Annotated in this window: 59 protein-coding genes (2 of these 59 cut by a window edge); 33 read left to right on the top strand and 26 right to left on the bottom strand. The window is 61.3% G+C overall.

The features are described 5' to 3' along the window. The 4 genes from B9Z40_RS15175 to B9Z40_RS15160 all read right to left on the bottom strand — a co-directional run. Positions 1-70 carry the 5' end (the start) of a copper chaperone PCu(A)C gene (locus B9Z40_RS15175; protein WP_100174271.1) on the bottom strand. 401 nt of this gene lie to the left of the window's left edge, so the window shows 70 of its 471 coding nt (coding positions 1-70); its start codon is at positions 68-70; the stop codon falls past the left edge of the window. Positions 71-103: 33 nt separating this feature from the next. Further along, complete coding sequence (locus B9Z40_RS15170) at positions 104-646, bottom strand: YcnI family protein (RefSeq protein WP_100174205.1); 543 nt, start codon at positions 644-646, stop codon at positions 104-106. Positions 647-658: 12 nt separating this feature from the next. Continuing rightward, positions 659-2,983 carry a TonB-dependent receptor gene (locus B9Z40_RS15165; RefSeq protein ID WP_100174204.1) on the bottom strand — a complete coding sequence of 775 codons (2,325 nt, stop codon included), beginning with the start codon at positions 2,981-2,983 and terminating at the stop codon, positions 659-661. 72 nt (positions 2,984-3,055) lie between these two features. Next, positions 3,056-3,418 carry a DUF2946 family protein gene (locus B9Z40_RS15160; RefSeq protein ID WP_100174203.1) on the bottom strand — a complete coding sequence of 121 codons (363 nt, stop codon included), beginning with the start codon at positions 3,416-3,418 and terminating at the stop codon, positions 3,056-3,058. Between the two features lie 104 nt (positions 3,419-3,522). Between B9Z40_RS15160 and B9Z40_RS15155 the strand changes: the two genes are divergently transcribed. The 4 genes from B9Z40_RS15155 to B9Z40_RS15140 all read left to right on the top strand — a co-directional run bounded on the left by B9Z40_RS15155 (position 3,523) and on the right by B9Z40_RS15140 (position 5,786). Then, the gene (locus B9Z40_RS15155) at positions 3,523-4,173 is read left to right on the top strand and encodes a glutathione S-transferase (RefSeq protein WP_100174202.1); all 651 of its coding nucleotides are present in this window, start codon (positions 3,523-3,525) and stop codon (positions 4,171-4,173) included. 115 nt (positions 4,174-4,288) lie between these two features. Beyond that, positions 4,289-4,660, top strand: coding sequence for a TraR/DksA C4-type zinc finger protein (locus tag B9Z40_RS15150; protein WP_199172579.1), 372 nt, complete (start codon positions 4,289-4,291; stop codon positions 4,658-4,660). Positions 4,661-4,767: 107 nt separating this feature from the next. Continuing rightward, positions 4,768-5,181 carry a VOC family protein gene (locus B9Z40_RS15145; RefSeq protein WP_100174270.1) on the top strand — a complete coding sequence of 138 codons (414 nt, stop codon included), beginning with the start codon at positions 4,768-4,770 and terminating at the stop codon, positions 5,179-5,181. Positions 5,182-5,186: 5 nt separating this feature from the next. Beyond that, a complete protein-coding gene (locus tag B9Z40_RS15140) occupies positions 5,187-5,786 on the top strand; it encodes a MarC family protein (RefSeq protein ID WP_100174269.1) in 600 nt (199 codons plus the stop codon). Between the two features lie 3 nt (positions 5,787-5,789). On the opposite strand, the gene mrdA is transcribed toward B9Z40_RS15140, so the two are convergent. From mrdA to B9Z40_RS15120, 4 genes are read right to left on the bottom strand one after another with little or no spacing between them, the layout of a single operon-like run. Further along, the gene (gene mrdA / locus B9Z40_RS15135) at positions 5,790-7,763 is read right to left on the bottom strand and encodes a penicillin-binding protein 2 (RefSeq protein WP_100174200.1); all 1,974 of its coding nucleotides are present in this window, start codon (positions 7,761-7,763) and stop codon (positions 5,790-5,792) included. Between the two features lie 2 nt (positions 7,764-7,765). Further along, positions 7,766-8,287, bottom strand: a complete 522-nt coding sequence (gene mreD / locus B9Z40_RS15130; protein WP_100174199.1) for a rod shape-determining protein MreD — start codon at positions 8,285-8,287, stop codon at positions 7,766-7,768. Next, entirely contained in the window at positions 8,284-9,216 is a 933-nt protein-coding gene (gene mreC / locus B9Z40_RS15125) for a rod shape-determining protein MreC (protein WP_100174198.1), read from the bottom strand. The genes mreD and mreC overlap by 4 nt, the downstream gene beginning before the upstream one ends. Positions 9,217-9,244: 28 nt before the next feature. Then, positions 9,245-10,288 (bottom strand): rod shape-determining protein, encoded by a 1,044-nt coding sequence (locus B9Z40_RS15120; RefSeq protein ID WP_100174197.1) that lies wholly within the window; start codon positions 10,286-10,288, stop codon positions 9,245-9,247. 211 nt (positions 10,289-10,499) lie between these two features. Here B9Z40_RS15120 and gatC point away from each other — a divergent pair, with 211 nt between their 5' ends. The 7 genes from gatC (at position 10,500) to B9Z40_RS15085 (ending at position 16,371) form a co-directional block, all read left to right on the top strand. Further along, positions 10,500-10,799, top strand: coding sequence for an Asp-tRNA(Asn)/Glu-tRNA(Gln) amidotransferase subunit GatC (gatC, locus tag B9Z40_RS15115; RefSeq protein WP_100174196.1), 300 nt, complete (start codon positions 10,500-10,502; stop codon positions 10,797-10,799). 8 nt (positions 10,800-10,807) lie between these two features. Further along, on the top strand, positions 10,808-12,283 hold the full coding sequence (gatA, locus tag B9Z40_RS15110) for an Asp-tRNA(Asn)/Glu-tRNA(Gln) amidotransferase subunit GatA (protein WP_233204935.1): 1,476 nt from the start codon (positions 10,808-10,810) through the stop codon (positions 12,281-12,283). A gap of 1 nt (position 12,284) precedes the next feature. Beyond that, entirely contained in the window at positions 12,285-13,736 is a 1,452-nt protein-coding gene (gene gatB / locus B9Z40_RS15105) for an Asp-tRNA(Asn)/Glu-tRNA(Gln) amidotransferase subunit GatB (protein ID WP_100174194.1), read from the top strand. Positions 13,737-13,780: 44 nt separating this feature from the next. Then, a complete protein-coding gene (locus B9Z40_RS17445) occupies positions 13,781-14,446 on the top strand; it encodes an HNH endonuclease (RefSeq protein ID WP_100174193.1) in 666 nt (221 codons plus the stop codon). 393 nt (positions 14,447-14,839) lie between these two features. Continuing rightward, a complete protein-coding gene (locus B9Z40_RS15095; RefSeq protein ID WP_100174192.1) occupies positions 14,840-15,100 on the top strand; it encodes a type II toxin-antitoxin system prevent-host-death family antitoxin in 261 nt (86 codons plus the stop codon). A 9-nt stretch (positions 15,101-15,109) separates the two neighbouring features. Beyond that, positions 15,110-15,526 (top strand): type II toxin-antitoxin system VapC family toxin, encoded by a 417-nt coding sequence (locus B9Z40_RS15090; RefSeq protein ID WP_100174191.1) that lies wholly within the window; start codon positions 15,110-15,112, stop codon positions 15,524-15,526. Between the two features lie 128 nt (positions 15,527-15,654). Continuing rightward, on the top strand, positions 15,655-16,371 hold the full coding sequence (locus B9Z40_RS15085) for an alpha/beta fold hydrolase (protein ID WP_100174190.1): 717 nt from the start codon (positions 15,655-15,657) through the stop codon (positions 16,369-16,371). On the opposite strand, the gene B9Z40_RS15080 is transcribed toward B9Z40_RS15085, so the two are convergent. Beyond that, positions 16,372-17,382, bottom strand: a complete 1,011-nt coding sequence (locus B9Z40_RS15080; protein WP_100174189.1) for a fumarylacetoacetate hydrolase family protein — start codon at positions 17,380-17,382, stop codon at positions 16,372-16,374. 103 nt (positions 17,383-17,485) lie between these two features. Here B9Z40_RS15080 and B9Z40_RS15075 point away from each other — a divergent pair, with 103 nt between their 5' ends. Genes B9Z40_RS15075 through B9Z40_RS15065 form a run of 3 tightly spaced genes read left to right on the top strand, consistent with a single transcriptional unit; the run spans position 17,486 to position 19,871 of the window. Then, positions 17,486-18,313, top strand: a complete 828-nt coding sequence (locus tag B9Z40_RS15075; protein ID WP_100174188.1) for an IclR family transcriptional regulator — start codon at positions 17,486-17,488, stop codon at positions 18,311-18,313. Next, positions 18,313-19,536, top strand: a complete 1,224-nt coding sequence (locus B9Z40_RS15070) for a DUF3108 domain-containing protein (protein WP_100174187.1) — start codon at positions 18,313-18,315, stop codon at positions 19,534-19,536. The genes B9Z40_RS15075 and B9Z40_RS15070 overlap by 1 nt, the downstream gene beginning before the upstream one ends. Before the next feature lie 53 nt (positions 19,537-19,589). Next, the gene (locus B9Z40_RS15065; RefSeq protein ID WP_100174268.1) at positions 19,590-19,871 is read left to right on the top strand and encodes a DUF3567 domain-containing protein; all 282 of its coding nucleotides are present in this window, start codon (positions 19,590-19,592) and stop codon (positions 19,869-19,871) included. Positions 19,872-19,902: 31 nt separating this feature from the next. On the opposite strand, the gene B9Z40_RS15060 is transcribed toward B9Z40_RS15065, so the two are convergent. Together B9Z40_RS15060 and B9Z40_RS15055 are read right to left on the bottom strand one after the other, a co-directional pair. Continuing rightward, positions 19,903-20,985: an AbrB family transcriptional regulator gene (locus B9Z40_RS15060; RefSeq protein ID WP_100174186.1), complete on the bottom strand. Its 1,083-nt coding sequence runs from the start codon at positions 20,983-20,985 to the stop codon at positions 19,903-19,905. A 57-nt stretch (positions 20,986-21,042) separates the two neighbouring features. Beyond that, complete coding sequence (locus B9Z40_RS15055; protein ID WP_100174185.1) at positions 21,043-22,377, bottom strand: aminotransferase class III-fold pyridoxal phosphate-dependent enzyme; 1,335 nt, start codon at positions 22,375-22,377, stop codon at positions 21,043-21,045. A gap of 185 nt (positions 22,378-22,562) precedes the next feature. Here B9Z40_RS15055 and purU point away from each other — a divergent pair, with 185 nt between their 5' ends. From purU to B9Z40_RS14975, 16 genes are all read left to right on the top strand, one after another. Further along, on the top strand, positions 22,563-23,411 hold the full coding sequence (gene purU, locus B9Z40_RS15050) for a formyltetrahydrofolate deformylase (RefSeq protein ID WP_100174267.1): 849 nt from the start codon (positions 22,563-22,565) through the stop codon (positions 23,409-23,411). Between the two features lie 86 nt (positions 23,412-23,497). Next, the gene (locus B9Z40_RS15045; protein ID WP_100174184.1) at positions 23,498-24,373 is read left to right on the top strand and encodes a LysR substrate-binding domain-containing protein; all 876 of its coding nucleotides are present in this window, start codon (positions 23,498-23,500) and stop codon (positions 24,371-24,373) included. Positions 24,374-24,458: 85 nt separating this feature from the next. Further along, positions 24,459-25,967 carry an FAD-linked oxidase C-terminal domain-containing protein gene (locus tag B9Z40_RS15040; RefSeq protein ID WP_100174183.1) on the top strand — a complete coding sequence of 503 codons (1,509 nt, stop codon included), beginning with the start codon at positions 24,459-24,461 and terminating at the stop codon, positions 25,965-25,967. A 137-nt stretch (positions 25,968-26,104) separates the two neighbouring features. Further along, on the top strand, positions 26,105-26,977 hold the full coding sequence (locus B9Z40_RS15035) for a fumarylacetoacetate hydrolase family protein (protein ID WP_100174182.1): 873 nt from the start codon (positions 26,105-26,107) through the stop codon (positions 26,975-26,977). 57 nt (positions 26,978-27,034) lie between these two features. Then, the gene (locus B9Z40_RS15030) at positions 27,035-28,009 is read left to right on the top strand and encodes a tripartite tricarboxylate transporter substrate binding protein (protein WP_100174181.1); all 975 of its coding nucleotides are present in this window, start codon (positions 27,035-27,037) and stop codon (positions 28,007-28,009) included. 71 nt (positions 28,010-28,080) lie between these two features. After that, complete coding sequence (locus B9Z40_RS15025) at positions 28,081-29,049, top strand: tripartite tricarboxylate transporter substrate binding protein (RefSeq protein WP_100174180.1); 969 nt, start codon at positions 28,081-28,083, stop codon at positions 29,047-29,049. 25 nt (positions 29,050-29,074) lie between these two features. After that, positions 29,075-29,548, top strand: coding sequence for a (2Fe-2S)-binding protein (locus tag B9Z40_RS15020; protein ID WP_100174179.1), 474 nt, complete (start codon positions 29,075-29,077; stop codon positions 29,546-29,548). After that, complete coding sequence (locus B9Z40_RS15015; protein ID WP_100174178.1) at positions 29,545-31,833, top strand: xanthine dehydrogenase family protein molybdopterin-binding subunit; 2,289 nt, start codon at positions 29,545-29,547, stop codon at positions 31,831-31,833. The genes B9Z40_RS15020 and B9Z40_RS15015 overlap by 4 nt, the downstream gene beginning before the upstream one ends. A gap of 17 nt (positions 31,834-31,850) precedes the next feature. Further along, positions 31,851-32,540: a substrate-binding domain-containing protein gene (locus B9Z40_RS15010; RefSeq protein ID WP_100174177.1), complete on the top strand. Its 690-nt coding sequence runs from the start codon at positions 31,851-31,853 to the stop codon at positions 32,538-32,540. Positions 32,541-32,631: 91 nt separating this feature from the next. Then, positions 32,632-33,117 (top strand): MarR family winged helix-turn-helix transcriptional regulator, encoded by a 486-nt coding sequence (locus B9Z40_RS15005; protein WP_233204933.1) that lies wholly within the window; start codon positions 32,632-32,634, stop codon positions 33,115-33,117. 17 nt (positions 33,118-33,134) lie between these two features. Then, positions 33,135-34,847: an FAD-dependent monooxygenase gene (locus B9Z40_RS15000; protein WP_100174176.1), complete on the top strand. Its 1,713-nt coding sequence runs from the start codon at positions 33,135-33,137 to the stop codon at positions 34,845-34,847. Between the two features lie 15 nt (positions 34,848-34,862). Continuing rightward, positions 34,863-35,051, top strand: a complete 189-nt coding sequence (locus B9Z40_RS14995; protein WP_100174175.1) for a DUF2783 domain-containing protein — start codon at positions 34,863-34,865, stop codon at positions 35,049-35,051. 28 nt (positions 35,052-35,079) lie between these two features. Continuing rightward, the gene (locus B9Z40_RS14990; protein WP_100174174.1) at positions 35,080-35,616 is read left to right on the top strand and encodes a VOC family protein; all 537 of its coding nucleotides are present in this window, start codon (positions 35,080-35,082) and stop codon (positions 35,614-35,616) included. An 11-nt stretch (positions 35,617-35,627) separates the two neighbouring features. Further along, positions 35,628-36,944, top strand: coding sequence for a fumarylacetoacetase (fahA, locus tag B9Z40_RS14985; RefSeq protein WP_100174173.1), 1,317 nt, complete (start codon positions 35,628-35,630; stop codon positions 36,942-36,944). A gap of 149 nt (positions 36,945-37,093) precedes the next feature. After that, positions 37,094-37,948: a metal-dependent hydrolase gene (locus tag B9Z40_RS14980; protein WP_100174172.1), complete on the top strand. Its 855-nt coding sequence runs from the start codon at positions 37,094-37,096 to the stop codon at positions 37,946-37,948. A gap of 41 nt (positions 37,949-37,989) precedes the next feature. Continuing rightward, the gene (locus tag B9Z40_RS14975; protein ID WP_100174265.1) at positions 37,990-38,733 is read left to right on the top strand and encodes an ABC transporter substrate-binding protein; all 744 of its coding nucleotides are present in this window, start codon (positions 37,990-37,992) and stop codon (positions 38,731-38,733) included. Between the two features lie 9 nt (positions 38,734-38,742). Here the strand turns inward: B9Z40_RS14975 and B9Z40_RS14970 are convergent, their stop codons facing one another. Further along, positions 38,743-40,539, bottom strand: a complete 1,797-nt coding sequence (locus B9Z40_RS14970; RefSeq protein WP_369823478.1) for a carboxyl transferase domain-containing protein — start codon at positions 40,537-40,539, stop codon at positions 38,743-38,745. A gap of 98 nt (positions 40,540-40,637) precedes the next feature. On the opposite strand from B9Z40_RS14970, the gene B9Z40_RS14965 reads away from it, so the two are divergent. After that, complete coding sequence (locus B9Z40_RS14965) at positions 40,638-41,645, top strand: asparaginase (protein WP_100174170.1); 1,008 nt, start codon at positions 40,638-40,640, stop codon at positions 41,643-41,645. A 39-nt stretch (positions 41,646-41,684) separates the two neighbouring features. On the opposite strand, the gene B9Z40_RS14960 is transcribed toward B9Z40_RS14965, so the two are convergent. Further along, the gene (locus tag B9Z40_RS14960; protein WP_100174264.1) at positions 41,685-42,368 is read right to left on the bottom strand and encodes a YggS family pyridoxal phosphate-dependent enzyme; all 684 of its coding nucleotides are present in this window, start codon (positions 42,366-42,368) and stop codon (positions 41,685-41,687) included. Positions 42,369-42,512: 144 nt separating this feature from the next. On the opposite strand from B9Z40_RS14960, the gene B9Z40_RS14955 reads away from it, so the two are divergent. After that, complete coding sequence (locus B9Z40_RS14955; RefSeq protein ID WP_100174169.1) at positions 42,513-43,418, top strand: NAD(P)-dependent oxidoreductase; 906 nt, start codon at positions 42,513-42,515, stop codon at positions 43,416-43,418. Between the two features lie 74 nt (positions 43,419-43,492). Here the strand turns inward: B9Z40_RS14955 and B9Z40_RS14950 are convergent, their stop codons facing one another. The 3 genes from B9Z40_RS14950 to B9Z40_RS14940 all read right to left on the bottom strand — a co-directional run bounded on the left by B9Z40_RS14950 (position 43,493) and on the right by B9Z40_RS14940 (position 45,188). Next, a complete protein-coding gene (locus B9Z40_RS14950) occupies positions 43,493-44,119 on the bottom strand; it encodes a BON domain-containing protein (protein WP_100174168.1) in 627 nt (208 codons plus the stop codon). Further along, positions 44,120-44,704 carry an SIS domain-containing protein gene (locus B9Z40_RS14945; RefSeq protein ID WP_100174167.1) on the bottom strand — a complete coding sequence of 195 codons (585 nt, stop codon included), beginning with the start codon at positions 44,702-44,704 and terminating at the stop codon, positions 44,120-44,122. A gap of 97 nt (positions 44,705-44,801) precedes the next feature. Beyond that, positions 44,802-45,188 (bottom strand): YraN family protein, encoded by a 387-nt coding sequence (locus tag B9Z40_RS14940; RefSeq protein ID WP_100174166.1) that lies wholly within the window; start codon positions 45,186-45,188, stop codon positions 44,802-44,804. Positions 45,189-45,202: 14 nt separating this feature from the next. Between B9Z40_RS14940 and rsmI the strand changes: the two genes are divergently transcribed. Then, a complete protein-coding gene (rsmI, locus tag B9Z40_RS14935; RefSeq protein ID WP_100174165.1) occupies positions 45,203-46,102 on the top strand; it encodes a 16S rRNA (cytidine(1402)-2'-O)-methyltransferase in 900 nt (299 codons plus the stop codon). A 9-nt stretch (positions 46,103-46,111) separates the two neighbouring features. On the opposite strand, the gene B9Z40_RS14930 is transcribed toward rsmI, so the two are convergent. From B9Z40_RS14930 to hpaD, 10 genes are all read right to left on the bottom strand, one after another. After that, complete coding sequence (locus B9Z40_RS14930; RefSeq protein ID WP_100174164.1) at positions 46,112-47,044, bottom strand: EamA family transporter; 933 nt, start codon at positions 47,042-47,044, stop codon at positions 46,112-46,114. Positions 47,045-47,106: 62 nt separating this feature from the next. Then, positions 47,107-47,274: a hypothetical protein gene (locus B9Z40_RS17250; RefSeq protein WP_158238108.1), complete on the bottom strand. Its 168-nt coding sequence runs from the start codon at positions 47,272-47,274 to the stop codon at positions 47,107-47,109. 101 nt (positions 47,275-47,375) lie between these two features. Beyond that, the gene (locus B9Z40_RS14925) at positions 47,376-48,392 is read right to left on the bottom strand and encodes a 2-dehydropantoate 2-reductase (RefSeq protein ID WP_100174263.1); all 1,017 of its coding nucleotides are present in this window, start codon (positions 48,390-48,392) and stop codon (positions 47,376-47,378) included. Continuing rightward, a complete protein-coding gene (locus B9Z40_RS14920) occupies positions 48,389-49,183 on the bottom strand; it encodes a class II aldolase/adducin family protein (RefSeq protein WP_100174163.1) in 795 nt (264 codons plus the stop codon). The genes B9Z40_RS14925 and B9Z40_RS14920 overlap by 4 nt, the downstream gene beginning before the upstream one ends. A 28-nt stretch (positions 49,184-49,211) precedes the next feature. Then, entirely contained in the window at positions 49,212-50,201 is a 990-nt protein-coding gene (locus B9Z40_RS14915) for a Bug family tripartite tricarboxylate transporter substrate binding protein (protein WP_100174162.1), read from the bottom strand. A gap of 39 nt (positions 50,202-50,240) precedes the next feature. After that, positions 50,241-51,971 carry a dihydroxy-acid dehydratase gene (gene ilvD / locus B9Z40_RS14910; protein ID WP_100174161.1) on the bottom strand — a complete coding sequence of 577 codons (1,731 nt, stop codon included), beginning with the start codon at positions 51,969-51,971 and terminating at the stop codon, positions 50,241-50,243. 9 nt (positions 51,972-51,980) lie between these two features. Beyond that, positions 51,981-52,793: an aldolase/citrate lyase family protein gene (locus B9Z40_RS14905; RefSeq protein WP_100174160.1), complete on the bottom strand. Its 813-nt coding sequence runs from the start codon at positions 52,791-52,793 to the stop codon at positions 51,981-51,983. Between the two features lie 143 nt (positions 52,794-52,936). After that, positions 52,937-53,758, bottom strand: coding sequence for a 2-oxo-hept-4-ene-1,7-dioate hydratase (hpaH, locus tag B9Z40_RS14900; protein ID WP_100174159.1), 822 nt, complete (start codon positions 53,756-53,758; stop codon positions 52,937-52,939). Positions 53,759-53,761: 3 nt separating this feature from the next. Beyond that, positions 53,762-54,193, bottom strand: coding sequence for a 5-carboxymethyl-2-hydroxymuconate Delta-isomerase (locus tag B9Z40_RS14895; protein WP_100174158.1), 432 nt, complete (start codon positions 54,191-54,193; stop codon positions 53,762-53,764). A 12-nt stretch (positions 54,194-54,205) separates the two neighbouring features. Then, positions 54,206-54,904: the 3' portion of a 3,4-dihydroxyphenylacetate 2,3-dioxygenase gene (gene hpaD, locus B9Z40_RS14890; RefSeq protein WP_100174157.1), read on the bottom strand. 228 nt of this gene lie beyond the right edge of the window; 699 of the gene's 927 nt are visible here — the last part of the coding sequence; its start codon lies beyond the right edge, outside the window — the gene reads right to left on this strand; it ends in the stop codon at positions 54,206-54,208.

Below are 54,904 nucleotides of genomic sequence, written 5' to 3'. Positions count from 1 at the left end.
GAGCAAAGGTGGTGCTGGCGGCGAACAAGCCCAGTAAAAGCCATGCGGCTTGTTTGAATGTCTTTTGCATCGTTTTCTCCATCAGTGAGGTGAATCGGTTAGGTCAATGGGCGTGCGCACCTGCGCCAGCCGAAGGCATGATTTCCAGCGCGGCAGCAGGCGACTTCAGGTCATGCAGCTTTTGCCCTGCTTTGGGGATGTCAGTCCAGTCGTTGCGGCCCTGTTCGCACAACTGTTGCACAGGCCAATACATCATGCCCGCCTTGCTGGGCAAAGTTCCCACCAAGACAAATTCGTCGTAATGGCCGTTGGGCAGCATGTCTTCGGCGGTTTTGGCGGTCCAGCTGATGCGCGTCACGTCTTCGGTGATGCTGCGGCCATGGCTGGTGTAAGGCTGCGCCAGCTTCTCGCGGGTGACCTCCAGCCGCCAGCCCGCCTTGGGCATGGGCTTGGCGCCCTGCACGCCCGCAGGAATGTCCACCAAGATTTGCCTTGTAGGTGATGCACCGCAGCCGTGGCCCACCTTGAATGTGGCTTTGTAACTTTGACCGGCTGTGGCCACTTGGTATTCGAGCACAGTGTGTGCCGAAGCCGCGCCGCCTACAACGATGGCAGCGGCCCCAATGACTTTGAAAAATGTGTTCATGACCGTTCCTTGTTAAAAGTTCGCTTTCAACTCAGCCGTGTAGCTGCGCTGAGGGTAGGGGTGGAAATTCCAGTACTTGTTGTTGTTCAGGTTGTCGATGCCAAAGGCTGCGACCAACTTGGGGCTGATCTGCCAACGGGCACGCACGTCCACCGTGGTGAATGGGCTCACGCCCATGTAGGAGTAACCATTCACGTCCGAGTTGTTGAGCGTGCGGAACTGCTGCCCACTGTGGCGCACGGCCACAGAACTGGTCCAGGCGGCATTCCAGCGGTACGCCGCCAACAAAGTCGCTCGCCACTTGGGGATGTTGGGCTGCATTTTGCCCAGGGTGTCACCGGGCGTGGCCACAAAACCCTGATTGGCCTGGATCAGCGAGTCGGCATAGGTGACGCTGCCCGTCAGGTCCAGCCCCGGCAAACCCAAACCGTTGACGGTAAAAGCGCCCTCCAAGCCACGGGTCTGGATGCGGTCCACGTTTTGAACACGGCTGATGGTGCGGTTGCCTGCGGTCGCGTCAATCACCGATTGCGAGTAGATGCCGTCTTGTGTGTCTTCGGCAAATGCAGTCAGACGCCACTGGGCTTTGTCCAGGTTCTTCTCGTAGCTCAGCTCCTGGGTCCACGATTTTTCAGGACGCAGGTTCGGGTCGTTGATGTACTGCGAGTTGGTGGTGGAAGTGGCCCCGTACAACTCGTTCACGGTGGGCATGCGCACCGCACGGCCCACGGCGTATTTGACAAAGGCGTCCTCTGCCACCTTTTTGGACAAGGCCACTTTGGGGGACAAGTGGTTCTCACTGCGGTCCGCAAATGCTTGGCTGCTGCTGGCAGAGAAGCGCGTCAAACCTTGTGTGGCGCTCCAGTGTTCCGCCCGCAAGCCCAGTACGGCGCGCCAGTCAGGGGCAAAGCGCCAAGTGTCTTGCGCGTACAGGCTTTGCAGCTGGGTGCGGCCGCCCACTTCACTCGCCACGCTGCCCGCAGCGTCGGTGGTCCAGTTGCCGGCCATGTTAGAGGTCAGGTAACGGAGTCTGTAGCTGTCTTGCTGCGCGCCAAAATCCACAACGTGCTCGCCTTTGGGTCCTTGCGGGCGCCAAGTGCCCCGCAAAGCCAGGTTGTTCCAACCCGTGCCCGAGCCGTCGGCGATGGTGCCCGCGCCGCCTGTTGCGGCGTTGGGCAGGGTGTTGCTGCCAGCATTCTGGCGCTTGGTGTCCGAGCCATAGTCGTACAAGCTGGCGGCCACTTCCCAGTCGAAGGTGCCTTGCGTGCGGCTCTTGACCGAGAGGCCATGCAGGGTGTGGGTGAGCTTTTCGTTGGTCAGGGGCAAGTCACCGCCGTTGAGCGCCGCGTAGCTGCGGCCACCGATGTTGATGATGCCGCTGGTGACCGACTGCCCTGCGGCGTTCGTCAGATAAGACTGTGGTCGGCCTTCAGACGTGTTTTGCCAGATGCCCAGCGAGTAAGTGGCACGCACGGTGGGGGTGAAGTCATAAGCGACTTTGACCTTCGCATGGTCCTGCACCGTGTGGTACTGCGTGGCCGCACCCAAGATTTGCCAGGGCACATTCGCACTGTTCAAGCCTGCAACTGCACCCGTCACCGCCGTGCCTGCCGAGCCCACGGTACCTGTGCTCACAGTGCGCGTGGCAAAGGTCAGGGGCTGGCCCTGGCTGTCGGTGTGGTTCAAGTTGACAAACCACGACCAGTCGCCCGAGCGGCTGCCCAAGGACGCGCTGGACTGCCAGCCGCCATAAGTGGCATGGGTGTTGTACAGGTCAAAGGGTTGGTGGGCGTAGCCCACTTTGACCGAGCCTTCGAGTTTTTCGGGCATTTTGGTCGTGTACTCGACCACCGCGCCCACCGAGTTGCCTGGGTAAGCCGCAGAAAACGGGCCGTACATCACGTCCACACGCTCGATTTCTTCGGGGGTGACCATGCCCCAGCGCGGCGGAAAGCTCAGGCCGCTGACGCCGTTGCCCAAATAATTGCTCAGCAAAATGCCGTCGGCATACACCGCCGAGCGGGTGCTGTTGCCTGTGCCCGAGGCGCGGCTGGACAAGATGGCGTGGTTGTAGTCGCCGTTGTAGCGCTTGCGCACCAAGAGGCTGGGGAAATACTTGAGCGCATCTTCGCTGTCGGTGGCGTTGATGTTCTGCTCGATCTGCGCGGCCGTGATGCCCTCCATCGTGGCCGGAATCTGGGTGGGCAGGGAGGTGGGTTGCTTGCTGACGATGGTGACCACGCCCACTTCTTTGCTGGGGGCGTTGTCGGCTGATTGGGCGGAGATGACGAAGGGGTAAGCCAGGGCCAGGCCCAAGGCGATGCGGGTTTTGCGCATGAAAATTCCTGAAAACGAAACACGAGCGACGCGGCCAAGCGGATCTCACCGCGGCGGCGACAAGGCGAAAGTTCAGGAAAGTGCAGGCGGGCCGCGCGGCGGCAGCGGGGTGCCGGTCAGCCAGGCGATGTGGGCCGACGGGATGGGGCGCAGGGCATAGGCCAATGCGTCCAAAGTTGGCGTGCTGGCCACTTCAGGTGACGGCGGGGTGCCGATCTGGCTGCACAAAGGACATTCCATGCCGCCCGAGGCGATGGGCGTGTCGCTCGCATCGTCCAACACCATCTTCATGCCGCCCATGGCCGAGCAGACCATCTGCGAAGTCTGCGGCTTGACCAGGGGCGAGGCCACAGCCACCCCGATGAACAAAGCAAACCACACCAGCACGAAGCGGGTGATGAGGTGTGCGTTGCGCAGGGTTTGCAGGCTGGACATGCCAGAAATTATCCCATGACCCGCCCGCCGTCATCTGCGTGACCCCCCAAAGCGCCGCCTGTTGCTAAGCTTTTGCCACGATAAACACCCTTGGAGAACCCCCCATGCTCAAACTCTGCGGCTTTGCTGGCAGCAACTACCACAACAAAATCAAACTGGCCTTGCTCGAAAAAGGCATTCCATTTGAAGAAGAGTTGGTCTGGGTTGGCGAGACCGACCCTGTGGCCAGTCCTTTGGGGAAAGTGCCCTACTTCAAGACCGAAGATGGCGCGATGTGCGAATCGGCCGTGATGCTGGAATACATCGAGCAAAAATACCCTCAAAACCCTTTGGTGCCTGCAGACCCCTTTGCCGCATCCAAGGTGCGCGAGTTGGCACTGTTTTTGGACCTGCACCTGGAATTGGTCGCTCGCAACCTCTACCCCGAAGCGTTTTTCGGCGGCAAGGTGAGCGACTCGGTGAAAGAAAAAGTCGGCGCTCAGCTCGAGAAAAACATCGCTGCTTTTGCCAAGCTGGCCAAGTTCTCGCCCTTTGTGGCGGGCGACAGCCTGACGCTGGCCGACTGTGCAGCCGTCACGCACTTTCCCTTGATCTCAGGCGCCACCAAGCTGGTTTACGGCAAAGACTTTTTGGCTGAACTGCCTGCCCGCGATTACCTGAAAATGATGGGTGAGCGGCCGCACATGCAAAAAGTGAACGCCGACCGCAAAGCCAATATGGAGTTGATGATGGCCCGCATGAAGGCCAAAAGCTGAGTCTGTGCGGCTGAGCACCTGATGCGGATCTACCCCGGCCCGTGGCTGACGTCACGCGGCAGCGGGGGTTGACCCACATCAATACCGCGTCACCCCAGGCGCCTAGGATGAAGCCATGACTTCATCCAACACGCCCTCCCTCTCCTTCCACCGCGAGCGCCTTTTGCATGAGCGCATGCAATTGCTGCAGCGCATCGCACAAGAGCGTGGTGGTCTGGTCTCGCGTGCGGACATGGCCGCTGAACACGATGTGCGCAGTTTGGATGACCAAGCCCAGGCCCTTTCGGGGCGCAACGACGAATTCGCCATGAACGAACACGCCATGGCTGAGCTGGGAGACATCGAAGCCGCACTGGAACGCATGGATGCGGGCACCTATGGCCAGTGCACCGACTGCGGCGTGACCATTCCGCCTGCGCGCCTGAGCGCTTACCCGACTGCCAAACGCTGCATCAATTGCCAGACCGTGGCTGAACAACGCCGCTGATTCTTAAACAAGGATTCAGACGAGCACTTTTCACAGTGTGGTCTAGATGGGTGAATTCGGGTTCTTCCGGCTGCCCCTGCGCATGACTGGCTGATATGCTTTATGGCATGCACAGCCTATTCCATTTCGCATTTCACGTCACCGACCTTGACGAGGCGCGTCGCTTTTACGGCGGCGTCCTCGGTTGCCAGGAAGGGCGATCCACCGACACTTGGGTGGACTTTGACTTCTTCTCTCACCAAATTTCCCTGCACTTGGGCGAGCCTTTCAAAACGACCCTCACGGGGCATGTCGGCGACCACTTGGTGCCTATGCCACACTTCGGCTTGGTCTTGCAAAAAGACGATTGGCAAGCGCTGGCCGACCGCCTGCAAGCGGCCCACACCCAGTTTGTGGTGGCACCCCATCTGCGCTTTGAAGGACAACCGGGCGAGCAGTGGACCATGTTTTTCATGGACCCGTTTGGCAACCCGATTGAAGTCAAAGGCTTTGCCGACCTGAGCACGGTTTACGCGAGCTGATGGGCATGGAGCACACCTTTGCTTCGGCCACCATTTTGCTGCTGCTGATCACCGACCCGCTGGGCAATATTCCCATTTTTGTCAACACGCTGCGGGCCGTGCCGCCAGAGCGGCGGGCGCGTGTCATTGTGCGCGAGGTTTTGATCGCCTTTGGCTTGCTGCTCACTTTCATGTTTGTGGGTCAGTCGTTCCTGAAGGCCATGAGCCTGTCGGACGTGTCTTTGCAAATCGGCGGTGCGGTGGTGCTGTTCTTGATTGCGCTGCGCATGATTTTTCCGCCGCCACCCCAAGACACACCCGTCCCCCTGGCTGAGCCCTTGATCGTGCCTTTGGCCATTCCAGCTTTGGCAGGACCTTCGGCCATGGCCACCGTGTTGCTGTTGGTCAGTCAAGCGCCCGAGAGGCGCATGGAGTGGGTGGCCGCATTGTCGGTGACCATGCTGGCGTGTGCTGTGGTGCTGCTACTGGCCGAACGGTTGCAGCGCGTGGTGGGTTTGCGCGTGGTCTCGGCTTTTGAGCGTTTGATGGGCCTGATTCTGGTGTCCATCTCCGTGGAAATGCTGATCCGAGGCTTGAAGTCACTGGCGCAAAGCTGGCCGAACTGAAATTCAGTTCAGTTTTCGGGGCTCAATCGGCACCTCTTGTTTGGTGCGTGGCTTACCCACCGGGCTGGCGGTCTGGCCTTTTTGGGTCGCTGCCATGTCTTCTTCGCTGGGGTATTGCCCCAGCAACCAATAGTCAAACACCCGCCGCGCAATAGGGGCCGCTGAAGCTGCGCCAAAGCCCGCGTTTTCCACCACCACTGCCACGGCGATCTTGGGTTTGTCTGCCGGGGCATACGCCATGTACAGAGCATGGTCGCGCTGGTACTCCGACAGGTTGGCTGCGTTGTATTTGTCCTTTTGCCCAATGGTCACCGCTTGGGCTGTGCCGGTTTTGCCCGCGCTGGTGTAACCGGCCCCGGCAAACACTCGGGCCGAAGTGCCGGAGGTGACCACGCCCACCAAACCATTGCGAATGACCTCCATGTGCTCAGGCTTGTAGCCCAGGTTCACAGGCTCTGACGCATTGACTTGGGTTTGCGCATGGGTCAAGGCGTCTTGTGTGGCCGTCACCACGCGGGGTTTGAACTGCACCCCTGCATTGGCCAGCGTGGCCGTGGCCGAAGCCAGCTGCAGCATGGTGAAGGTGTTGTAGCCCTGGCCAATGCCCAATGAAATGGTTTCGCCACCGAACCACTTCTTTTGTTCGGGCTTTTTGTAATAGTTGCGCTTCCAGTCGGTGCTGGGCAAGATGCCGCGCACTTCGCCGGGCAAGTCAATGCCGGTGATCTGGCCAAAACCCAGCGGCTTCATGAAGTCATGGATGGCGTCCACCCCCATCTCGTTGGCCAGCGAGTAGTAATAGACGTTGCTCGACAACACAATCGAGCGCACCATGTCCACCGGGCCCAAGCCGCTGTCGCCGTGGCTGCGGAAAGTGTGGCCCCCATACGTCCAGGAACCCGTGTCGTTGATGATGGTGCTGGCACTGCGCTTGCCCGTCGACAAAGCGGCCATGGCCATGAAGGGTTTGTAGGTCGAGCCCGGTGGGTAGGTGCCACGCAATGCCCGGTTGAGTAAGGGCTTGTCGATCGACTCGTTGAGCATTTGCCAGCTCTCGACATCGATGCCGTCCACGAACAAATTGGGGTCGAACGTCGGTTTGCTGACAAAGGCCAGCACCTCCCCCGTGTTCGGGTCCAAGGCGACGAGCGCACCGCGGCGGTTACCAAACAAGTCTTCCACCATTTTTTGCAGCTGGATGTCGATCGACAACACCACGTTTTGTCCCGGCGTGGCCAGGTCGCTGGACAAGCTGCGCGTCGCCCGTCCTCCGGCTGAAGTCTCCACCCGGTTCACTCCGGTGATGCCATGCAGCTCGCGCTCGTAGCGCTGCTCCACACCCAGCTTGCCGATGTATTCGGTGCCCCGGTAGTTGCCCGCGTCGTCCTCTTCTTCAAGGCGCTCCTTTTCTTTGACGTTGATGCGCCCGATGTAGCCCACCACATGGCTGGCCAACTCGCCATAGGGGTACTGCCTGAACAGACGGGCCTTGATTTCGACGCCTGGGAACCGGTAACGCTGCGCACTGAACTTGGCCACCTCTTCGTCGCTCAAACGGGTGCGGATGGGCAAGGAGTCGAAACTGCGCGAATCCTCGCGCAAGCGTTTAAAGCGGCGACGGTCTTTACCTTGGATTTCGACCACCTCGGCCAAAGCGTCGATGGTGGCTTCCAGGTCATTCACCCTGGAGGGTGTGATTTCCAGCGTGTAGGCCGAGTAGTTGCTGGCCAACACCACCCCATTGCGGTCCATGATGGTGCCGCGAGGCGGCACCGTCGGGATCACCGCTGTGCGGTTGTTTTCCGCCTGCTCCAGCAAGTCGTCGTGGCGCACGATCTGCAAATAAGACAAACGGGCGACCAACAACAAAAAGCAAACCAGCACGACGATTTGCATGACAGCGACCCGCCCGCGGAACCTGTGAAGTTCGGCCTGGCTGTCACGCAACTCGGCAAGGGAAGGCAGCCACAGTGACATGGTCAAAGCGGCCGAATGTTGTCAGGGTCAAAAGCACGGCGTTGCGGCGCAAGCAGCAAAGCGCCCACCAAGGGCCACAAAGCGGCCTGCAGAAATGGCGCCAACAACTGGCTCCAATGCGGCCAGGCGTCCTGCACGATCAAGCGCGTGGCCCACTCCACCAAGGCGGCCACCACAAACAAAGGCACGATTTGCAGGGCTTGCTCGCGCAGCGGAAACCACAGCAAACGCCGCTGAACGGCCAAAGCGATGCCACTGATCACCACATACGACAAAGCGTTTTGCCCGAGCAGGGCCGACTCGTGCACATCGAGCGCCAAGCCCAAGACAAAGGCCAAGACCATCCCCACACGACGCGGCTGGTAAACATTCCAAAAAACCAGCACGATGGCCAGCACATCGGGCAGCCAGTGCCATCCCGTCAAGCCCAACAACATGTTCAGCAACAGGCCCAAGATCAATGTGAAAGCGATGAACCGGGGGTTGGCCGGCAGCAAGAGCGGACGGCCTGCAGGCATGATCATGGCGTGGCTCCTGAAGCAGTGGTTCGGCCCTTGCCTTTGCGCTTGGGTTCAGGCGGGGCCACGGGCACCGCTGGCCAATCCTTGACCGGCATCAGCACCAGCAAATGTCGGCCACGGGGTTTGGCCGTCGGCGTGGCTTGCACCCGGGCAAAAGAAGAATCGACCCGGCGGTCGATGTGGCTCACCAGACCCACATGCAAACCGGGCGGGTACACGCCGTCGATGCCACTGGTGGTGAGCAAATCACCCGACTTGATGTCGGTGCCCGAGGGCACAAATTTCAACTCCAACTCACCGCCTTGCGAGTTGGCATCGCCAATCGCCACATGGCGCGTGCCGGTTCGCGCGTTCATCACGGGAATACTTTGGCCGCGGTCGGTCAACAAAGTCACCTCACTGACCAAGGGGTAGACCCGCGTCACTTGCCCCACGACACCGCCCACATCGATGACAGCGGATCCTTGCACCAAACCCGCCACCGAGCCACGGTCCACCACGAGGCGATCGGTGTAAGGGTCGGCGGTGTCGTACAACACCTCGACCGCCTTGCTGGGTCCTGCAAACTGCGAACGCAAATCGAGCAACTCACGCAACTGGGCATTTTCTTGGGCCAACTGCTCCACTTGCTGCAGCCTTTGGGCTTGGGCAATGGTGCGGGTCTGGAAGTTCTGGGCCGCGTCTTGGGCTTTCTCCAGATCGCCAAAGTACGCACCCAAACCACTGAACGCCCGCACGGGCTGCAGTGACAACCATTGCAAGGGGGCCAGCACCACGGCAATGCCCGATCGCAAGGGTTGTGAAATTTGGAACCGGTGGTCGGACGCCATCAACAAGACAGACAGCAAGGAGAGCAATACCAGCTTGGCGGTCGCAGACAAGCCCTGCCGAAAAATCGGCGGGGCACTGCGTTCAAAGGTATCCAGAGCCATGAGGGGGATGCGCCGGATTTCGCCAGCCTTATTCGCTGGTGAAGATACTGCCCAGCTGGTCCATGCGCTCCAGGGCCATGCCGCAACCGCGGGCCACGCAGGTCAGCGGGTCTTCGGCCACCAGCACGGGCAAACCGGTTTCTTCGGCCAGCAAGCGGTCCAAGTCGCGCAGCAGCGCGCCGCCGCCGGTCAGCATCATGCCGCGCTCAGCGATGTCGGCACCCAACTCGGGCGGGGTGTGTTCCAAGGCGGTTTTGACGGCCGAGACGATCTGGTTGAGCGGATCGGTCAGGGCTTCGAGGATTTCATTGGAGCTGATGGTGAAGCTGCGGGGCACGCCTTCGGACAGGTTGCGGCCCTTGACTTCCATCTCTTTGACTTCGCTGCCGGGGAAAGCTGAGCCGATGTTTTTCTTGATGGCTTCGGCCGTAGGCTCGCCGATCAACATGCCGTAGTTGCGGCGGATGTAGCTGATGATGGCTTCGTCGAACTTGTCGCCACCTACGCGCACGCTGCCTTTGTAGACCATGCCGCCGAGCGAAATCACACCGACTTCGGTGGTGCCACCGCCGATGTCGACCACCATGGAGCCCGAAGCTGCCGACACCGGCAAGCCTGCGCCAATGGCTGCGGCCATGGGTTCTTCGATCAAATACACCTCAGAAGCGCCTGCGCCCAGCGCCGATTCACGGATGGCGCGGCGCTCGACCTGGGTGGAACCACAAGGCACACAAATGATGATGCGGGGGCTGGGCCGAAAGGTGCTGCGGGGGTGCACCATGCGGATGAACTGCTTGAGCATCTGCTCGGTCACGGTGAAGTCGGCGATCACGCCGTCCTTCATGGGGCGAATGGCTTCGATGTTGCCGGGCACTTTGCCCAGCATGGCCTTGGCTTCGTGGCCCACGGCCTGCAAAGTCTTTTTGCCTTGGGGACCGCCTTCGTGGCGAATGGCGACCACCGAAGGCTCGTCGAGCACGATGCCCTTGTCGCGTACAAAAATCAGGGTGTTGGCAGTGCCCAGGTCAATGGCCAGGTCACTGGAGAAATAACGGCGGAAAGAGGAAAACATTCAGGAGTCCTTTGGCGCGGCATCCCCATGCCATCGTTTGGCGTTTTGGGGTGGGCGCGGCGATCAAATCAGGGGGGTTGGCAGGGCGGGCTCGAAGACTGCAGAGCGTGCGGCACCAAACACAGGATAATACCTGATCCCCCAGCAAAACTGGCCTTTCTTGGCCCCGTTGACGCTGTAAAACACGGTCCCTTACAACTCTTTTCAAACCATGTCCCTGACCCCGCAGGATATTGCCCGCATCGCGAACCTCGCACGACTGGAACTCCAGCCAGACGAAAGTGAGCGCATGCTCACTCAAATCAATGGCTTTTTCAGCATCGTTGAAGCCATGCAAGCGGTGGACACCACCGGCATCGAACCCATGGCCCACCCCGTGGCCGCCATCCAGGACATCACGCTGCGCCTGCGCCCGGACGTGGCCAGTGAACCCAACCAACGCGACCTGAACCAGAAAAGCGCCCCCGCCGTCGAGCGCGGCCTGTTTTTGGTGCCCAAGGTGATCGAGTGAGCCTTACGATGAATTCTCTGCACGACATGACCGTGGCCGAACTGGCCCAGGCCCTCAAAACCAAACAAGTGAGCGCAGTGGAAGTAGCCACCGGCTTTTTGGCCCGTTTGGGCGGCAACCCACACAACGCGTTCCTCGACATCGACAGCGAAGTGACGCTGGCCCAAGCGCAGGCCAGCGACGCCCGTTTGGCCGCTGGCACAGCTGGCCTGCTCGAAGGTGTGCCTGTGGGCCACAAAGACGTTTTCGTTACCCGCGACTTCGCCACCACCGCAGGCTCGAAAATCTTGACCGGCTACCGATCGCCCTTTGACGCCACGCTGGTGCAAAAGCTCGGCGCTTCTGCATCGGGCGGCGCAGGCATGGTCACCGTGGGCAAGCTCAACTGCGACGAATTCGCCATGGGCTCGGCCAACGAAAACTCGGCTTTTGGCAAAGTGACCAACCCTTGGGACACGGCCCGCGTGCCCGGTGGCTCGTCGGGCGGCAGCGCCGCCGCTGTGGCGGCACGCTTGGTGCCCGCAGCCACCGGCACCGACACCGGCGGCTCGATCCGCCAGCCCGCCAGCTTTTGCGGCATCACCGGCATCAAGCCCACCTATGGCCGCGCCAGCCGCTACGGCATGATCGCCTACGCCTCCAGCCTCGACCAGGGCGGCCCCATGGCCCGCACCGCCGAAGACTGCGCGCTGCTGCTCAGCGCCATGTGCGGCCCGGATCTGGACCGTGATTCGACCTCGCTCGACGTGCCTGCCGAAGACTTCACGGCCTCGCTGAACCAATCTCTTGAAGGCTTGCGCATTGGCATTCCGAAGGAGTTTTTTGGCGAAGGCCTGGCGGCCGATGTGCGTGCCGCCGTGGACAGTGCCTTGCGCGAGTACGAAAAGCTGGGCGCCAAGCTGGTGCCCATCAGCCTGCCGCGCACTGAGTTGTCCATCCCTGTTTACTACATCATTGCCCCCGCAGAAGCCAGCTCCAACCTGAGCCGCTTTGACGGCGTGAAGTTCGGCCACCGCGCCAAGGACTACAACGACTTGGTGGACATGTACAAAAAGACCCGCGCCGAAGGTTTTGGCAACGAGGTCAAACGCCGCATCATGACGGGCGCTTATGTGCTGAGCCACGGCTACTACGACGCCTACTACCTGCAAGCGCAAAAAATCCGCCGCATGATCGCTGACGATTTCCAAAACGCGTTCAAAGAATGCGACGTGATCGCCGGCCCCGTGGCTCCATCGGTGGCCTGGAAGTTTGGCGAAAACGCCAATGACCCGGTAGCCGACTACTTGGCTGACATCTTCACCCTGCCCGCCTCGCTGGCCGGTCTGCCTGGCATGAGCGTGCCCGCAGGCTTTGGTGCGGGCAACATGCCCGTGGGCCTGCAGCTGATTGGCAACTACTTCAAGGAAGCCCAGTTGCTGAACGCCGCACACCGCCTGCAACAAGCGACCGATTTCCACCTTCGCAAGCCGGAGGGCATCTGACATGAGCAAACTCGTCCAAGGCTACGAAGTCGTCATCGGCTTCGAAACACACGCCCAACTCTCGACCAAGAGCAAGATCTTCAGCCGCGCCTCGGTGGCGTTTGGCGCAGAGCCCAACACGCAAGCTTGCGCGGTGGACATGGCCCTGCCCGGCACGCTGCCCGTGATGAACATGGGCGCTGTTGAGCGCGCCATCGAGTTCGGTTTGGCCATCAACGCCCACATTGCCGAGCGCAGCATTTTTGCGCGCAAAAACTACTTCTACCCCGACCTGCCCAAGGGCTACCAGATCAGCCAGTTCGAGATCCCGGTGGTGCAAGGCGGTGAGGTGTCTTTCTTTTTAGAAGTGGGCAAAGAGACCGTGCGCAAAACCGTGCGCCTGGAACGTGCCCACCTCGAAGAAGACGCGGGCAAATCGCTGCACGAGGACTTCATTGGTCAGTCGGGCATTGACCTGAACCGCGCCGGAACACCGCTGCTGGAAATCGTGACCCAGCCAGACATGCGCAGCAGCGAAGAGGCCGTGGCCTACGCCAAAGAACTGCACAAAATCGTCACCTGGATCGGCATCTGCGACGGCAACATGCAAGAAGGCAGTTTCCGGTGTGATGCCAACGTGTCGGTGCGCAAGCCCGGTGGCGAGCTGGGCACCCGCCGCGAAATCAAGAACCTGAACAGCTTCAAGTTCATGCAGCAAGCCATCGACTACGAAGTGCGCTGGCAAATCGACCAGATCGAAGACGGCATCGCCATTCAGCAAGCCACCGTGCTGTTCGACCCCGACACGGGCGAGACCCGCGCCATGCGCACCAAGGAAGACGCCGCCGATTACCGCTACTTTCCTGATCCGGACCTGCCACCGCTGGTGATTGGCCGCGACTGGGTGGAGCGCGTCAAAGGCGAGATGGCCGAGTTGCCTCGCGTGATGGCCGAGCGCTTCGTACGCGACTACGCCCTGCCCGAATACGACGCCACGCAACTCACCCAAAGCAAGGCGGTTGCCGCCTACTTTGAAGCCACGGCCAAAGCCTGCGGCCAAGCCAAACTGGCCAGCAACTGGATCATGGGCGAAGTCTCACGCCGCCTGAATGCCAGCGAGATGAGCATCGAGCAAGCCCCGGTGAGCGCCGCCCAACTGGCCACCCTGATCGGCCGCATCAGCGACAACACCATCAGCAACAACGCGGCGCGTCAGGTGTTTGAAGGATTGTGGAATAAAGAAGGCGAAGTCGACGCCATCATCGAAGCCAAAGGCCTCAAGCAGATGAACGACACGGGTGAGCTTGAAAAGATCATCGACGATGTGTTGGCCGCCCACCCCAAAAACGTGGAAGAGTTCAAGGCGGGCAACGCCAAAGCCTTGAACGGCTTGGTCGGCCCGATCATGAAGGCCAGCAAGGGCAAGGCCAATCCGGCTCAGGTCAATGCGCTGCTGATGAAGAAGCTCGGTTGATTTTCTATAAAGCCGCAGACAACGTGTTGTTTGGAGCCTAGTTGATGGACGAGCGGACTTGTCGTAAATGTGGGGTGACAAAACCCTTTACGAGAGAGTTTTTTAGCCCACGGCGTTGGACATGCAATGCATGTATGCGTGCTACCGCCAATAAGTGGGATCAAGATAATCCAGAAAAAAAAGCGATCAGTAGATCTGTATACAAGCAGCGTGTAACTAACGCCGGCGGCGGGCATACGTCAGACGAGCTTCTCTTGCTTCGATTGATGCAAGATCGTAAGTGTTATTACTGTGAGGCAAACTTTGGCGATGCAGCTGTTGAAAAGGACCATAGGACACCCTTGAGCAAGGGCGGGACCAATGATGCTTTCAACATCGTTTACGCATGCCGTACTTGCAATCGAGACAAAGGAGGCAAGCTGGCATCGGACTTTTTTGGCTGGAGACGATCAGAGGGGTTGCATTGCCGTCCTCCACTGACGTGTTTCTTTTGTGAGTCAGACCTTGCTGACGCAGGTAATGTCAGTCTACGAATGCCTGTCCAAAGAGGGGGCGCATATTTGCCAGAAAATCTTGTTTGGGCGTGCCCTAGTTGCTATACAGAAAAGAACGATCAAACTGCTGCCGAATATTTGAGTTGGCGGAGGCAGAATGGTTTGAAAACGAGACAGTCTATACGTGTGCTTGTAAAAAGATCCAAGCCGAAATAAGTTTGTTCTATAAAAATAGTCCTACTCCTGGGCTAGAAAATACCGCGCCCCCCGTGCCCGTTTGCAACAACACCCCCATCTCGCACAGCGCCGTGAGTTCACGATAAGCCGTTGCGCGTGACACGCGGCACAGGTTCACGTATTTCTCCGTGCTGTTGCCGTTGGCAAAACAGTCTAGCCACACGTCATTACGTTTGTTGATCGCCTTGGTTTATGCGGGTGTGAGTTTCGGATGTTGCTACGATCCCACTGAGATTTACGCTTCATACGTGAAGCGTAAATGGCCTTTTTACGCTTCACGCCTCTGTACGGCCACCAGCACATCAAGCCCCGACCATTGACAAGTCAATCAATTGTCGTAACATACAAACAATTAATCCCAAAGATCAATACATGAGCATTCACACGTTTTCAAGCCGCGACTTCACACGAGACGTGTCGGCCGCCAAACGCGCTGCCGTGGATGGACCTGTGTTCATCACCGACCGAGGTCGCCCCGCGTTTGCATTGCTCAAAATCGACGACTACTACCGCATGGCAGGAAAATCGGCCCCCTCCCTGCTGGAGGTGATGGACGGCATCCCAAGTGGTGAAGGCATCGATTTCGATCCGCCCAAACTGGGGATTCAGATTCAGGCCGCGACCCTGGACTGAAGGCGATCCATGTTCGTTCTGGACACCAACGTCATTTCCGAGCTGCGCCAGGGCAAGCCCAACTCGTCCATGGCTGTACGCCAATGGGCCGCAGGCCAGCCCAGCAATCAACTCTTTTTGTCATCCATCACGCTGCTTGAGTTGGAATTGGGCATTCAGGCGTTGGAGCGCAAAACACCGCCGCAGGGCAGCGCTTTGCGCCATTGGCTGGGTGGCGTTCGCGCCGCTTTTGCGGGTCGCATCTTGCCTTTTGCAGAAAACACTGCACCCGTGTGTGCGGCGCTGCACATCCCAAACCCGCGCTCTGACCGAGACGCAATGATTGCCGCCACCGCCCTTGAGCATAAATTCACGGTGGTGACGCGCAACGTGGCGGATTTTGAAGCGACTGGCGTGGCGCTTTTGAATCCTTGGCGCGACACATAAATAAACGACAAAATTCATTTAGGTCTTGCGCCAGGGCCTTCCATCAATCCAGCTTGGCAAGGCTCAGTCCCGGTCATGATGGGACATACTTCAGAACTGACCTGTTCCTGCATTCACCCGGAAACGCCATGACCACACCGCATTTGATTCTTGTGCCTGGCTTGATGTGCGATGCCGCATCGTGGGCTCCGATGTTGCCTGCCTTGCAGGGGCATGCCCAAGTCCATGTGGTCGATCACGGTCAGGCCGATGATTTGGTCACGATGGCCCAGCAGATTCTGGACGCCGCTCCCGAGACTTTTCACCTGGCCGGGCACTCGATGGGCGGTCGAGTGGCTTTGGAGGTGATGCGAATGGCGCCTGAGCGGGTGCAGGCGCTGGCCTTGCTGGGCACTGGCTATCGCCCTAAAGAAGCGGGTGCTGCCGGTGAAAAGGAAGTGCAGACTCGGCAAGCCCTGCTGGATGTGGCGCAGCGCGATGGCGTGCGGATGATGGCGCAAGTTTGGGTGCAGAACATGGTGGCACCTTCGCGCCTGACCGATGCGGTGCTGATCGAAGAAATTGTGCAAATGTTCCAGCGCAAGTCAGAAGATGTTTTCAAGCGCCAGATCCGCGCCTTGCTGGCGCGCCCAAACGCCAGCGATGTGTTGCAACAACTGCGTGTGCCCACCCTGCTGATGGCCGGTGAATGGGACACTTGGGCCAGCCCCCAGCAACACCAGGCCATGGCCGATCTGATGCCCGCCCGCCCCACAGTGCAGGTGGTGACTGGATCGGGTCACATGATGATGATGGAAAAGCCAGAGGCCGTGGCGGCCCATTTTGTGAGTTGGCTGAAACTGTGATCAGCCTTCGAGCGGCACCACTTCCTGCTCAATCGCCCCAAACAAACTCTCGCCGTTCAGCCCCTTCATCTCGATGCGAATGGTGTCGCCGTATTTCATGAACTCGGTGCTGGGTTGGCCGTCCAAGATGGTTTCGATGGCGCGTTTTTCGGCGATGCAGCTGTAGCCTTTGGGCCACTCGGGTTTACCGTTCACTTCCACGCTTTTGTTGCTCACGGTGCCACTGCCCACGATGGAGCCGGCGCGCACGTTGCGGGTTTTGCAGATGTGAGCGATCAGCTGGCCGAAGTGGAAGGTCATCTCGGGGCCAGCCTCGCACATGCCCACTTTTCGACCGTTCCAAGTGGACTGCAGAGTCAGGTGGACGCGGCCGCCTTGCCAGGCTTCGCCCAACTCATCGGGCGTCACGGCCACGGGGCTGAAAGCGGTGGCGGGTTTGCTTTGCACAAAGCCAAAACCTTTGCCCAGCTCGTTCGGGATCAGGTTGCGCAGGCTCACGTCGTTGGCCAACATGATCAGGCGCACGGCCTCAATGGCGTCGTCTGCATTGGTTTGCATGGGCACGTCGCCGGTGATGACCGCGATTTCGGCTTCAAAGTCGATGCCAAACGCTTCGCTGGCGCACACCACCGGGTCGCAAGGGCCCAGAAGATCATCGCTGCCGCCTTGGTACATCAAGGGGTCGGTGTAAAAACTGGCGGGCACTTCCGACTTGCGCGACGCACGCACCAGCTCCACATGGTTGAGGTAGGCCGAACCGTCGGCCCACTGGTAAGCGCGGGGCAGCGGGGCCATACATTGCTCCGGGTCAAACGGGAAAGCGTGGCGGGCCTTGCCTTGGTTCAGGGTGGTGTACAGGTCTTCAAGCTGGGGGGCCAAAAAGTTCCAGTCGTCCAGCACCGACTGCAGTTTGCTGGCGATGCCGGTCGCATAATGGGCGGTGCTCAGATCGCGCGAAACCACCACCAGTTGTCCGTCGCGTGAGCCGTCTTTGTAGGTCGCCAATTTCATCTTGAATGTGTCCGTTCGTGCCTTGATGCGCTACAGTGTGCACCACCAAGAAGTTACGCATTGTTAAACCCGTTTAACTAAACGAAACCGGATTTTAGGCGACATGGACTCAGCCCTCACAGCCACCATCGCCAAAGGCGAAGACAAAGAACGCGCCGGCATTCAGTCGGTGGAGGTCGGCTTTGCGCTGCTGGACGTGTTGGCGCAAGCGCCCGGCCCCTTGATGCTGCGCGACTTGGCTGCTGCCGCCCAAATGAGTGCGGCCAAAGCCCACCGTTACTTGGTCAGTTTTCAGCGCTTAGGTCTGGTGATGCAAGACAGCACCAGCACCCGCTACGAGTTGGGCCCTGCGACTTTGCGACTGGGCTTGGCCACCTTGTCCCGCTTGGACGCAGTCAAGATGGCCCGAGAGCGGTTGCCCGCCTTGATCGAAGCAACCGGCCACACCACCGCACTGGCCGTTTGGGGCAACAGAGGGCCCACCTTGGTGCACTGGCAAGAAACGCCTCTGGCCGCGCCGGTCAGCCTGCGCTTGGGCGATGTGATGCCGCTTTTGTCTTCGGCCACCGGGCGCTGCTTTGCAGCTTTCAACGACCACGGCGGCGGGGCCAACAAAGCCGCGCCCATGATCGAAGAAGAGTTGGCCCTGGCTCGCAAACTGGGCCGCAGCGACTTGCCCAACAGCCCAGCCCAAGTGCAAGCGATGGTCAAAGAAACCCGGCAACAAGGTTTGGGCCGCGTGGTCAATGTGTTGTTGCCCGGCATTTCCGGTTGGTGCGCCCCTGTTTTTGATGCAGACGGTCACTTGGTCTTGGGTGTGGTGTCGCTGGGCTCCTCGGCCACCCTCGACACCGCCTGGGACGGACCGATTGCCCAACACCTGCGCCACTTCTCCCAACAACTGTCGGCCGATTTGGGTTGGCTGGGTTGATGCCTTCCAAACGCCCACCACCGGCCGCGCAAGACATGGCCGTCTTGTCGGGGCCGCCTTCTCGCCGCACTTTGGTCGCCTTGGTGCTTTGCGTGCTGGTGGCGCATGGACTGGCGCTGCTCAGCGTGTCGGGCACACTGGATTTGCGTTTACCCGCCGACAACGAGGTGCGCAGCGGCCCCATGCAAACGCGCTGGATACCCCCTCCAGCAGCGGCAGTGCCTGCGCCCGTCCCCCAAAAAACGGCCGCCCCCAAAACCCGAATCGCCACCGAAGCATCGCGCCCCGCGCGCCCCATGCCTTCACCCGAACCTGTTGTAGAACCCCTGACCGAAGCTGCGCCAACCACAGCACAAGCCCCGGCATCGGACGCAGCAGACTTGCCAAAACCCACCGCTGCCGAGCCCACCCAAGCGGTCCCCTTGAACGCATCGGCTGAAAGCCCCCTGCCCCAGGCACAAAACCCTGCCCCCCCTGCCAGCGAAGCCCAGGCACAAGCCCAAGTGGCCACCGCTGCCATGCCCCTGATTCCTCTGGGGGCCTTGCCCCCTTCCAGCCTGTTGAACTACCGCCTGACGGGGGCCTCCAAAGGACTCACTTACCATGCCACGGGCGAATTGCGCTGGCAGTTCAACGACACGGCTTACGCCACGAGTTTGTCGGTTCGGGCGTTTTTGCTGGGCACACGCCACTGGCGCAGCGTGGGCCTGGTGAACGCCACGGGCCTCGCCCCCACGCGCTTTTCAGACAGCTGGCGCAACGAACGTGCCACGCACTTTGACCGCGACAACAAGCGGGTGGTGTTCAGCAGCAACGCGCCCGTGGCCGTTTTGGAGCCGGGCGCGCAAGACCAGGTGAGCCTGTATGTGCAACTGGCCGCCGCCATGGCGGGCGAACCCCAACGGTTTCAGCCGGGCACGCGGCTGCAGATTCAAACCGCCACGGTACGTGACGCCCAGCCTTGGCTGCTGACCATGGATGCCGCAGAAACTCTGAAATTGGACGCCCAAACCTTGCAAACGGCCAAATGGGTGTGTCAGCCTCGCAACCGTTTTGACGCCAAGGTCGAGTTCTGGATGGCCGAAAAATACGGCTGGTTGCCTGTGCGCATTCGCATCACCCAAGTCAGCGGCGACTTCATCGACATGATGCTCGTAGGGCAGGAGCCTTTGCCGGCCTTGCCTTTGACAGCATCTCCCGTCGGTAAAACCACGTCATCTTGAAGTTCATCCCAAAAGCCCCACCTGTTGAGCACAAGTTGAGAGAGAATGAAGCCATGAACCTGCTGTACGAATCTGAAACCTTCGCCGTGATGCATGTATTGGCCAACGCGCCAGCCGAGCCCGCGGTCACCCCCAGCGCACACCTGTTGGAGCGCCATGGTTTTGAAATCGTGGACAAGCGTTCAGGCAAAGAGGTTTACCTGGATGGCTCTTGGGCCGAAATGTTCCAGCAGCAAATACAAGCTTGGCAGCAACACACCCCGACGCAAGAAGAAGTCGAGGACACGCTGGAAGGTTATACCGGTCTGGCCCAACAGCCGGTCGTGGTGCATTGAGCCAGAACCGCCATCCACCCACCGCCTTTGTTCAGGCGGTTTTTTTTCGCCTGCCCAACCACTGAAACAGAGGTCCGACCAGCATCAACACGGCCACCAAGCGGCAAACCTGAAATGCCGTGACCACCGGCACCCCCAACTTCAAGACCTTGGCGGTGATGGCCATCTCGGCAATGCCACCCGGGGCCGTTCCCAAAATCAGCGTGGCGGCTGGCAACCCTGTGGCCCATGCCAAGCACTGGCCAAACCCCACCGATAAGAGCAACATGCCGACCGTGCCCAGAGCCACCGAAAACAACCAGCGCGGCGCGGTATGGACAAACTCCCGCTGAAAACGCACACCCAAACTCACACCAATCACCAACTGCGCCGCATTCGACAAAACGGTGGGCACCGTGGACCACTCGATACCCGACAAGGTCAGCCCCATCGATGCCAGCAAAGCCCCCATGAACCAAGGATTGCTGCGCTTGAACAAGGTCATGACCCATGCCCCCACCGCCGTGGCCAGTGACAGCCAAAGCAAACCGGGCCACTGCACCCCACCGGCTCCTGGCAACAAGCGGGTATCGACGGGTAAGCCCCAGTGACTTTGCACCCACTGCATGGCGAAAGGCACGGACAACACCACGATCACCAAACGCACGCTGTGCGACGCCGCCACCAAATCGGTGCGTGCACCGTGGCGCTCAGCCAGCAAAGTCATCTCAGAGGCGCCGCCGATCGCACTGGCAAAGTAACTGGTGGCTCGACCTGCGCCGGGTGGCAAATGGGCAAAATCAGCCGCATGCTGACGCTGCAACCAAGCACCGAACAAAGCTCCTAACGCCAATGCCCACACCACGGCCAAAGCAATCGCCCACCACAAACTGACCACCAACGCACCGACTTGTGGCGTGAAGTACAGCCCCAGCGCCGCCCCGATCACCCATTGCCCAGCGTTGCGCAAGGGTGTGGCGCTGCGGGTGGGCGCGCCCAACACCGAAGCCAAGGCCGTGACCAGCAAAGGCCCCAGCATCCAAGGAATCGGCGTGTGCAACCAGAGGCACACTTGCACAGCCAACAGTGCAGACATCAAGGTCAACACCACGCGGGTCAGGTGACGAAAGTTCATGGGCTCAAAAAAAGACCGCCCAAACGGACGGTCGGGGTGACAGGCAAGACCCAGCGATCAGGCGTGACGGCGGATGCTGTCGGCCACCGTCTGCACGATCTGGTCGATGTGCGCGTCTTCGACAATGTAGGGTGGGCAAATGACGATGTTTTCGCCCGCAGGGCGCACCCACACACCATGGTGGAAGCAGTCCATGAAGATGTCATAGGCCCGCTTGCCGGGCGTACCAGGGATGCTGGCCAGCTCCACCGCCCCGGCCAAGCCCAAAGTGCGGATACCGACCACATTGGGCAAGCCCTTCAAGGCGCTGTGCATCGCGTCGCCCAGCACCCGGCCTTGCTGGCCCGCGCGTGCAAAAAGGTTTTCTTCCTTCATCAAGTCAAGCGTGGCAATGGCGGCCGCACAAGCGACGGGGTGGCCTGAATAGGTGTAGCCATGGAAAAACTCGATGGCATGTTGTGGCGAGTTGGCGTTCATCATCGCGTCGTAGATGAAGTCGCGGCAAATCACGCCGCCCAGCGGAATCACGCCGTTGGTCACTGCCTTGGCAAAGTTCAGCATGTCGGGCACCACGCCATAAAAATCAGCGCCAAAGTTCACGCCCAGACGGCCAAAGCCGGTGATGACCTCGTCAAAAATCAACAAGATGCCGTGCTTGTCGCAAATCTCGCGCAGGCGCTTCACATAACCTTGGGGCGGGATGTACCAGCCCGCGCTGCCCGCGATCGGCTCGACGATCACAGCGGCGATGTTGCTCGGGTCGTGCAAGACCAAAATGCGGTTTTCCAGTTCCAGCAAGGGGTCTTCGGCCCACACGGGCTCTTCGTGGTGGATGTAGGGGTGGTTCACCGGGTCATGAATGAAGCGCATGTGGTCCACCCGAGGCAGCAGTTGCGCACCGAATGCCTTGCGGTTGGCCGGCAAGCCGCCCACACTCATACCGCCAAAGTTGACGCCGTGGTAACCCTTTTCACGCCCGATGAACACCGTGCGGTGGCCTTCACCCCGAGCACGGTGGTAAGCCAGTGCCACTTTCAGCGCCGTGTCAGCCGCTTCCGAGCCGGAGTTGCAAAACAGCACCTTGTTCAAATCACCCGGGGCCATGTCGGCAATCATCTGCGCCGCTTTGAAAGCCTTGTCGTTGCTGGCCTGAAACGCCGTGGCGTAGTCCAGCGTGTCCAGCTGCTTTTTGATGGCCTCGTTGATCGGCTTGCGGTTGTGACCTGCGCCCACGCACCACAGGCTAGAGATGCCGTCGATGATCTTTTTGCCGTCGTGCGTGGTGAAGTGCATGCCCTCGGCACCCACAAACACGCGCGGGTCTTGTTTGAAGGTGCGGTTGGGCGTGAAGGGCAACCATTGGTTGTCCATGTTGAATTCGGTGTGGGCCACAGCAAAACTCCTCGAAATCTCTTGATTTGCTCAGTTTAATGGGCAATTTGGCGGCCTGCTGCCCCAGGGCGACAGGGCGAGCGAAAGAAAAACGAGGGTCTTTACAATAGAACTCACTAAAAGGACTGCCAACGGCGAGCGCCCTGCCATTGCCCAGTCGATGACCTTCCATGTTGCTTGAACCCATGACCACGACCTACATCCTGACCCTCTCTTGCCCTGACCGCACTGGCATCGTGCATGCCGTGTCGGGTTTTTTGCTGGAGCGGGGCGGCAACATCGAAGAAGCGGCCCAGTACAGCGACCACGACACCGGCCTGTTTTTCATGCGCGTTCAGTTTGCGTGCGATCAATTGGACGGTGACAGCCTGAATGCCCAATGGACCGCTTTTGCCCAAACCTTCAGCATGAAGTGGGACCTGCACGCCACCGCCCAGCCCATGCGAACCGTGCTCATGGTCAGCAAAGAAGGCCACTGCCTGAACGACCTGCTGTTCCGCTGGAAGAGCGGCCTGCTGCCACTCGACATCCGCGCCATCGTGAGCAACCACCGCGAGTTCTACCAACTGGCCGCCAGCTACAACGTGCCGTTTCACCACATCCCGGTGACCAAAGACAACAAGGCGCAAGCGGAGGCCAAGCAGTACGAGATCATCCAGGCCGAAGGCGCCGAGCTGGTGGTGCTGGCCCGTTACATGCAAATTTTGAGCGACGACCTGTGCCGCAAGTTGGCCGGCCGCGCCATCAACATCCACCACAGCTTTTTGCCCAGCTTCAAGGGCGCCAAGCCTTATTACCAGGCGCACGACCGGGGCGTGAAACTGATTGGGGCCACCGCCCACTATGTGACGGCCGACCTGGACGAAGGCCCGATCATCGAACAAGACGTGGCACGCGTGGACCACAGCAAAACCGTGGAAGACCTCACGGCCCAAGGCCGCGACACCGAAAGTCAGGTGCTGGCCCGCGCTGTCAAATGGCACAGCGAGCACCGCGTGCTGATCAACGGCCACAAGACGGTGATTTTTAAGTGAATTTTTTTGTGGGACAGATCTTCAGCTCTGTCCCCAACCGATCAAACTTTGCGAGACAGATCTTTCGCCCTACCCCCAACTGATACATGACCAACGCGTCCCGCATCCCGCCCATCCAGTGCCTCTTGACCTTTGAGGCCTTGGCGCGTTTGCGCAGCGTCACGCAAGCAGCCGAGGAGTTGTGCGTGACGCCCAGCGCCGTGAGCCACCGGGTCAAGCAACTCGAGCAAATCATCGGCACCAAGCTGTTTGGCCGGGCCGATTTTTCCCTGACCACCGAAGGCAACGAATACTTGGCCCATGTGCGCGAAGGCCTGGTGTCGCTGCAGCGCTTCCCCAGCGCCAGCAACACGCCGGGCCGGCGCAAACTGCGCTTGGCAGTGACCCCGACTTTTGCGCGCTCGGTCTTGATGCCGAGGCTCAAGCACTTTTTGGACGCTTACCCCGAGATTGACATCACTTTGCAAGTGAGCATTCCCCTGCTGGACGTTGTGGCCGAAGACGCCGACCTGACGGTGCGTTTTGGCACCGGCCGCTACTCAGATGTAGAGCATGTGTGTCTGGCCAAAGACGAAGTCACCCCCTTGGCATCGCCCGCTTGGCTGCGAGAGAACGGCCCCTTTGCCAGCGCGGAAGACCTGCAAGGCGTGGCCCTCCTGCGCAGCCCGCTGGAGCCCTGGCGCACTTGGTTTGCCGCGCACGACCTGGATTGGCCCGAGCCCTTGGACGGCTCGTCTTTCAACGACATCGGCCTGATGTGCGACGCAGCCGCCCAGGGCTTGGGCGTCGCCCTGATTCGCTCCAAACTGGGGGCTCCTTGGGTCGACAGCGGCCAACTGGTCAGGTTGTTCGAGCGCAGCGTGCCCAGCCCACACGCCCACTACCTGTGCTGGCGCACCGGCACCATGGAACGCTGGGAATGCGCCACTTTTGCCGACTGGCTGAAAAAAGCTTTGGCCTGATTTCACAAGCCCATCAAAGATTATTCAGCCCACGGCCTCCCGCTTGGGCGTACATTCAAACCTTCATTTTTAGGTTTTGAATGCCATGAGCGCCAACACCCCTGCCGAAACACAGCAACTGACCGCCACCGAACGTGCCGAGCGCCAACGCGCCGTGGTGCAAGCCTTGGGCCGGGTGCTGCCGGCTGATGCCATTCTTTACACCCCCGAAGACACCACGCCCTACGAATGTGACGGCCTGACCGCCTACCGCGAGCGACCTTTGGTGGTGGCACTGCCCGAAACCGAAGCGCAGGTGCAAGCCGTGCTGCGTGCCTGCCACACGCTGCAAGTGCCCGTGGTGGCACGCGGCGCGGGCACGGGCCTCTCAGGCGGTGCCATGCCGCACCGCATGGGCGTGACGCTGTCGATGGCGCGCTTCAACCAAATCAAAACCGTGGACCCCGTGAGCCGCACGGCGGTGGTGCAGTGCGGCGTGCGCAACCTGGCCATCAGCGAGGCGGCTGCACCCTATGGCCTGTACTACGCCCCCGACCCGTCGAGCCAGATCGCCTGCACGATTGGCGGCAACGTAGCCGAAAACTCTGGGGGCGTGCACTGCCTCAAATACGGCCTGACGGTGCACAACGTGCTCAAGGTCAAAGGCTTCACCATCGAGGGTGACCCGATCGAGTTTGGCAGTGACGCGCTCGACACCTCAGGCTACGACCTGATGGCCGTGCTGGTGGGCAGCGAAGGCATGCTGGCTGTGACCACCGAAGTCACCGTCAAGCTGGTGCCCAAGCCCCAATTGGCGCGCTGCATCATGGCCAGCTTTGACGACGTGCGCAAAGCCGGTGACGCTGTGGCTGCGGTGATTGCCGCAGGCATCATCCCGGCAGGCCTGGAGATGATGGACGGCCCCATGACCGCCGCCGTCGAAGACTTTGTGCACGCCGACTACGACCTGAGCGCGGCGGCGATTTTGCTGTGCGAGAGCGACGGCACGCCTGAAGAGGTCGAAGAAGAAATCGGCCGCATGAGCGATGTGCTGCGCGGCTGCGGGGCCACCGCCATCACGGTGAGCCGCGACGAAGCGCAGCGCATGAAATTCTGGAGCGGTCGCAAAAACGCCTTCCCGGCGTCTGGCCGCATCAGCCCGGACTACATGTGCATGGATTCCACCATCCCGCGCAAGCGTCTGGCCGACATCCTGCAAGCCATCCAACAGATGGAAGAAAAATACGCCCTCAAGTGCCTGAACGTGTTCCACGCGGGCGACGGCAACCTGCACCCGCTGATCCTGTTCGATGCGAACGATGCCGACCAGCTGCGCCGCTGCGAGCTGTTTGGTGCCGAGATCCTGGAGACCAGCGTGGCCATGGGCGGCACCGTCACAGGCGAGCACGGTGTGGGCATTGAGAAGGTCAACAGCATGTGCGTGCAGTTCAGCCCCGAAGAAAACGAGCAGATGTTCGCCGTCAAACGCGCTTTTGACCCACAAGGCCTGCTGAATCCCGGCAAGGTCATCCCGACGCTCAACCGTTGCGCCGAGTATGGCCGCATGTTGGTGCGGGCCGGTGCCATCAAACACCCAGAACTGGAACGCTTTTGAGCCTGCAGCCAGCGGGCAAAAATGGGTTAAATTCACCCGTGAAAATCAGGTCTCACTGGGTCAGCATTCGCCTTCGCTGATTCACCCTATTTCCAATACCAAGCGGCGCTCAGACGCCCAGCCTTTAGGAGAATATTTTGCGCATTGCCACTTTTATCCACAATGGAAAACGCCACGTTGGTCAGGTCTCAGCCGACGGTCTGCAGGTCACCCCTTTTGACCTGACCGAAGCCCAAGCGCACCACGGTGCACAGCTGCTGATCGACACCCTGGTGGCCGGTCTTGCTTTGCCTGCCCTGAGCGGATCAGCACTGGCGGTGTCGTCGGTCAAGCTGGAATCGCCTCTGCCCGTGCCCCGCCGCAACGTCTGGTGCGTCGGCCGCAACTACCATGCGCACGCCAAAGAGCTGCAGGCCTCGGTGTTCAAGGACAGCAACACCGACACCAAGGCTTGGCCCATTGTGTTCACCAAGGTGCCCGAATGCGTGGTCGGTCCGACAGACGACGTGCAATTGCCCGGCGCAGCCGTGTCTGACCAGATCGATTACGAAGCCGAGTTGGCCGTCATCATTGGCCAAGGCGGCAAAAACATCAGCCAAGCCGACGCGATGAAGCATGTGTTTGGCTACACGGTCGTCAACGACGTGACCGCCCGCGATGTGCAGATGCGCCACCAGCAGTGGGACATGGGCAAGTCCTTCGACACTTTTTGCCCCATGGGCCCCTGGATCGTCACAGCCGACGAAATCGACGGGCGCAAAACACGCGTGCGCTGCTGGGTCAACGGCGAACTGCGCCAAGACGGCCCCACTGAAAACATGATTTTCGACATCCCCACCCTGATAGAAACCATCTCGCGTGGCATCACGCTCTACCCTGGCGACATCATCGCCACGGGCACACCTGCTGGCGTGGGCATGGGCCTGAACCCACCCCGCTACATCGCCAAAGGCGATGTGATCCGCGTCGAAATTGACGGCGTGGGCCAGATCGAAAACCGCTTCGTTTGACCCCCGACAAAGCAGGCAGGGCCTGACCCTGACCTGCGCCACAAGAAGAGACAAGTCATGAAAAAACGTTCGCTGTTCCGAATCGCCTTGTGCACCGTGCTGGCCTGCGCGGGTCTGAGCGCTGGGGCACAAAGTTACCCCACCAAACCCATCACCATGGTGGTGCCCTTTCCGCCGGGCGGAGTGGCCGACACGGTGGGGCGTCCGGTGGCCGAAGCCATGTCCCGCCACCTCAAGCAAAGCATCGTGGTCGAGAACAAAGGCGGCGCAGGTGGCGGCATTGGCATGGCGCAAGTGGCCAAGTCCAAGGCCGATGGCTACACGGTGTTGATGTCGCTGTCTTCACTGGTGGTCTTGCCCGAAGCGGACAAAATCTTGCAGCGCGCGCCCATGTTTCAGGTCAATCAACTCAAACCGATTGCCCGTTTCACCGCCGACCCCACCGTGTTGGTGGTGCGCAGCGAAAGCCCCTGGAAAACCTACGCCGAGTTCATGGCCTACGTGAAGTCCAACCCCGGAAAGATTTCCTTTGGCTCGTCGGGCAACTACGGCACCATGCATGTGCCCATGGAGCAACTCAAAGCGGCCACATCAACCTTCATGCTGCATGTGCCTTACACAGGCGCGGGGCCTGCGGTCTTGGCTTTGCTCAGCGGCCAGATCGAAGCTTTGTCCACCGGACCTGCCAGTGTGAAGCAACAAATCGCCTCGGGCCGTCTGCGCGCCTTGGCGCATTGGGGTGAGGGCCGCTTGGCCAGCATGCCCGAGGTGCCCAGCTTCAAAGAGCTTGGGGTGCCCATCCAGTACTCCCAATGGTCGGGCCTGTTTGTGCCGGCCGACACACCGGCTGCCGTGGTCGACAGCTTGCGTCAAGCGGCCAAATTTGCCGCCCAAGACCCCCGTGCCGTGGCGGCTTTGACGGCCTCGGGCACCTCATTCATGTACCAAGACGCTGCCGACTTTGACCGTTTCGTGCAAAGCGATGCCAAAGCCATGAGCGCCCTCGTCACCCGCATCGGCAAGGTCGATTGACCCGAAGAGGTCAACGAATCCACCCACACGGCACTTGCATCAACCCTCTTTCAACCCATCGGAGACACGACATGCTGAACTTGAGCCAAACCCTGAAATTCACCGCTTTGACTTTGGCACTGGCTTGTGGCCTGGCCCAAGCCCAAAGCTACCCCAACCGTCCCGTGAAAATCGTGGTGCCTTTTGCCGCAGGCGGCCCTGCCGACAACTACGCACGCTTCATGGCGCAGCGCTTGGGTGAAGAGCTCAAGCAATCGTTTGTGATCGACAACAAACCCGGTGCAGGCTCCATCATCGGCACCGACTTTGCAGCCAAATCACCTGCTGACGGCTACACCTTGCTCATGATGTCGAACACGCAAACGGTCAACGAGTCGCTCGTCCCCAACAAGCCCTTCGCCTTGATGAAAGACTTTGTGGGCATCGCCCCGGTCAATTACTCCAACTTGCTGTTGGTGGTGCACCCCTCGGTGCCGGTCAAGACCGTGGGTGAGCTGGTGGCCTTGGCCAAATCCAAACCCGGCAAGCTGAACTACGCCTCCTCGGGCAACGGCACGCCGTACCACATGGCCGGTGAATTGTTCAAGTTCATGGCGGGTGTCGACATGGTTCATGTGCCCTACAAAGGCAGCTCGGGCGCACGCACCGACATCGTTGGGGGACAGGTGGACTTGATGTTTGACGCAGAAACCACCATGGCGGCCATGTCACGCGACAACAAAGTGCGCGCCTTGGCAGGCACGGGCTTAGCCCGCTCGACCAACCTGCAAGACCTGCCCACCGTCTCCGAAACGGTGCCCAAGTTTGAAGCCACCATCTGGCTGGGCCTGATGGCCCCCAAAGGCACACCCGCCGATGTGGTGAACAAACTCAACGCCGAAGTGCGCAAAATTGTGAATAACCCCGAGGTGAAAGCCGCTTGGGCCAAACAAGGTGCGGTGCCGATGTCGATGAGCGTGTCCGAGTTTGAACAATACCTGAACGCCGACATCGCCAAGTGGACCAACATCGTGAAGGTCTCGGGCGCCAAGCCTGACTGATACCGGACTCACAGCGGATGAACGAATGAGCCAGACAGTGGCGTTTCGGTTGAACGGACAAAGCGTGTCCGTGCCAAATGACAGCGGGAAAACCTTGCTGGACCTTTTGCGCAACACGCTGCAGCTCAAAGCCACACGCATGGGATGTGGGCAAGGCCAGTGCGGGGCCTGCCGCGTCATGCTGGACGGACACGCCGTGGCCGCTTGCGAAACGCCTTTGTGGGCCATCGAAGGCAAAACCGTGACCACGGTGGAGGGCCTGGGCAATCGGTCCGCACCGCATGCCTTACAAACCGCCTTCATCGAAGAACAAGCCATGCAGTGCGGCTTTTGCACCAGCGGCATTTTGATGTCGGCGGCGGCCTTGTTGCAAAGACAGCCTCAGCCCTCGCGGGCGGACATTGTGCAAGCCATCGACGGGCATTTGTGCCGCTGCGGGGCGCACAACCGGGTGGTGCGCGCGATTGAAAAAGCCGCCGTACGGCTGGCAGCGCCATGACCCCCGAATCCCTCAAAGCCCAGCCGCTGCTGCGCCAATGGCTGGCCTTGGGGCCAGACGGACGCGTGCAGGCGTTTTCGGGCAAGGTGGATTTAGGCCAAGGCATATCGCATGCGCTGAGGCTGATCGTGGCCGAAGAATTGAGGCTAGCGCCTGAGCAAATCGACATGGTGCCCGCCAGCACCCAACTCAGCCCCGACGAAGCCGTGACCTCGGGCAGTTTGTCGGTGCAGCATTCGGGCTCAGCCTTGCGCTGTGCGGCCGCGCATTGGCGCGAAGCCTGCCGGCATGACATGGCCGAGCGCTTAGGTGTGACGCCGTCAGAAGTACGCTGCCAGGACGGACAATTTTTTGTGACCAGCCAGGGTGTGAATGACGCTTCCAACCCCATGCCCCGGGCCTCTTACGCAGAACTGTCAAGCCCTTCCATGTGGGACTGTCCAATTGAGCCTTGGCATGCGCAGGCTGCGCATGCCGCGCTGGACCTGAACGGCGAGGCCGCGCCTGACCCCTTTCACCGCCCTGTTCGCCCCGATGTGGCGGCCAAAGTATTTGGCGAGTTTGAATACATCCATGACCGCGTGATGCCGGGGGTGTCGCACCCCATGTGCCACGGCATGGTGTTTCGCCCGGGCACCCTCAGCGCCGAAGTGATCGAGCACGAGATGCAAGGCTTGGCCAGCCGCTTGCAGGCCACCGCAGGCGTGCTGCACGTCATCCGCAGCGGTTTGTTGCTGGGCGTCCTGACCGAGACCGAGCGTGTCTTGGGCACCATCGCTCAAACCGTCGAAGAGGGCGCAGCGCAGGGTCAGTTTTGGCGCTGCGATGCGCAAGTGCCAGACCCGCTCGACTTGGCGGGCTGGCTGAAAAAACAAAATTTGAACACCACGGTGGTGGTGGACACCTCACCCCAAGCGGATGCGGACGGGTATGAGGACGGGAATAAGGACTGCAGCCAACACCCGCGGGTGCTGGCCGAATTCCAACGGCCCTTTGTGCAGCACGCCTCGATTGGTTTGTGCTGTGCTTTGGCGCAATGGACCGATGGTCCATCTGACCCGAATTTAGAGGTCTGGACCCACAGCCAAGGCATTTACAACCTCCGGCGTGATTTGGCCTTGGCCTTGAGTTTGCCTGCCGAACAGGTCCACGTCTCGCATGTGGAGGGTGCAGGCTGCTACGGCCACAACGGTGCCGACGATGTGGCCTGGGATGCCGCTTGGCTGGCCACACAGGTGCCCGGCAGACCCGTGCGAGTGCAGTGGACCCGCCAAGCCGAGCTGGGTCACGCGCCTTTGGCCCCGGCCATGGTGGTGCGGGTGGAAGCAGGCTTGGGCGCGGACGGGCTGTTGCGCGAATGGACACAAACCGTTTGGGGCCACGGCCACGGCACGCGACCCGGCCGGGGCCAAACACCCGCTTTGCTGGGTGCCTGGCAAACCGCAGACCCATCACCCGTGACACTGGCCGTGAATGCCGCGATGGCAGTCGGTGGCGGCTCCGAGCGCAACGCCCAACCCCCTTACGACATCCCGTCGTTGAAAGTCGTCAACCACCGCGTGCTGAACATGCCCTTTCGCGTCTCGGCCATGCGGGCCTTGGGCGCGCCTGTCAACGTATTGGCCGCCGAGTCGGTCATGGACGAGTTGGCCCACCAGCAGTCGCAAGACCCGCTGGCGTTCCGGCTGGCGCATCTGAGCGGCCCAGACCACGCACGTGCCGCAGCGGTGCTGCAAAAAGCGGCCGACATGGCGGGCTGGGCCCAAGCAAAACCCGACAACGCCCCGGAGGGCTGGGGGCGTGGCTTGGCCTATGCGCGGTACAAAAATACCGGCGCGTTTTGCGCGGTGGTGGTCGAGTTGGTGGTGGCCGAAAAAGTGAAGCTACACAAACTCTGGATGGTGGCAGATTTGGGCCATGTGGTGGACGCCGATGGGGCCATCAACCAACTTGAAGGCGGTGCCTTGCAAGCGGCCAGTTGGGCGCTGTGTGAAGCGGCGCAACTGAGCCCACAAGGCATCACCTCCAACGACTGGACCCGCTACCCGATTTTGAAATTCAGCGACATGCCCGAGGTGTCTGTGGCCTTGATGCCCGGTGCAGACCACGCCTCGCTGGGCGCTGGCGAATGCAGTTCCGGCCCGACTTGCGCGGCCATTGCCAACGCCATTTTTGATGCCATCGGTGTGCGCGTGCGCAGCATGCCTTTCACCCCTGACAACCTGATGCGCGCCATCGACAACGATGACGGCAGCGACGCAACAACCCAACCTTCAACCTCTTGATAATCAGAAAGAACAGCATGCATTTATTGAGTGGCGGCGCAGCCGCAGCCGTGGTCCAAGGCGTTCAGGCCGAGTTCGAAAAAACCACGGGCAGCCCCATCGATGGCACTTTCAGCGCAGTGGGCATGATGCGCGACAAACTGCTGGGTGGTGCGCCCTGCGATGTCATCATCCTCACCAAGCCTTTGATCGAGCAACTGATCGCCTCGGGCCATGTGGTGCCCGGCAGTGCCCGTTCGCTGGGTTTGGTCAAAACCGGTGTCGCCGTGCCCAGCGGCACACCTCACCCTAAAGTCCAAACACGCGCCGAATTGCATGCCGCCATGAGCGCAGCGCAAGGCATTTATTTCCCGGACCCCGACAAGGCCACAGCGGGTATCCATTTCATGAACGTGCTCAAAGCGCTGGGCTTGAACGAAAGCCTGCAAAGCCGCTTTCGCGTGTTCCCGAACGGCGCGACCGCCATGGCTGCGATGGCCCAAAGCCAAGAAGCTGGCTTGATCGGCTGCACCCAAGTGACAGAGATCAACTACACCGAAGGCGTGGACCTGGTCGACGTGTTGCCGTCTGAGTTTGAGCTGAGCACCGATTACACGCTGGGCATTTGCACAGCCGCCCAGTCACCCGAGCAGGCGCTGGTCTTGGCGCAACTGCTCGCAGGCCCTGCCTCTGCATCGGTACGAAAACAAGGCGGTTTTGAGTTTTAAGCGGATGCGGGCCTGAAAGCAGAGGGCCTCACGATATGGTTGCGCCCGCAACCATATCGACCTACAATCGGCCAAAACCCGCTTTTGGCCCATGTCCACCCCCACACCTCGCTCTTCACAAAACAAGCTTGCCGCTGCACAGCACACGGCAGCGCTTGACCGCACGCTGACCTATCGCCTGCACCAGCTGCACAAGCTGACCGACGCAGACAGCCAATCGGCTTACCCCGAGCACACAGGCTTGTCGATGAGCGACGGGCGCTGCTTGACCACCATTGGCACATTTGAGCCTTTGTCCGTCAAAGAACTGGCCGAAAAAGCGAACCTGAACAAAGGCCAAGCCAGCCGCGCGGCGCAGGCTTTGGTGGACCAAGGCTTGGTGCTCAAGGCCGACCATCCCGGAGATGGCCGAGGGGTGGTGCTGACCCTGACGCCTGCAGGACGTCAGGTCTTTAAAAATGCCATGGCCATGGTCGCCCAGCGCAACCAGCAAATTTTTGGCTGCCTGACAGCGCAAGAGCAGGCCACCCTGAGCGCCATGTTCGACCGTTTGATTGCCCACGCCCGTCCGGGCTGAAACACCACACCCCAAACATGCACAACCCCAGCACCGAAGCCCGCCCTTCGCTCTATTACACCTACCAAGTCTTTGCGCCTTGGCTGGCTTCGGCACACCCTGCGCAAGACCGGAAAAAAGTCGTGATCGTCGGTGCAGGCCCTGCGGGCATGGTCACTGCGCTCGAACTCGCCCGCCACGGTGTGCCCAGCGTGGTGCTGAGCGCCGAGTTGCAGTTCTCGCAAGGCAGCCGCGCGATCTGCTTCACCCGCCGCTCGATGGAAATCCTGCAGCAAGTCGGCGTGGCCGACCGCATGACGGCAGGCGGTTTACCTTGGCGCTTTGGCAACTCGTTTTACCGGGGACAGCGCGTGTTCCGCATGGAAGCGCCGCACGATGCCGATGACCGCTTTTTCCCGATCATCAACGTGCAGCAGCAGTTCATGGAGGAGTACCTGCATGACGCTTGCAAAGCCAACCCACTGATCGACTTCCGCTGGGGTAACAAGGTCAACCAAGTCGAGCAGAAAGATGGCTGCGCCGTGCTGGAAGTGGACACGCCCGAAGGGCCGTATGCATTAGAGAGCGACTGGGTGGTGGCCGCCGACGGCGGACGCTCGGGCATCCGCAGCGCCATGAACCTGCAAATGGAAGGCGCGTCTTACGAAGGCTTTTTCGTGATCGCCGACATCCAAATTGACCTGCCTTTGCCCACCGAGCGCCTGGCCTTTTTTGACCCCGAGTGGAACCCCGGCAACACCATCTTGATGCACCGCGAGCCGCATGGTATTTGGCGCGTGGACTACCAGCTGCCCCCGGGCGAAACGCCGGAGGAGGCGCTGCGCCCCGAGTCGCTCAAGGCCCGCATCGACGCCCAGCTGGCCATGATCGGCCATGCCGGCTTGAAGTGGGAGATGGACTGGTCCTCGGTTTATTCGGCCCGCACACTCACGCTGCCCGATTTTGTGCACGGCAGCGTGATCTTCACGGGGGACGCAGCACACCTGCTGCCCATCTTTGGGGTGCGCGGGGCCAACACCGCGTTTCAAGACGCGCAATCGTTGGGCTGGCAGCTGGCTTTTGTGGTCAAAGGCCTCTCAGGCAAAAAGCTGCTCACCAACCACAGCACCGAACGCGTGGGCGCGGCCCGCGAGATCATCACCGAGGCGGGCAAAAGCACCCGCTTCATGGCGCCACCCAGCCCCGGCTTTCGCCTGCTGCGTGACGCGGTGCTGTCGCTTTCGCTCACGCAAGAATTCGTGCGGCCGCTTTACCACTGGCGCACCTCGCGGCCCCATGAATACACCCACTCGATGCTCAACAGCACGGGTGATGACAACGGCCTGTTCAAGAGCGGCCCAGCGCACGGCGCGCCGCCGCAAAACGTGCGCTTGGGCGCGGCAGGTGGACAAGGGGACTTTCTGCTCGACCACCTGGGCGGCGGCTTTGACCTGCTGTATTTCACCAACACCGACCTGCCCGAGGCGCTGCAAGAGGTGATCCGTTCAGCGCGTGCCCAGGGCATCCCGCTCAAGGTGACCGCCGTGGGCGCGGCCCACACTGTGGCCGGTGCCGATCAGCACTTGTCCGACGCCAATGGCCACCTGCGCCAGCGTTATGGCGTGCCCGTGAATGACAGCGCCAACGGTGCCGCGTATTTGCTGCGCCCCGACCAACACGTTTGCGCCCGCTGGCTCACACTGGACGCCAAACGCCTGCAAGCCGCACTCCTAACCGCCCTGCCCCAATGAGGCAAGAGGACCCCCATGACCCATAAAGCACTGACCATCGACGGCCTCGAAACCGTGTACGACGCCTTGGCCACGGCCATTGACCAAGCCGGAGCAGACAAAGCCCAGCTGTTCCTCGTCAAGCTGGCCCTGCTCAACGCCAACGCCCTGGCCGACGAAACCCTGTTCCAGCAGCAGATCACCGCTGCCCTGCAAGACCTCTGACCCGCCCACCACTCACCAGGAGACAACCATGCTCGTTCAATCCGTACACCACGTCGCTTACCGCTGCAAAGACGCCAAGGAAACCGTGGAGTGGTACCAAAAGCACCTCGACATGAAGTTCATTTTGGCCATTGCCGAAAACGAAGTGCCTTCTACCAAAGCGCCCGACCCCTACATGCACGTCTTTCTGGATGCGGGCCACGGCAACGTCTTGGCTTTCTTTGAACTGCCCAGCCAGCCGCCCATGGACCGTGACCACAACACACCCGCCTGGGTGCAACACCTGGCCCTGAAAGTCGACTCGATGGCCACGCTGCTGGCCGCCAAAGACAAGCTGGTCGCGGGCGGCGTGGACGTGCTCGGCCCGATTGACCACACCATCTTCAAAAGCATTTACTTCTTTGACCCGAGCGGCCACCGCTTGGAACTGGCGGTTGACTGCGGCACACCCGAGATGATGCAAAAGCTCGACAGCGTGAAATGGGACATGCTGGAAGAGTGGAGCCAAACCAAGCGTGCGCCGCAACACGCCGCGTGGATGCACGACGGCAGCATGGCATCTTGAAAGCCGCCAAGATGACGATGCTCAACGAAACCCACAACCCGGCCCTGAAAAGCTGGGTCGCCTCGGCGAACGCCACTGGCACCGACTTCCCCATCCAGAACCTGCCGTTTGCGGTGTTCCGCCGCCAAGGTGCAGGCGAAGCTTTCCGCTGTGGCGTGGCCATTGGGGACCAGATCGTGGACCTGGCGGCTGTAACCCAATCCGGTGTATTGAAAGGCGATGCCGCCGCCGCTGCACAAGCCGGAGCGCAAGACAAACTCAACGCGCTGATGGCGATGGGCACATCGGCTTGGAGCGCGCTGCGCCTGGCCCTGTCCCGCGCACTGCGCGAAGGCTCGGCCGAGCAAGCAGCTCTGCAAGCCTGCCTCGTGCCACAAGCGCAGGCCGAATACGACGTGCCCGCCCGCATCGGCGACTACACCGACTTCTACACCTCGGTGCACCACGCCACCAACATCGGCAAGCAGTTCCGCCCCGACAACCCGCTGCTGCCCAACTACAAATGGGTGCCGATTGGTTACCACGGCCGCGCATCCAGCATTGGCGTATCGGGCCAGCAGTTCCGCCGACCGGTCGGTCAGACCATGCCGCCGGGCGCAGAAGCCCCATCGTTTGGCCCCTGCAAGCGGCTGGACATCGAACTGGAGCTGGGCATTTTTGTCGGCAGCGGCAATGCCTTGGGCGAATCGGTGCCCATCACCGAAGCCGAAAACCATGTGTTTGGCATTTGCCTGCTCAACGACTGGTCAGCCCGCGACATCCAGGGCTGGGAATACCAACCGCTCGGGCCTTTCCTGGCCAAGAACTTTGCGACCACGGTCTCGCCTTGGGTGGTGACGCTCGAAGCGCTGGCACCTTACCGCACGGCCTTCACCCGCGCCGAGGGTGATCCGCAACCCATGGCCTATCTGGACTCCGAAGCCAACCGCAGCGGCGGCGCGTTCGACATCCAACTGCAAGTGGGTCTGCAAACCCCACAAATGCGCGCAGCCGGTCAGCCCGATGCCAGCATCTGCCGCACCAGCTACCGCCACGCCTACTGGACGGTGGCACAAATGCTCACACACCACACGGTCAACGGTTGCAACCTGCAGCCGGGTGATCTGTTCGGCAGCGGCACGCTCTCGGGCCCCACGCTTGACCAAGCGGGCGCCCTGATCGAACTGACCACGGGCGGCAAAAACCCGATGGCCCTGCCGAACGGCGAGCAGCGCACCTGGCTGGAAGACGGCGACAGCGTGGTGCTGCGCGGCTGGTGTGAAAAATCAGGCGCAGCGCGCATCGGCTTTGGCGAATGCGTGGGCACGGTGCTGCCTGCACGCTCATGACTTGACGAGCCGCAGCTGGCCGGGGTGACTCTGAGCGAGTCACCCGCGGTATACCTCTGGATTGACCGGGGTCTGTGACTGCTTTTAAGATGCGGGCAAGCCTGTTCGGCGAAACCGCCGGGCGCTTTGTCCACCATCGGAGACTTTTCATGAATTGGTTGCAACCCCGCAGCATTGCTGCTTGCCTGCTTTCTGCCTTGATGGCCTTTGGCGCACACCACGCCTCGGCCCAAACTGCTTCGGCACCTGCGGCAACAGGCAAAACCGAATTGCTCTGGCTGGGCCAAGCGGGCTTTCGCATCAAATCCCCTGGCGGCAAAACCATCGTCATTGACCCCTGGCTCACAGGCGGCCCCAAGACGCCTGCGCCTTACAAGACCGACATCGCTGCGCTGGGCAAAGTCGACCTGCTGCTGGTCACCCACGCGCACGTCGACCACATCGGTGATGCGCCCGATCTGGCCATCTTGCACAAGACCAAGCTCTTCGGCCCGGCTGACATGGTCACGCCGCTGATCACGCTGGGCGTTCTGCCCGCCGATCTGGGCCACCGCTTCAACAAGACCGGTACCGTCAGACCCCTGCCTGGCATCAAGGTCACCGCGGTTCAGGCCGAACACTCTTCGCTGCTGGTGTGGAAGAACCCCGCCACCAACAAAAACGAATCGCACCCTGCGGGCGAAGCCGTGGGCTACATCATCGAGCTGGAAAACGGCTTCAAGATCTGGCACATGGGCGATACCGGCCTATTTGGCGACATGAAGTTCATCACCGAGCGCTACAAACCCGATCTGGTGTTGATGCCCATCGGCGGCAACTTCACCATGGCGCCCGATGACGCGGCTTTTGCTGCGCGCACTTGGATCCAGCCCAAGATGGTGATCCCGATGCACTACAACTCCAACCCGCTGACCCCCGGCACCTTGGCCGAGTTCCAAGAAGCCATGAAGGGCAGCAGCGTCAAAGTGGTGCCCATGACCGAAGGCCAGAGCGTCGAGTTCTGAACCCCATGACCCAACCCCTGAACATTTTGGGCTCCGGCCTGATGGGCATCGTCTTGAGTGCCAGCGCTTTGGCCCAAACCGCATCGGAGATTGCCCCTACTGGCAGCTTGCGTGCGGTCATCAACCTGGGCAATCCGATCCTGGCCCGCAAGGACGCGCAAGGCGCTCCCGTGGGCGTGTCGGTCGATCTGGCGCAAGCTCTCGCTGCGCAATTGAAACTACCACTGACCTTGATCCCGGTCGAGTCGGCGGGCAAGTCAGTGGAATTGGTCACCCAAGAAAAAGCCGACGTGGGCTTTTTTGCCATCGACCCCGTGCGCGGGCAAGGCATCGCCTTCACATCGGCCTATGTGCAAATCGAGGGCAGCTACCTGGTTCGCCAAGACTCGCCGCTGAAAAGCAATGACGAAGTCGATCGCTCGGCCCACCGCGTGGTGGTGGGCAAGGGCAGCGCCTACGACCTGTTCCTGACGCGCGAGCTCAAGCAAGCGCAGTTGGTACGGGCACCCACCTCACCCGAGGTGGTGTCGTTCTTCATGGCGGGCACCTACGACGTGGCCGCTGGCGTCAAACAACAGCTGGAGTTCGATGCGCGCAGCACCCCCGGCGTGCGCCTGCTGCCCGGGCGCTTCATGGTGATTGACCAGGCCATGGGCTTGCCCAAAACCCGCTCGACGGCGGCTCACCAACTGCTGAGCCAGTTCGTGAGCGACATGAAAGCCAGTGGTTTCGTGGCGGCCGCCTTGAAAAGGCACAACATTGAGGGTGCGGTTGTCGCGCCTTGAAGCGGCTCGTCACCAGGTGTCGATGGCCAGCGTGCCGTCAAAGGGCCGGGTCTGACCTGACTCGAGCCCTGCCACCAACCAGTCTCGTGTGCTGGCCGGGTCGATCACCGCATCAATCTCCAGCGTGGCCGCCATGTTGATCGCGCTGCCGTTGTCGTATTGCTGCGCCAGCAGCTGCTCAAACAAAGCTTCGCGCTCGGGGCCTTCGGGCAGGGCTTCGAGTTCCTTGCGGTAACCCAGCCGCACTGCGCCCTCGAGGCCCATGCCGCCAAACTCGCCCGTGGGCCAGGCGACTGTGGCCAGGGTTTCGTGAAAGCCGCCACCCGTCATGGCCATCGCGCCCAGACCGTAGCCCTTGCGCAGCACCACGCTGAGCAGCGGCACCCGCAGGTGCGCGGCCGCCACAAACATGCGCGAAACATGGCGGACTTGGGCTGTGGCTTCGATGTCGGGTCCGACCATGAAGCCGGGCGTGTCCACGAGGCTCACGATGGGCAGGCCGTGCGCGTTGCACAGCTGCATGAAACGGGCCGCTTTGTCGGCGGCATCGGCGTCGATCGCGCCACCCAAGTGCAACGGGTTGTTGGCCATGAGACCCACCGGCCGCCCCGCGATGCGCGCCAGCGCTGTGTGGATGCCCACGCCAAAACCGGTGCGCAGCTGCAGCAAGCTGCCTTCGTCGGCCATGCCTTGCATGGCGGCGCGGGTGTCGTACACACGCAAGCGGTTTTCGGGCACCACATGGCGCAGGACTTCAGCGGGCGGCGCTTGCCATTCGCTTTGCGCGCCTTGGAAACACGACAGGTAATGCCGCGCTGCAGTCACCGCTTGCGCTTCGTTGTCCACCAGGATGTCGATCACGCCGTTGCCGTGCTGCACGTCGCTGGGGCCAATCTGCTCGGGCTTGAAGACGCCCAAGCCCCCGCCTTCGACCATGGCCGGGCCACCCATGCCGATGTTGCTGCCAGCTGTGGCAATGATCACGTCGCAGCAACCCAGCAAAGCCGCGTTGCCCGCAAAGCAGCGCCCCGCCACCACCCCCACCACAGGCACACGGCCGTTCAGGCGCGCAAACGAGGCAAAGGTGGCCAGGTTCAAGCCTGCGACGATGGCCACATCCACATCACCAGGTCGGCCCCCGCCGCCTTCGGCGAACAGCACCACAGGCAACTTGTTTTGCAAGGCCACGCCCAGCATGCGGTCGGTCTTTTGGTGGTTGCGCATGCCCTGCGTGCCCGCCAGCACGGTGAAGTCGTAGGCCATGACCACCACGCGCTGGCCATTCACGCAGCCAATGCCGGTGACCATGCCGTCGGCCGGTGTGTTGCGCATGAGGTCGTCGGCACTGCGACGGCGGCTTTGCGCGGCCACGGCCAAAGCGCCGTATTCGACGAAGGAATCGGGATCACACAGGTCGGCGATGTTCTCGCGGGCGGTTCGCAGGCCCGTGGCATGGCGCTTGGCCACGGCTTCGGGGCGCTGCGCATCTTGTGTGAAGGCCAGGCGGTCTTGCAGTTTTTTCAGGTCAGCCCGCTCAGCGGGTGCCTCAGGCTGAGTCGGCTGAGGCTGAGCAGTCACCGAACTGGCTGCAGCCTCAGACAGCGGAGCCAGTGTCAACAGCACCTCGCCTTCACCCACGGTCTCACCAGCCTGAAAGTACAACTCGGCCAATTGCCCGGCATGGGGGGCGCGGATTTCGTGCTCCATTTTCATGGCTTCCAAAATCACCAGCACGTCGCCTGCGGCCACCGTCTCGCCGGGCTGAAGAAGCCACTGCACCACTTGCGCCTGAAGGGGGGAATGAATTTTTTGCATTCGGCCATTGTGCGGCGATGCCCCAAAGGCAGCAGGTCAAGTTCGAGACAATTTAAACTGGGTTTTTCCAAACACCCCAAGACAAGCCCATGAACTTCGAACCCCTGATCGAACTCACCCGCAACAGCGTGCAGGAGTGCGTACACATGGGCGCACTGGCCGTGACCGACACCGAGGGCCGCGTGCTGGCGCAAGTGGGCAACCCGCATTGGTTGTGCTTCACACGCTCCACCCTCAAGGCCATGCAGGCGCTGCCCCTCATCCAGTCAGGCGGCGTGGCGCATTTCGGCTTCACGCCCACAGAACTCGCCATGATGTGCGCCAGCCACAACGGCGAAGACATGCACGTTGAGCAGGTCACGTCCATCTTGCACAAAAGCGGCAGCACCACACGCCAGATGCGCTGCGGCTGCCATGTGCCTTACCGCTTCACGTTTTTTGATCGCCCCATGCCCGAGGGTTTTGCCTTCGACGAAAGACACCACAACTGCAGCGGCAAACACAGCGGCTTTTTGGCTTACTGCGTGCAGCACGGCTTGCCCACCGACAGCTACACCGAGGTGAACCACCCGCTGCAACAAAAAATTCGCCAAGCTGTGGCGCACTTGGCGGGCCTGAGCGAAGAAGAACTGGCGTTGGGCATCGACGGCTGCTCGGCCCCCAATTACGCCATGCCCTTGTCACGCTTGGCGCGCAGCTATGCGCGGCTGGCGCAGCCCGAATCAGACGGCTTGTATGGCGAAAGCTTGGCACAACTGGGCCAGGCCATGAGCGCGTACCCCGAGCTGGTCTCCGGCACCGGGCGCAACGACGCCGACTTCATGCGCGCGGGTCGGGGTGACTGGGTCACCAAAGTGGGGGCCGACGGCGTGCAGGTGGTGGCCAGCCGCTCGCGGGGTCAGGCCCTGGCCATCAAGATCATGGACGGCAACAAGGCGGCGCTGTTTGCCGCCACCGTGGAGGCACTGGACCAGCTGGGTTGGCTCGACGACGCGCAGCGCAGCGCACTGGACCCTTGGCGTGCGCAGGTGCTGCTGAACGTGGCGGGAACGCCTGTCGGCGAGAGGCGCAGCCTGTTCAAGCTGCAGTCTGCGTAAGCCCACGGTCGATGGTCTGCGAAGGGTCGATTCGCTGCTTCAGCGCTTGCCAAAAATCGCCGTACCCACCCTGACCATCGTGCTGCCTTCGGCAATGGCAGCCCCCATGTCGGCGCTCATGCCCATGGAAAGGGTGTCGAGCGGCAGGCCTTGCCCGCGCAATTGTTCGAACAGGTCTTTGGCTTGGCGGTGCACCGCGCGCATCTGCGTCTCGGTTTCGGCAGGTTCGGGGATGGTCATCAGCCCGCGCAGCTGCAAACGGGGCAAGGCCGCCACCGCCTGCGCCAACCCGGGCAAGTCTGCCGGCGACACACCCGATTTGGTCTCGCCCCCGTCCACGTTGACCTGGATGCACACCTGCAAGGGCGGCAAGTGTTCGGGGCGCTGCTCGGACAGGCGCTGAGCGATTTTGAGGCGGTCGATGCTGTGCACCCAGTCAAAGTGCTCGGCCACCAGCCGGGTCTTGTTGCTCTGGATCGGGCCGATGCAGTGCCATTCAAGGGGTAAATCTTTCAAGGCCCCGATCTTGTCCACCGCCTCCTGGATGTAGTTTTCGCCAAAGGCGGTTTGCCCGGCGGCATGGGCTGCGCGCACGGCTTCTGGCCCCCAGGTCTTGGACACCGCCAACAAAGACACGCTGTGGGGTGGGCGGCCTGCTGCTCGGCAGGCCGCTTCAATTTGGGTGCGAACAAGCGACAGGTTGTCGGCAATAAAGGTGTGCATGGCTTGAGCGTACCAAACCCCGGGCAGCCCCTCTTCATCCTGGTCAAACTGTCGCCAAGCCGGCAAATAAATGCACCCCCGACGGACCAGAGCACTGCCAGACTGCTAAATTAGCGCCTTTCAACGACCTCCAGCGAGACAAACATGAGCCAAATCGCCGCCAAAACCTACGAATCGACCCCCGCCCGCCAAGTGGCCTTTTTGGGCCTGGGCGTCATGGGCTACCCCATGGCCGGGCACTTGGCCCGCGCCGGTCACCATGTCACCGTTTACAACCGCAGCGCCGCCAAGGCCGCTGCCTGGGCCGCCGAATGCCCCGGCAACGCCACAGCGCCCACCCCACGCGAAGCCGTCGCCGGTGTGGACATCGTCTTTGCCTGCGTGGGCAACGATGCTGATTTGCGCAGCGTGGTGCTGGGTCCGGACGGTGCTTTTGCAGGCATGAAACCCGGCGCCATCTTTGTGGACCACACCACAGCATCTGCCGAAGTGGCCCGCGAGTTGTACGCCGAGGCCCAAAAGCTGGGCCTGCACTTTGTGGACGCGCCCGTCTCAGGCGGTCAAGCGGGTGCACAAAACGGCATGCTCACCGTGATGTGTGGGGGTGATACCGCCGCTTTTGACAACGTCAAGCCTGCGGCCATGGCGTTTTCGCGTGCCTTCACCTTGCTGGGTGCTTCTGGCGCGGGTCAACTGGCCAAAATGGTCAACCAGATCTGCATCGCCGGTTTGGTGCAAGGTTTGTCCGAAGCCGTGGCCTTTGGCCAACAGGCGGGCCTGGACATGCACCAGGTGCTGGAAGTGATCGGCAAGGGCGCAGCCCAAAGCTGGCAACTGGACAACCGCGGCAAGACCATGGCCGACGACAAGTTCGAATTTGGCTTTGCGGTGGACTGGATGCGCAAGGACTTGGGCCTGGTGCTCGACGAAGCCAAACGCAACGGTGCCCGCTTGCCCGTGACGGCATTGGTAGACCAGTTTTATGCCGACGTGCAGAAAATGGGCGGCGGCCGCTGGGACACGTCCAGCCTGATCCGCCGTTTGCGCTGAGCGTTCAAGGCCTAGACCTTGAAAAGCAAAAAAGCGACCCGAGGGTCGCTTTTTTCATGCGCAGCCAGAACACCTCACTTGGATGAGGTGGGCTGGCTCAAACGCTTGAGTTCTTCTTCCGAAATTTCATCGAACACACGGACCACTTTGGTCACGCCACCGATGCCGCGCACGATGTCGCTGGCGCGCTTGGCTTCACGGGACGTCACGCGGCCCATCAAATAGACCACACCGCGCTCGGTCACCACCTTGATCGAATTGACCTGCAGGTCTTTGGCGTCGATGAAGGCGGCCTTGGCTTGGCTGGTGATCACAATGTCTTTGGACCGCTGGGTCACGCTGCTGGTCATGGCCACGGCCAAATCGTTGACCACCGACTGAACGTTTTCTTGGCTTTGCGCCAGTTTTTCGGCACGGTCTTTGTCGGCTTGGCTGCGCGCCTCACCGCTGAGCAGTACTTTGCGGTTGAAGCTGGTCACATTCAGGTGGACCCGCTCGCCCAAGTCTCGGCGCACAGCGCTGGCGACCTTGAGCTCGATGGCCTCATCTTCCAATTGCGTCCCAGCCGTTCGGCGGTCGGTGGCCACAACGCCCGTCATGACGGCACCACCCACCAGCAAAGGGGCGCAAGCGGACAAGCTGGACAGCGCCGCAGCCAAGACAGCACCGGTCAAAACCAAAGATTGAAGATTGCGTTTCATTTAAAAGGGCTCCTGTTCACCCAACAATTGGGTGTCAATTCCATCACACAGACAGTGCAGCACCAAGTACTGCACTTCACGAATTCGCGCAGCTCGCTCATGCGGCACACACACATGCACATCGGTTTCGCGCAACTGGCGGGCCAGGCCACCACCTTGTTGGCCGGTCAAAGCCAGCACACTCATTTCGCGGTCATGGGCCGCTTGCACGGCCTCCACCAAAGCAGGCTCAGCCCCATCGGCACTGATGAGCACCAGCACATCGCCGGTTTGCCCCAAGGCCAGCACCTGGCGGGCCAAGGCTTGGCCATCGGTCCAGCGGGTGGCGGTCACGGCATCGGAAGACAAGGCCAGGGCAGCCAAACCGGGGCGCTCACGTTCAAAACCACCCACCAGCAAATTGGCCAAATATTGGGCCAAGGCAGCCGAAGGGCCCATGCCACCCGCAAGCACTTTGCCCCCACCGGTGACGCAAGCCAGAACGGCTTGAACAGCCGAGTCCACGGGCTTGGCCAAGGTCTCGGCCACCTGGTAGTGCAAATCGGCACTGTCGATGAAATGTTGTTGGATTCGAAGGTCTAGCATGCGCTGGGGATGATAACCCCGACAAGGCGGCCTTCAGCCGGGAAGGCGGCTATTTCCAAGGGAATTCAAGCCTGCTCAGAGCTTTGTGTGGCCGGCATCACGCGCCGTCAAATGCCGCTTGTAACCACTGGGGTCCGTCGGACTCGATGGTCACCACATCAAAGCGAAGGGGAGGCAAACGGCGCCAACGCAAGAGGTAGTGTTGCGCGGCAAAAATGATGCGCCTTTGTTTTTGGAATCCGATGCTGGCTGCCGCACCGCCGTGGTCGGTCCTGCTGCGTTTTCGGACCTCGACAAACACCACCGTGCCGTCTGAGGCTTGCATGATCAGGTCGATTTCGCCGCCCCCTCGGCCGGGGGTCCGATAATTGCGCTGCAGCAAGCGCAAACCACGCGCTTGCAAATAGGCCAGCGCCTCGTCTTCGCCTGCATCGCCCCGGGCTTTGGTGGTGGGGCCCATCGTGTCTTTTTTGAGGAATTGCATTGACTCCGTCTCCCTTGTCTGCCTCGTTTGCCAAAGCCGTAGAGGCCGCGCACGACGCTGCCGGATCGCAAAACAACCCGGCCAGCACACTGTATGTTGTGGCCACCCCGATTGGCAACCTCGCCGACATCAGCTTGCGTGCCCTGCATGTGCTGGCCAAGGTGGACGCGGTGGCCTGCGAAGACACCCGCCACACCCAGCAACTGCTGCGCGCCTATGGCCTGGACCGCCCCGGCGGACAGCTTCTCGCGGTGCACCAGCACAACGAAGCCGAGGCCGCACAAACCGTGATCGCCCGATTGGCCCAGGGTGAGCGCGTGGCCTATGTGAGCGATGCCGGCACCCCAGCCATCAGCGATCCAGGTGCCCGGCTTGTGGCCGCCGTGCGGCAAGCAGGTTACCGGGTGCTGCCCTTGCCGGGTGCCAGCAGCGTGACCACGGCCTTGAGCGCATCGGGCATGACGGGTGACCAAGGTTTTGTGTTCACGGGTTTCCTGCCCAGCAAATCTGCAGAGCGCCAACAAGCCGTGCAGGTTCTGGCACAAGAAAGCCGCGCCGTGGTGCTGCTCGAAGCGCCGCACCGCATTGAGGCTTTGGCACAAGCACTCTCGGTACTGGGGGAGCGCCCCATCACCGTGGGCCGCGAATTGACCAAGCAGTTTGAGCAAATTGAAACCCTGCCCGCGCAAGACCTGCCAGCTTGGCTGGCAGAAAAGCCTGATCGCCAACGCGGCGAGTTTGTGCTGGTTTTGCATGACGCGCCGGTGGCCAAATCGACAGGCGAAGGTCTACGCGTGCTCAAGGTTCTCTTGCCCGAGTTGCCCCTGAAAACAGCGGTCAAGCTGGCGGCTGAGATCACGGGCGAGTCCAAGAACGTGCTCTACGACAAGGCGCTGGCCCTGAAAAACGGCTGAGTTTGCGCTTCAGCGCTTGCGCAGGCCCAGACACACAACAGTGGCCACCACCACGCCAGCCCCCAGCAATTGCATGGGCGCAATCGACTGATCCAACACCGCCCAGGCCAGCACCAGGGCGAACACAGGCTCCACGTTCATGATGGCCGAGTTGCCCACCACGCCCAACTTGGGCAACACGGTGAACATGATGGTGAAGGCCGTGCCGTACAAAAACGTCAAGGCGCCCAAGCCCCACCAACCCACAGGGGCGTTGGGCAAATGAAAGCCGCTTTGGGTGGAGCTCACCGCAGCGGCCAACACAGCCACCGTGACCATGGTGGTGAAGGTGCGCAAACGGCCATCCACCTCGGTGGTTTCATGCTGGGTGATGACCAGCGCCAAGCCAAAGGTGGCGGAAGCGGCCAGCGCAAACGCCACACCGACCCCAATTTGCCCCCAATGCTGCGCAGCCCCCAAACCCGAAGCGGCCCCGAACACGTCCAGGGCCAAGGCCAAGCCCACCAACATCAAGGGCATGGCCAGCAAAACCGCACGCTCAGGGCGGTGGCCATACAAAAGCCTCGCCCAAAAAGCGGTCGACAAGGGGTAGGTGTTGAAGGCCAACAAGGCCAAAGCCACCGGCAGGCGAGCGACTGAGGAATAGAGGCACACGCTTTGCACGGCAATCAAAATGCCGATCAGCAGCAGGTTTTTTTGTTGTCGCGCCGACAACTGGAGCGACACCTTTTGCTGCCAAAGGATCAAAGCCACCACAAAGGCCGTGACGCTGCTGCGGAAGGTGACGGCTGTGACCACGTCCACGCCATGGTTGAAGGCGGTACGGGCCGCGACATGGTTGGCGCCCATCATCAGGGCGATCAACAAGAGCGTGAGAAAACCGGTGAGGGTCAACCGGGAAAAAGAAGCGGGGGAATCTGGGGAAGTGGGCGGAGACGACATGGGTGCATTTAACCACCCACACCGCGCAAAAGAGACAAACAGGTGACTGGCTACTAGGGGTCTCAGGCACCGGCCAATGGGGTGGATGCGCGCTTGTTTTTCATGCGTTGCGCGCGGGCCATGGCTTCGTTGACGTCATCCTGCCGAATGGCCTGGACGGTTTTAAAGTAGGAAACCGCCAAAACCAGCAACAAAACACCAGAGACCACGGTAGAGATCAGCATCAACATTTATTACCCCAAAAGAACTCAGAACTGCAAGATGGGGCAATTATTGGGGAAAAGCACCGTTTGAGTTGTTAAAGATTGTTAGTTGCCGATGAACTGACAGTTCAAACACTTGCGCCGTACAGACCACGTCCCTGGGCATGCAGGCGACTGAGGCCCAACAGGGCATCGGTCATGGGCGTGTCAATCTGGGTCAATTGGCCTAACTCCCGAACCGCGGAGACCAAGGCATCCAGCTCGACGGGCTTGCCGGCCTCCACATCTTGCAGCATGGACGTGCGGAACGCGCCCAACTTGCGTGTCACCGCGTGGCGGTCTTCGGGTTGCTGTTCAATGGGGATGCCGATTTTTTCGCCAATCGCCTTGGCTTCGAGCATGACGCTGGAGACGAATTGCCGCACCAGGGCGTCGTCCAAAATCCGGTCCGTGGTCGCACCGGTGATGGCACTGATCGGGTTGATGGTCATGTTGCCCCAAAGTTTGTACCAAATGTCTTTTTGGATTTGCGGCGACAACGTGGCATTAAAACCTGCGGTCTTGAGCAAAGCATGCAGCGCCTGCGCGCGAGGCGTGACTTGGCCAGTGGGCTCGCCCACGATCAGGCCATCGCCAAAGTGGTGGCGGATCACGCCAGGCGCATCGACCGAACAGCTGGCGTGGACCACACAGCCAATGATGTGCGGTGCAGGCAAGGCGCGGGCTATCGCTCCCTCGGGGTCCACACTGGCCAGCGAGCGGTCTGCCACCGGGCCGCCAAAGCCTTGCAAAAACCACCAGGGCACGCCGTTCATGGCCGTGAGCACGACGGTGTCCGGGCCAATCAGCGGCCCCACCTGTGCAGCCACCGAAGCCAGCGCAGGGGCCTTGACCGAGATCACCACCAAGTCCTGCACGCCCAAGACGGCCGCATCGTTGGACGCTTTCACGGCCACCGTGTGCAGTTCACCGCCCTGGTGCAACTGCAAACCGTTTTGCTGCAAGGCCGCCAGGGTGTCACCCCGCGCGAGGACGCTGACCTGCGCGCCTGTGCGTGCCAAGTGCACCCCCATCCAGCCACCAATGGCGCCTGCGCCCACAATCGCCATTTTGTTGAATTTCACGTCATTCCCTTTGTCATTCATGCGCGCCACCCGCTGTCGATGCGGTCCACCTGACGGACCAAGGCGTCAAACACGTCTTGCCCCGCCCCGTGGTTGGGGTTGAACTGCAGCGCGTCACGTGTGCATTTGGCGGCAATCGCTTCAGGCACCGGGATCGGCTGGCCCATGCTCAGTGTGGCCATCTGGATTTCGCAGGCCCGCTGCAGTGTCCAGAGGATCGCAAAGGTTTGGGGCAACGTGTGCCCCCAAGTCAAGAGACCATGGTTGCGCAAAATCACGGCCGGCTTGTTGCCAATGCTTTGCAGGACACGCGGCCCCTCTTCACCATGGATGGTGATGCCCTCGAAGTCGTGGTAAGCGACCATGTCGTGCAGCTGCGCCGAATAAAAGTTGCTTTGCGAGAGGCCGTCTTTGAGGCACGCCACCGCCACGCCAGCGGTGGTGTGGGTGTGCATCACGCAGTGCGCACCTTCCAGCCCTTCGTGCAGCGTGGCATGGACCACGAACCCTGCCGGGTTGACCTTGTGGGACGAGCCGTCCAGCACATCGCCTTGCATGTTGATCTTGACCAGGTTGCTGGCGGTGACTTCGCTGTAGTGCAGGCCAAAGGGGTTGATCAAAAACTGCTTGTCGCCGCCGGTCACGCTGTCGGGCAGACGCAGCGTGATGTGGTTGTAAATCATCTCGGTCCAACCGAGCATGGCAAACACGCGGTAGCAACTGGCCAGCTGGAGCCGCGCCTGCCATTCATCGGGGTGCATGTGTGCAGGTGCAGGGACATCGGAAGGCACAGGTTTCAAAACGGCATTCATGGCGCGAACTCCAGTCAGGATCAAAAACTCAAGCCTCGGCGGTGAAGCCGATGGTCTTGACGATGGGTGCCCACTTGGCGGTGTCCTTGCGGATCAACTCAGACAACTCGGCAGGTGTGCTGGACAGGGCTTCCAAACCGAAGGTGGCCAAACCGTCCACCACGTCCTTGGACGCCAATGCAGCCTTGACCGCCGCGTTCAGGCGTGCCACCACGTCGGGCGCGGCCTTGGCGGGCAGGAAGAAGGCGAACCACTCGCTGTGCACCATGTCCTTGAGGCCTTGCTCGGCGTAGGTGGGCACATCGGGCGCAAAACGGTTGCGCTTGGCACCGGACGTGGCCAAGATGCGGACCTTGCCCGTGGGCAGGTGCTGGGTCAGGTCGCCGATCGGGCCACTGACGGCGGCGATCTGACCGCCCAACAGGTCCAGCATCGCCGGTTGTGTGCCGCGGTAAGCCACGTGTTTGATCTCGACCCCTGCGTGGCGGCCCAGCAAGGCGCCCACAAAGTGCGGCGTGGAGCCTGCGGCGGGCGAGCCGAAGTTGGCAAGTGTGGGGTTGGCCTTGGCCCAGACCATGAAGTCGTTGATGTTCTTGACGCTCTCAGGCACAGCTGGACCCACGGCAAAGCCGAAGTCGAACACACAAGCGATCGACACGGGGCTCAGGTCGGTGGCCGGGTCGTAGCTGAGCTTTTTGTAGATGTGCGGGTAAATCGTCAGCATCGAGGTGGGCGTTTGCAGCATGGTCGCGCCGTCGGCAGGCTGGCTCTTGACGTATTGGATGGCGATCTGGCCGCCCGCGCCGGTCTTGTTTTCGACCACCGCGGCCTTGGCGTAGCTGCCGGTCAGGCGCGTGGCCACGCGGCGGCAGGTGGTGTCCGAGGTGCCACCTGCGGCAAAGCCGGTGACGATCTTGAAGCTCTCGATCTGGGCCTGGGCCATGACCTGTTGGCCCAAGCTGGCCAGCAAAGCAGCAGCGCTGGTGGATTGGACGAATTGACGACGGGAAATGCTCATGGAAGTCTCCTGGTTGAAGTTAAAACACACGCACAAAAATCAAGATTCATCGCGCAGCCAATGGACTGCGCCGGAATGGGTGACCGCGCCTTGGTGGCTGGGGCGGACGGTCAAGGCATACTTTTCCAGCAAGCCGCCATGCGCCGCCGCTGCGACAGCGGGCAGCTGGGCCAGGCGTTGCGCCAGTTCGGCGTCGCTCAGCTGCACGGCAATGCTGCGCGACTCGGGGCGGGCGTCGATGGTGATGAGGTCGCCATCGCGCAGCGCGGCAATCGGCCCTTTGTCGGCCGCCTCGGGGCCGGCATAGCCAATGCACAAACCCCGCGTTGCGCCTGAAAACCGCCCATCGGTGAGCAAGGCCACCTTGTCACCCATGCCCTGCCCGAAGAGCAAGGCGGTGATGCCCAGCATCTCGCGCATGCCCGGGCTGCCTTTGGGGCCTTCGTTGCGGATCACCAGCACATCGCCTGGCTGGTAGCGCATGGCCTGCACCGCAGCCTGGGCCTGCTCTTCGGATTCAAACACCCGTGCAGGGCCTTGGTGCACCAAGGTTTTGAGTCCGGCGGTCTTGAGCAAAGCACCGTCAGGGCACAGATTGCCTTTGAGCACGGCCAGGCCACCGTCCAGCGACAAGGCCTGCTCGACAGAGCGCACCACCTGGCCATCGGGCGCATTGGCCGTGGAGAGTTCCTGCGCCAGCGTGCGGCCGGTGTAGGTCAGCACACCGCCATGCAAATGACCTGTGCGCAGCAACTCACGCAGCACCACACCTGCCCCACCGATGTAGAACATGTCGCGTGCCAGGTATTGGCCACCGGGCCGCAGGTCGGCAATCAGCGGGGTGCGGGCAAACACCTCGGCCACATCGTCCAGGTGAAAGCGGATGCCCGCCTCGTGGGCGATCGCCGGGATGTGCAAGGCCGCATTGGTCGAGCCGCCCGTGGCCGAGACCACGGCGCAAGCGTTTTCGAGTGCCTGGCGCGTGACGATGTCGCGCGGCAGGGGCGCGTCGCCCATCACCGCCGCCATCAGGTTTTTGGCGGCGCGGCGCAAGAGCGGCGCACGTTCGCTGAAGACCGCAGGCACCATGCTGGAGCCAATCGGGGCCAAACCCAGCGCCTCGGACACCATGCCCATGGTGTTGGCGGTGAATTGGCCAGCGCACGCGCCCGCCGTGGGCAGGCAGGCGCGGCTGATGGCGTCCAGCTCGTCTTGCGTGGCGTCTCCGGCCAACACCTTGCCAATGGTTTCGTAGGTGTCGACCACGTTCAGGTCGCGGCCGTTCACACCCGGCATCTGGCCGGGCAGGGCCGAGCCCCCATGCACAAACACGCTGGGCACATTGCAGCGCACCATGCCCATCATCAAGCCCGGCAGGTTCTTGTCGCAAGCACCAATGCCAAAGATGCCGTCCCACTGGTGGCCACGCACCGAGGCCTCCACGCTGTCGGCGATCAACTCGCGCGAGATGAGCGAAAAACGCATGCCCGAATGCGCCATGGTCAGGCCATCGGACACCGAGACCACCGGGCACTCGTGGGGCGTGCCGCCCGCGGCATAAATGCCGGTTTTGGCGTGCTGAGCCTGATCACGCAGGTTGAGATTGCAAGGGCTCATCTCGCCGCCCGTGTGGAACACACCTACATGCGGGCGGGCGATGTCTTCCTCATCCTGCCCCAGCGCATGCAAAAAGCTGCGCGTGGTGGCGCGAATCGTGCCTTCGTAGATCGTGGCCGATCGGAATTTGCGGGGCGGCTGCTCGGTGCTCATGGCCTGTCCTCAATAGGTCTGGCCAGGGGTGGCCGCTGGCGCCACCACGTGTTTGAAGTGCGCCGCCAGATCGGTGGTCTGGCGCATCAGGATTTGTGTGTCCAGACCCACTGCAACGAAGACCGCACCCCACTGCAGGTACTGCGCGGCCAGTTGCCGGTCGGGCGTGAGGATGCCGGGGGCCTTGCCCGCTTTGAGGATGCGGGCAATCGCATCGGCAATCGCGGCTTGCACATCGGGGTGCGCCGCGTTGCCCACATGGCCCATGCTGGCCGACAGGTCGGCTGGGCCGATGAACACACCGTCCACGCCGGGGGTTGCGGCGATCGCGTCGAGGTTCTTCAGCGCTTCGAGCGACTCGACTTGCACGATGAGGCACACCTCTTCGTTGGCGCGTTGGAAGTAGTCGGTGTAATGGCCCCAGCGTGACGCACGGGCGCCTGCCATGCCGCGCACACCGCCCTGGCCATCGTTTTGCGGGTAGCGCATGGCTTGCACCAGCTGGGCCGCCTGCTCGGGCGTGTCGACCATGGGCACCAGGATGTTCTGCGCACCCAGGTCCAGGTACTGCTTGATGAGCGCCGTTTCACCCACGGGCACGCGGCACACCGCATGGCTGCCCGGGTAGGCGGCGAGCGTCTTGAGCTGGGCGATGATGCTGCTCAGGTTGTTGGGTGAATGTTCGCCGTCGATGACGAGCCAGTCGAAGCCGGCCAGCGCACAGATTTCGGCGCTGTAGTCACTGGCCAGGCCCATCCACAGGCCGATTTGGGGCTGTTTGTTTTTGAGGGCTTGTTTGAACAAGTTGCTTGGGGTTTGCATGATGGTTCCTTGTGCTGTGCCTTCGATGGGGAGGCTGATCGGATCCGGCGGGCCTGCCCGGGCTCAGAGGCGCTTCGCTTTGCCACATCGCCCAGCCAGGCCCGCCAGACCCGACCAGCGTGGGTGTGCGAAGCGTCCTGGTGTCAAATGAATCTGAACTCCAACTTGCCAAGCGGTCCGTAGTCGGCGTCAAACACATCGCCCACTTTGGCGGGCGCGGGTTTGGTGAACGAGCCGGCCAGAACGATTTCGCCTGCCTGCAAGTGCTCGCCCCAGGGCGCGAGCTTGTTGGCCAGCCAAGCGATGCCCACGGCCGGGTGCCCTTGCACGCCCGCCGCGAGACCCGTCTCTTCGACCACGCCGTTTTGGCGCAGCACCGCACCGCACCAGGGCAGGTCGGTGGTCAGTGGGTCAACCCGCTTGGCACCCAGCACGATGCCCGCATTGGCGGCGTTGTCGCTGATGGTGTCAAACACCTTGCGCATGACTTTGGTGTGGCGATCGAACTGTTCGATGCGCGAGTCGATGATCTCAATGGCGGGCGTCACGTACTCGGTGGCGTCCAGCACCTGCTGCACCGTCACGTTGGGGCCACGCAGTTCTTTCTTGAGGATGAAGGCCAGCTCCACTTCCACACGGGGCGCAATGAAATGGGCGTGTGGAATGTCCAGCACTTGGCCGGGCGTGCAGTCGTAGCGCATGTTGTCCAGCAGCGTGCCGTAGTCGGGCTCGTCGATCTGGCTGGAGACCTGCATGGCGCGGCTCGTCAGCCCGATCTTGTGGCCAATCATGGTGCGCCCCTCGGCGAACTTGATCTGCATCCAGGCGCGGTTGATGCGGTAGCCGTCTTCAATCGTCATGCCCGGGTAGCGCTTGGAAAAGTGCTCGATCTGGGTGCGGGATTTTTCGGACTGGTTGAGCTCGTGCGCGAGCTGCTGGATCTGGTCTTCGGTGAATACAGACATGGCTCAAACCTTGTTGAAAAGTGGATGCAGATTGCTGTGCTTGGCGTCAAACACCTCGGGACCGACGTCGATCTGCAGCGTGATGCCGATGTGGCGCTGCGCCATCACGGGTGCGAAAAAGGCTTTGGCCACTTCGAGCAAAGTCTGCCCAGCGCGTTGTTGGGTGGCCTCGCTGCGGCCACGGCCCATGCGCACGTTCAAGTACACAAAGGCATAGTCGCCCGTACCCCCTGCTGCCTCGCCAGCCGCACCGCCATCAGCCACCGCATAGTGCGGTGCTGGGTATGCCAACACGCGCGTGCCACCTGTAGGAAACACTTGTTTGCCCTCCTCATCTTTCACGGTGAGCATGGCATCCGCCATCTGGCGGCACAGGGTGGTCATGTGGACTTCAGCGTCCAGCTGACCGGTGTAGAGAATCACTAGATGGGGCATGTTTCGCGCTCCTCAAAGGCGGGTGCTGATGGCCGTGTAGCCCTCGGCACTGCTGGCCACGGCGGCGGGCACTTTTGTGCCGTCCTGCGGGGTCACGTCAAAAATCGCATTCAGCTGGCCCGTGCCGCTGGCCCCAAAGTACGGCGTCACCATGTCCACCGCGCCGTCATACCCCGTCCAACCTAAAGCGCCCATCAGCATGGCGGTGTCGTGCATGAAGCCTTCGCCGTGGCCTTTGCTGGCGTACTCGGGCAGCATCTCGCAAAACGCTTTCCACTCCCGGTTGCCCCACATCTGCAAAACCTGCTTGTCGAGCTGCTCTAAAAACGGGCTCCAGATCTTGTGGGCGAACTCGGGTGCCAGGCCGTTTTGCGCAAAACGGTGTGAGAGCGAGCCGCTGGCCAGAAAGGCCACCTTGCCGTCGTAATGTTTTTCCACGGCCTCGCGCATGGCCCAGCCCAGGCGGGCGCTGTCGTTCAGGTAATGCACCATGCACAGGGCCGAGACCGAGACCACCTTGAAGTGCTGGTCTTCGTTCATGTAGCGCAGCGGCACCAGCGTGCCGTACTCGGGGTCGAGCGTGGTGTTGTCGTGCGCCAGGGTTTCTACACCGTGTGCGTTGGCCACTTTGGCCAGCAGGTGCCCCAGCTCGGGGTTGCCCGGTGACTCGAAAGCCATGTGGTTGATGAAGTGCGGCAACTCATTGCTGGT

Origin of the sequence: Limnohabitans sp. 15K, from assembly GCF_002778285.1 — a bacterium.
Classification (GTDB): Bacteria; Pseudomonadota; Gammaproteobacteria; order Burkholderiales; family Burkholderiaceae_C; genus Limnohabitans_A.
This window is presented reverse-complemented; position numbering and strand designations above follow the sequence as displayed.

Excerpts from the sequence above, each read along its gene's own strand:
- B9Z40_RS15145 (WP_100174270.1), top strand. The coding sequence starts at position 4,768 with ATGCACAGCCTATTCCATTTCGCATTTCACGTCACCGACCTTGACGAG.
- B9Z40_RS15040 (WP_100174183.1), top strand. The coding sequence starts at position 24,459 with ATGAGCGCCAACACCCCTGCCGAAACACAGCAACTGACCGCCACCGAA.
- B9Z40_RS15095 (WP_100174192.1), top strand. The coding sequence starts at position 14,840 with ATGAGCATTCACACGTTTTCAAGCCGCGACTTCACACGAGACGTGTCG.
- mrdA (WP_100174200.1), bottom strand. The coding sequence starts at position 7,763 with ATGTCACTGTGGCTGCCTTCCCTTGCCGAGTTGCGTGACAGCCAGGCC.
- B9Z40_RS15170 (WP_100174205.1), bottom strand. The coding sequence starts at position 646 with ATGAACACATTTTTCAAAGTCATTGGGGCCGCTGCCATCGTTGTAGGC.
- B9Z40_RS14945 (WP_100174167.1), bottom strand. The coding sequence starts at position 44,704 with ATGCTAGACCTTCGAATCCAACAACATTTCATCGACAGTGCCGATTTG.
- B9Z40_RS15090 (WP_100174191.1), top strand. The coding sequence starts at position 15,110 with ATGTTCGTTCTGGACACCAACGTCATTTCCGAGCTGCGCCAGGGCAAG.
- B9Z40_RS17250 (WP_158238108.1), bottom strand. The coding sequence starts at position 47,274 with ATGTTGATGCTGATCTCTACCGTGGTCTCTGGTGTTTTGTTGCTGGTT.
- B9Z40_RS15020 (WP_100174179.1), top strand. The coding sequence starts at position 29,075 with ATGAGCCAGACAGTGGCGTTTCGGTTGAACGGACAAAGCGTGTCCGTG.
- B9Z40_RS14955 (WP_100174169.1), top strand. The coding sequence starts at position 42,513 with ATGAGCCAAATCGCCGCCAAAACCTACGAATCGACCCCCGCCCGCCAA.
- B9Z40_RS14930 (WP_100174164.1), bottom strand. The coding sequence starts at position 47,044 with ATGTCGTCTCCGCCCACTTCCCCAGATTCCCCCGCTTCTTTTTCCCGG.
- B9Z40_RS14960 (WP_100174264.1), bottom strand. The coding sequence starts at position 42,368 with ATGCACACCTTTATTGCCGACAACCTGTCGCTTGTTCGCACCCAAATT.
- B9Z40_RS15000 (WP_100174176.1), top strand. The coding sequence starts at position 33,135 with ATGCACAACCCCAGCACCGAAGCCCGCCCTTCGCTCTATTACACCTAC.
- mreC (WP_100174198.1), bottom strand. The coding sequence starts at position 9,216 with ATGGCTCTGGATACCTTTGAACGCAGTGCCCCGCCGATTTTTCGGCAG.
- B9Z40_RS15155 (WP_100174202.1), top strand. The coding sequence starts at position 3,523 with ATGCTCAAACTCTGCGGCTTTGCTGGCAGCAACTACCACAACAAAATC.
- B9Z40_RS15150 (WP_199172579.1), top strand. The coding sequence starts at position 4,289 with ATGACTTCATCCAACACGCCCTCCCTCTCCTTCCACCGCGAGCGCCTT.
- B9Z40_RS14895 (WP_100174158.1), bottom strand. The coding sequence starts at position 54,193 with ATGCCCCATCTAGTGATTCTCTACACCGGTCAGCTGGACGCTGAAGTC.
- gatB (WP_100174194.1), top strand. The coding sequence starts at position 12,285 with ATGAGCAAACTCGTCCAAGGCTACGAAGTCGTCATCGGCTTCGAAACA.
- B9Z40_RS15060 (WP_100174186.1), bottom strand. The coding sequence starts at position 20,985 with ATGAACTTTCGTCACCTGACCCGCGTGGTGTTGACCTTGATGTCTGCA.
- B9Z40_RS15120 (WP_100174197.1), bottom strand. The coding sequence starts at position 10,288 with ATGTTTTCCTCTTTCCGCCGTTATTTCTCCAGTGACCTGGCCATTGAC.
- B9Z40_RS15085 (WP_100174190.1), top strand. The coding sequence starts at position 15,655 with ATGACCACACCGCATTTGATTCTTGTGCCTGGCTTGATGTGCGATGCC.
- B9Z40_RS15140 (WP_100174269.1), top strand. The coding sequence starts at position 5,187 with ATGGAGCACACCTTTGCTTCGGCCACCATTTTGCTGCTGCTGATCACC.
- B9Z40_RS15030 (WP_100174181.1), top strand. The coding sequence starts at position 27,035 with ATGAAAAAACGTTCGCTGTTCCGAATCGCCTTGTGCACCGTGCTGGCC.
- B9Z40_RS14980 (WP_100174172.1), top strand. The coding sequence starts at position 37,094 with ATGAATTGGTTGCAACCCCGCAGCATTGCTGCTTGCCTGCTTTCTGCC.
- purU (WP_100174267.1), top strand. The coding sequence starts at position 22,563 with ATGACCACGACCTACATCCTGACCCTCTCTTGCCCTGACCGCACTGGC.
- B9Z40_RS14950 (WP_100174168.1), bottom strand. The coding sequence starts at position 44,119 with ATGAAACGCAATCTTCAATCTTTGGTTTTGACCGGTGCTGTCTTGGCT.
- fahA (WP_100174173.1), top strand. The coding sequence starts at position 35,628 with ATGACGATGCTCAACGAAACCCACAACCCGGCCCTGAAAAGCTGGGTC.
- B9Z40_RS14965 (WP_100174170.1), top strand. The coding sequence starts at position 40,638 with ATGAACTTCGAACCCCTGATCGAACTCACCCGCAACAGCGTGCAGGAG.
- B9Z40_RS15080 (WP_100174189.1), bottom strand. The coding sequence starts at position 17,382 with ATGAAATTGGCGACCTACAAAGACGGCTCACGCGACGGACAACTGGTG.
- hpaH (WP_100174159.1), bottom strand. The coding sequence starts at position 53,758 with ATGTCTGTATTCACCGAAGACCAGATCCAGCAGCTCGCGCACGAGCTC.
- B9Z40_RS15075 (WP_100174188.1), top strand. The coding sequence starts at position 17,486 with ATGGACTCAGCCCTCACAGCCACCATCGCCAAAGGCGAAGACAAAGAA.
- gatA (WP_233204935.1), top strand. The coding sequence starts at position 10,808 with ATGAATTCTCTGCACGACATGACCGTGGCCGAACTGGCCCAGGCCCTC.
- B9Z40_RS14915 (WP_100174162.1), bottom strand. The coding sequence starts at position 50,201 with ATGAGCATTTCCCGTCGTCAATTCGTCCAATCCACCAGCGCTGCTGCT.
- B9Z40_RS14995 (WP_100174175.1), top strand. The coding sequence starts at position 34,863 with ATGACCCATAAAGCACTGACCATCGACGGCCTCGAAACCGTGTACGAC.
- B9Z40_RS14990 (WP_100174174.1), top strand. The coding sequence starts at position 35,080 with ATGCTCGTTCAATCCGTACACCACGTCGCTTACCGCTGCAAAGACGCC.
- B9Z40_RS14905 (WP_100174160.1), bottom strand. The coding sequence starts at position 52,793 with ATGCAAACCCCAAGCAACTTGTTCAAACAAGCCCTCAAAAACAAACAG.
- mreD (WP_100174199.1), bottom strand. The coding sequence starts at position 8,287 with ATGATCATGCCTGCAGGCCGTCCGCTCTTGCTGCCGGCCAACCCCCGG.
- B9Z40_RS15070 (WP_100174187.1), top strand. The coding sequence starts at position 18,313 with ATGCCTTCCAAACGCCCACCACCGGCCGCGCAAGACATGGCCGTCTTG.
- B9Z40_RS15160 (WP_100174203.1), bottom strand. The coding sequence starts at position 3,418 with ATGTCCAGCCTGCAAACCCTGCGCAACGCACACCTCATCACCCGCTTC.
- B9Z40_RS14940 (WP_100174166.1), bottom strand. The coding sequence starts at position 45,188 with ATGCAATTCCTCAAAAAAGACACGATGGGCCCCACCACCAAAGCCCGG.
- B9Z40_RS15045 (WP_100174184.1), top strand. The coding sequence starts at position 23,498 with ATGACCAACGCGTCCCGCATCCCGCCCATCCAGTGCCTCTTGACCTTT.
- B9Z40_RS15015 (WP_100174178.1), top strand. The coding sequence starts at position 29,545 with ATGACCCCCGAATCCCTCAAAGCCCAGCCGCTGCTGCGCCAATGGCTG.
- B9Z40_RS15010 (WP_100174177.1), top strand. The coding sequence starts at position 31,851 with ATGCATTTATTGAGTGGCGGCGCAGCCGCAGCCGTGGTCCAAGGCGTT.
- B9Z40_RS15065 (WP_100174268.1), top strand. The coding sequence starts at position 19,590 with ATGAACCTGCTGTACGAATCTGAAACCTTCGCCGTGATGCATGTATTG.
- gatC (WP_100174196.1), top strand. The coding sequence starts at position 10,500 with ATGTCCCTGACCCCGCAGGATATTGCCCGCATCGCGAACCTCGCACGA.
- B9Z40_RS15025 (WP_100174180.1), top strand. The coding sequence starts at position 28,081 with ATGCTGAACTTGAGCCAAACCCTGAAATTCACCGCTTTGACTTTGGCA.
- B9Z40_RS17445 (WP_100174193.1), top strand. The coding sequence starts at position 13,781 with ATGGACGAGCGGACTTGTCGTAAATGTGGGGTGACAAAACCCTTTACG.
- B9Z40_RS14925 (WP_100174263.1), bottom strand. The coding sequence starts at position 48,392 with ATGAATGACAAAGGGAATGACGTGAAATTCAACAAAATGGCGATTGTG.
- ilvD (WP_100174161.1), bottom strand. The coding sequence starts at position 51,971 with ATGAGCACCGAGCAGCCGCCCCGCAAATTCCGATCGGCCACGATCTAC.
- B9Z40_RS14920 (WP_100174163.1), bottom strand. The coding sequence starts at position 49,183 with ATGAATGCCGTTTTGAAACCTGTGCCTTCCGATGTCCCTGCACCTGCA.
- B9Z40_RS15165 (WP_100174204.1), bottom strand. The coding sequence starts at position 2,983 with ATGCGCAAAACCCGCATCGCCTTGGGCCTGGCCCTGGCTTACCCCTTC.
- B9Z40_RS15005 (WP_233204933.1), top strand. The coding sequence starts at position 32,632 with ATGTCCACCCCCACACCTCGCTCTTCACAAAACAAGCTTGCCGCTGCA.
- B9Z40_RS14975 (WP_100174265.1), top strand. The coding sequence starts at position 37,990 with ATGGGCATCGTCTTGAGTGCCAGCGCTTTGGCCCAAACCGCATCGGAG.